The sequence below is a fragment of the Leminorella grimontii ATCC 33999 = DSM 5078 genome (genome assembly GCF_000439085.1).
In the GTDB taxonomy this organism is placed as follows: domain Bacteria; phylum Pseudomonadota; class Gammaproteobacteria; order Enterobacterales; family Enterobacteriaceae; genus Leminorella; species Leminorella grimontii.
The window spans coordinates 1-56939 of record NZ_AUUA01000001.1; the positions used below are offsets into that span (position 1 = coordinate 1).

58 protein-coding genes (1 of these 58 running past the window's edge) are annotated in these 56939 nt (G+C 50.9%); 46 read left to right on the plus strand and 12 right to left on the minus strand.

From position 1 onward, the window contains the following. Window positions 1–92 precede the first annotated feature (92 nt). The 16 genes from G544_RS0100005 to G544_RS0100080 all read left to right on the plus strand — a co-directional run bounded on the left by G544_RS0100005 (window position 93) and on the right by G544_RS0100080 (window position 12660). Window positions 93–656: a terminase small subunit gene (locus G544_RS0100005; RefSeq protein ID WP_027272693.1), complete on the plus strand. Its 564-nt coding sequence runs from the start codon at window positions 93–95 to the stop codon at window positions 654–656. Continuing rightward, entirely contained in the window at window positions 653–2224 is a 1572-nt protein-coding gene (locus G544_RS0100010; RefSeq protein ID WP_027272694.1) for a terminase, read from the plus strand. Before G544_RS0100005 ends, G544_RS0100010 begins: the two co-directional genes overlap by 4 nt. A 2-nt stretch (window positions 2225–2226) precedes the next feature. Then, window positions 2227–3648 (plus strand): DUF4055 domain-containing protein, encoded by a 1422-nt coding sequence (locus tag G544_RS0100015; protein ID WP_027272695.1) that lies wholly within the window; start codon window positions 2227–2229, stop codon window positions 3646–3648. Continuing rightward, window positions 3617–4729, plus strand: coding sequence for a phage minor head protein (locus G544_RS0100020; RefSeq protein WP_027272696.1), 1113 nt, complete (start codon window positions 3617–3619; stop codon window positions 4727–4729). Before G544_RS0100015 ends, G544_RS0100020 begins: the two co-directional genes overlap by 32 nt. 99 nt (window positions 4730–4828) lie before the next feature. Further along, complete coding sequence (locus tag G544_RS0100025; RefSeq protein WP_027272697.1) at window positions 4829–5527, plus strand: hypothetical protein; 699 nt, start codon at window positions 4829–4831, stop codon at window positions 5525–5527. Between the two features lie 13 nt (window positions 5528–5540). Then, window positions 5541–6521, plus strand: coding sequence for a major capsid protein (locus G544_RS0100030; protein WP_027272698.1), 981 nt, complete (start codon window positions 5541–5543; stop codon window positions 6519–6521). 63 nt (window positions 6522–6584) lie between these two features. Beyond that, window positions 6585–8039: a glycosyltransferase family 2 protein gene (locus G544_RS0100035; protein WP_027272699.1), complete on the plus strand. Its 1455-nt coding sequence runs from the start codon at window positions 6585–6587 to the stop codon at window positions 8037–8039. Beyond that, a complete protein-coding gene (locus tag G544_RS0100040) occupies window positions 8024–8635 on the plus strand; it encodes a hypothetical protein (protein WP_027272700.1) in 612 nt (203 codons plus the stop codon). The genes G544_RS0100035 and G544_RS0100040 overlap by 16 nt, the downstream gene beginning before the upstream one ends. After that, window positions 8632–9117 carry a DnaT-like ssDNA-binding protein gene (locus G544_RS0100045; RefSeq protein WP_027272701.1) on the plus strand — a complete coding sequence of 162 codons (486 nt, stop codon included), beginning with the start codon at window positions 8632–8634 and terminating at the stop codon, window positions 9115–9117. The genes G544_RS0100040 and G544_RS0100045 overlap by 4 nt, the downstream gene beginning before the upstream one ends. Continuing rightward, window positions 9117–9476, plus strand: coding sequence for a hypothetical protein (locus G544_RS0100050; RefSeq protein ID WP_027272702.1), 360 nt, complete (start codon window positions 9117–9119; stop codon window positions 9474–9476). Before G544_RS0100045 ends, G544_RS0100050 begins: the two co-directional genes overlap by 1 nt. After that, window positions 9469–9894: an HK97 gp10 family phage protein gene (locus tag G544_RS0100055; RefSeq protein ID WP_027272703.1), complete on the plus strand. Its 426-nt coding sequence runs from the start codon at window positions 9469–9471 to the stop codon at window positions 9892–9894. The genes G544_RS0100050 and G544_RS0100055 overlap by 8 nt, the downstream gene beginning before the upstream one ends. Continuing rightward, window positions 9891–10292: a phage tail terminator-like protein gene (locus G544_RS19580; protein ID WP_036023012.1), complete on the plus strand. Its 402-nt coding sequence runs from the start codon at window positions 9891–9893 to the stop codon at window positions 10290–10292. Before G544_RS0100055 ends, G544_RS19580 begins: the two co-directional genes overlap by 4 nt. 64 nt (window positions 10293–10356) lie before the next feature. After that, window positions 10357–11034 carry a phage tail protein gene (locus G544_RS0100065; RefSeq protein WP_027272704.1) on the plus strand — a complete coding sequence of 226 codons (678 nt, stop codon included), beginning with the start codon at window positions 10357–10359 and terminating at the stop codon, window positions 11032–11034. A gap of 41 nt (window positions 11035–11075) precedes the next feature. Then, entirely contained in the window at window positions 11076–11429 is a 354-nt protein-coding gene (locus G544_RS0100070) for a phage tail assembly chaperone (protein WP_027272705.1), read from the plus strand. A gap of 62 nt (window positions 11430–11491) precedes the next feature. Next, window positions 11492–11737, plus strand: coding sequence for a DUF1799 domain-containing protein (locus G544_RS0100075; RefSeq protein WP_051155503.1), 246 nt, complete (start codon window positions 11492–11494; stop codon window positions 11735–11737). Window positions 11738–11904: 167 nt separating this feature from the next. Beyond that, window positions 11905–12660, plus strand: coding sequence for a KilA-N domain-containing protein (locus tag G544_RS0100080; RefSeq protein WP_027272707.1), 756 nt, complete (start codon window positions 11905–11907; stop codon window positions 12658–12660). A gap of 146 nt (window positions 12661–12806) precedes the next feature. Here G544_RS0100080 and G544_RS22555 read toward each other — a convergent pair whose 3' ends face one another. The 3 genes from G544_RS22555 to G544_RS21475 form a co-directional block, all read right to left on the minus strand. Beyond that, complete coding sequence (locus G544_RS22555) at window positions 12807–12932, minus strand: hypothetical protein (RefSeq protein WP_255309150.1); 126 nt, start codon at window positions 12930–12932, stop codon at window positions 12807–12809. Window positions 12933–13021: 89 nt separating this feature from the next. Beyond that, window positions 13022–13543, minus strand: a complete 522-nt coding sequence (locus G544_RS0100090) for a hypothetical protein (RefSeq protein WP_027272708.1) — start codon at window positions 13541–13543, stop codon at window positions 13022–13024. 224 nt (window positions 13544–13767) lie between these two features. Further along, window positions 13768–14616: a BRO-N domain-containing protein gene (locus tag G544_RS21475; RefSeq protein WP_071783207.1), complete on the minus strand. Its 849-nt coding sequence runs from the start codon at window positions 14614–14616 to the stop codon at window positions 13768–13770. 358 nt (window positions 14617–14974) lie between these two features. Between G544_RS21475 and G544_RS0100100 the strand changes: the two genes are divergently transcribed. The 12 genes from G544_RS0100100 to G544_RS21190 all read left to right on the plus strand — a co-directional run bounded on the left by G544_RS0100100 (window position 14975) and on the right by G544_RS21190 (window position 29397). Further along, window positions 14975–15937 (plus strand): P63C domain-containing protein, encoded by a 963-nt coding sequence (locus G544_RS0100100; RefSeq protein WP_027272709.1) that lies wholly within the window; start codon window positions 14975–14977, stop codon window positions 15935–15937. A 106-nt stretch (window positions 15938–16043) separates the two neighbouring features. After that, window positions 16044–16865, plus strand: a complete 822-nt coding sequence (locus G544_RS0100105; protein WP_027272710.1) for a DUF6694 family lipoprotein — start codon at window positions 16044–16046, stop codon at window positions 16863–16865. Between the two features lie 142 nt (window positions 16866–17007). Then, on the plus strand, window positions 17008–17604 hold the full coding sequence (locus G544_RS0100110; protein WP_027272711.1) for a hypothetical protein: 597 nt from the start codon (window positions 17008–17010) through the stop codon (window positions 17602–17604). A gap of 87 nt (window positions 17605–17691) precedes the next feature. Beyond that, window positions 17692–20652, plus strand: coding sequence for a phage tail tape measure protein (locus tag G544_RS19590; protein ID WP_051155504.1), 2961 nt, complete (start codon window positions 17692–17694; stop codon window positions 20650–20652). Window positions 20653–20657: 5 nt separating this feature from the next. Then, window positions 20658–20882 carry a hypothetical protein gene (locus G544_RS0100120; RefSeq protein ID WP_027272712.1) on the plus strand — a complete coding sequence of 75 codons (225 nt, stop codon included), beginning with the start codon at window positions 20658–20660 and terminating at the stop codon, window positions 20880–20882. A 71-nt stretch (window positions 20883–20953) separates the two neighbouring features. Beyond that, window positions 20954–21304, plus strand: coding sequence for a phage tail protein (locus tag G544_RS0100125; RefSeq protein ID WP_027272713.1), 351 nt, complete (start codon window positions 20954–20956; stop codon window positions 21302–21304). Next, window positions 21304–22074 carry a phage minor tail protein L gene (locus tag G544_RS0100130; protein WP_027272714.1) on the plus strand — a complete coding sequence of 257 codons (771 nt, stop codon included), beginning with the start codon at window positions 21304–21306 and terminating at the stop codon, window positions 22072–22074. Before G544_RS0100125 ends, G544_RS0100130 begins: the two co-directional genes overlap by 1 nt. Window positions 22075–22086: 12 nt before the next feature. Further along, complete coding sequence (locus G544_RS0100135; protein WP_027272715.1) at window positions 22087–22818, plus strand: C40 family peptidase; 732 nt, start codon at window positions 22087–22089, stop codon at window positions 22816–22818. Further along, a complete protein-coding gene (locus G544_RS0100140; RefSeq protein ID WP_027272716.1) occupies window positions 22806–23405 on the plus strand; it encodes a tail assembly protein in 600 nt (199 codons plus the stop codon). The genes G544_RS0100135 and G544_RS0100140 overlap by 13 nt, the downstream gene beginning before the upstream one ends. Window positions 23406–23551: 146 nt before the next feature. Beyond that, window positions 23552–26788, plus strand: a complete 3237-nt coding sequence (locus G544_RS0100145; RefSeq protein ID WP_027272717.1) for a TipJ family phage tail tip protein — start codon at window positions 23552–23554, stop codon at window positions 26786–26788. After that, entirely contained in the window at window positions 26785–27786 is a 1002-nt protein-coding gene (locus G544_RS0100150) for a DUF6453 family protein (RefSeq protein ID WP_027272718.1), read from the plus strand. The genes G544_RS0100145 and G544_RS0100150 overlap by 4 nt, the downstream gene beginning before the upstream one ends. A gap of 12 nt (window positions 27787–27798) precedes the next feature. After that, a complete protein-coding gene (locus G544_RS21190) occupies window positions 27799–29397 on the plus strand; it encodes a phage tail fiber protein (RefSeq protein ID WP_051155505.1) in 1599 nt (532 codons plus the stop codon). A gap of 130 nt (window positions 29398–29527) precedes the next feature. Here G544_RS21190 and G544_RS0100160 read toward each other — a convergent pair whose 3' ends face one another. Beyond that, complete coding sequence (locus G544_RS0100160; RefSeq protein WP_161624096.1) at window positions 29528–30220, minus strand: helix-turn-helix domain-containing protein; 693 nt, start codon at window positions 30218–30220, stop codon at window positions 29528–29530. A gap of 394 nt (window positions 30221–30614) precedes the next feature. On the opposite strand from G544_RS0100160, the gene G544_RS22425 reads away from it, so the two are divergent. From G544_RS22425 to G544_RS0100175, 3 genes are all read left to right on the plus strand, one after another. Continuing rightward, window positions 30615–30710, plus strand: a complete 96-nt coding sequence (locus G544_RS22425) for a Rha family transcriptional regulator (RefSeq protein ID WP_248616905.1) — start codon at window positions 30615–30617, stop codon at window positions 30708–30710. Window positions 30711–30947: 237 nt separating this feature from the next. Beyond that, a complete protein-coding gene (locus G544_RS22430) occupies window positions 30948–31316 on the plus strand; it encodes a phage antirepressor KilAC domain-containing protein (protein WP_245614583.1) in 369 nt (122 codons plus the stop codon). Then, window positions 31313–31525: a hypothetical protein gene (locus tag G544_RS0100175; RefSeq protein ID WP_027272720.1), complete on the plus strand. Its 213-nt coding sequence runs from the start codon at window positions 31313–31315 to the stop codon at window positions 31523–31525. The genes G544_RS22430 and G544_RS0100175 overlap by 4 nt, the downstream gene beginning before the upstream one ends. 89 nt (window positions 31526–31614) lie before the next feature. Here the strand turns inward: G544_RS0100175 and G544_RS22435 are convergent, their stop codons facing one another. After that, window positions 31615–32376, minus strand: a complete 762-nt coding sequence (locus G544_RS22435) for a BRO-N domain-containing protein (protein WP_071783209.1) — start codon at window positions 32374–32376, stop codon at window positions 31615–31617. Window positions 32377–32950: 574 nt separating this feature from the next. Here G544_RS22435 and accD point away from each other — a divergent pair. The 6 genes from accD to G544_RS0100215 all read left to right on the plus strand — a co-directional run bounded on the left by accD (window position 32951) and on the right by G544_RS0100215 (window position 38870). Beyond that, a complete protein-coding gene (gene accD, locus G544_RS0100190) occupies window positions 32951–33877 on the plus strand; it encodes an acetyl-CoA carboxylase, carboxyltransferase subunit beta (RefSeq protein WP_027272721.1) in 927 nt (308 codons plus the stop codon). Between the two features lie 87 nt (window positions 33878–33964). Then, on the plus strand, window positions 33965–35242 hold the full coding sequence (gene folC / locus G544_RS0100195; protein WP_027272722.1) for a bifunctional tetrahydrofolate synthase/dihydrofolate synthase: 1278 nt from the start codon (window positions 33965–33967) through the stop codon (window positions 35240–35242). Next, the gene (dedD, locus tag G544_RS0100200) at window positions 35235–35942 is read left to right on the plus strand and encodes a cell division protein DedD (protein ID WP_027272723.1); all 708 of its coding nucleotides are present in this window, start codon (window positions 35235–35237) and stop codon (window positions 35940–35942) included. Before folC ends, dedD begins: the two co-directional genes overlap by 8 nt. A gap of 131 nt (window positions 35943–36073) precedes the next feature. Next, window positions 36074–36568 (plus strand): colicin V production protein, encoded by a 495-nt coding sequence (gene cvpA / locus G544_RS0100205; protein WP_027272724.1) that lies wholly within the window; start codon window positions 36074–36076, stop codon window positions 36566–36568. A 45-nt stretch (window positions 36569–36613) separates the two neighbouring features. Next, window positions 36614–38131 carry an amidophosphoribosyltransferase gene (gene purF, locus G544_RS0100210; protein WP_027272725.1) on the plus strand — a complete coding sequence of 506 codons (1518 nt, stop codon included), beginning with the start codon at window positions 36614–36616 and terminating at the stop codon, window positions 38129–38131. Between the two features lie 166 nt (window positions 38132–38297). Next, window positions 38298–38870, plus strand: coding sequence for a UbiX family flavin prenyltransferase (locus tag G544_RS0100215; RefSeq protein WP_027272726.1), 573 nt, complete (start codon window positions 38298–38300; stop codon window positions 38868–38870). 14 nt (window positions 38871–38884) lie between these two features. Here the strand turns inward: G544_RS0100215 and G544_RS0100220 are convergent, their stop codons facing one another. Next, the gene (locus tag G544_RS0100220) at window positions 38885–39787 is read right to left on the minus strand and encodes a TIGR01777 family oxidoreductase (RefSeq protein WP_027272727.1); all 903 of its coding nucleotides are present in this window, start codon (window positions 39785–39787) and stop codon (window positions 38885–38887) included. A gap of 245 nt (window positions 39788–40032) precedes the next feature. Between G544_RS0100220 and yfcE the strand changes: the two genes are divergently transcribed. The 3 genes from yfcE to G544_RS0100235 are packed head-to-tail and all read left to right on the plus strand — an operon-like array spanning window position 40033 to window position 41667. Continuing rightward, window positions 40033–40578, plus strand: coding sequence for a phosphodiesterase (gene yfcE, locus G544_RS0100225; protein WP_027272728.1), 546 nt, complete (start codon window positions 40033–40035; stop codon window positions 40576–40578). 14 nt (window positions 40579–40592) lie between these two features. After that, window positions 40593–41135 carry an NUDIX hydrolase YfcD gene (gene yfcD, locus G544_RS0100230; protein ID WP_027272729.1) on the plus strand — a complete coding sequence of 181 codons (543 nt, stop codon included), beginning with the start codon at window positions 40593–40595 and terminating at the stop codon, window positions 41133–41135. After that, a complete protein-coding gene (locus G544_RS0100235) occupies window positions 41104–41667 on the plus strand; it encodes a hypothetical protein (RefSeq protein ID WP_071783210.1) in 564 nt (187 codons plus the stop codon). The genes yfcD and G544_RS0100235 overlap by 32 nt, the downstream gene beginning before the upstream one ends. Before the next feature lie 61 nt (window positions 41668–41728). On the opposite strand, the gene pta is transcribed toward G544_RS0100235, so the two are convergent. Next, window positions 41729–43885: a phosphate acetyltransferase gene (gene pta / locus G544_RS0100240; RefSeq protein WP_027272731.1), complete on the minus strand. Its 2157-nt coding sequence runs from the start codon at window positions 43883–43885 to the stop codon at window positions 41729–41731. 74 nt (window positions 43886–43959) lie between these two features. Then, window positions 43960–45162, minus strand: coding sequence for an acetate kinase (ackA, locus tag G544_RS0100245; RefSeq protein ID WP_027272732.1), 1203 nt, complete (start codon window positions 45160–45162; stop codon window positions 43960–43962). Window positions 45163–45598: 436 nt separating this feature from the next. Here ackA and yfbV point away from each other — a divergent pair, with 436 nt between their 5' ends. From yfbV to G544_RS19620, 4 genes are all read left to right on the plus strand, one after another. Next, on the plus strand, window positions 45599–46051 hold the full coding sequence (yfbV, locus tag G544_RS0100250) for a terminus macrodomain insulation protein YfbV (protein WP_027272733.1): 453 nt from the start codon (window positions 45599–45601) through the stop codon (window positions 46049–46051). A 221-nt stretch (window positions 46052–46272) separates the two neighbouring features. Next, window positions 46273–46779: a YfbU family protein gene (locus tag G544_RS0100255; protein WP_027272734.1), complete on the plus strand. Its 507-nt coding sequence runs from the start codon at window positions 46273–46275 to the stop codon at window positions 46777–46779. Between the two features lie 76 nt (window positions 46780–46855). Then, on the plus strand, window positions 46856–47515 hold the full coding sequence (locus G544_RS0100260; RefSeq protein WP_027272735.1) for a sugar phosphatase: 660 nt from the start codon (window positions 46856–46858) through the stop codon (window positions 47513–47515). 560 nt (window positions 47516–48075) lie between these two features. Next, complete coding sequence (locus tag G544_RS19620; protein ID WP_071783212.1) at window positions 48076–48309, plus strand: hypothetical protein; 234 nt, start codon at window positions 48076–48078, stop codon at window positions 48307–48309. Window positions 48310–48372: 63 nt separating this feature from the next. Here G544_RS19620 and G544_RS0100270 read toward each other — a convergent pair whose 3' ends face one another. The 4 genes from G544_RS0100270 to tesA all read right to left on the minus strand — a co-directional run bounded on the left by G544_RS0100270 (window position 48373) and on the right by tesA (window position 54293). Beyond that, window positions 48373–51306 (minus strand): autotransporter family protein, encoded by a 2934-nt coding sequence (locus tag G544_RS0100270; protein ID WP_027272736.1) that lies wholly within the window; start codon window positions 51304–51306, stop codon window positions 48373–48375. Between the two features lie 601 nt (window positions 51307–51907). After that, the gene (locus G544_RS0100275) at window positions 51908–52762 is read right to left on the minus strand and encodes a co-chaperone YbbN (RefSeq protein WP_027272737.1); all 855 of its coding nucleotides are present in this window, start codon (window positions 52760–52762) and stop codon (window positions 51908–51910) included. Between the two features lie 75 nt (window positions 52763–52837). Beyond that, on the minus strand, window positions 52838–53614 hold the full coding sequence (locus G544_RS0100280; RefSeq protein ID WP_027272738.1) for an SDR family oxidoreductase: 777 nt from the start codon (window positions 53612–53614) through the stop codon (window positions 52838–52840). A 19-nt stretch (window positions 53615–53633) separates the two neighbouring features. Then, window positions 53634–54293, minus strand: coding sequence for a multifunctional acyl-CoA thioesterase I/protease I/lysophospholipase L1 (gene tesA / locus G544_RS19625; RefSeq protein WP_051155509.1), 660 nt, complete (start codon window positions 54291–54293; stop codon window positions 53634–53636). Here tesA and ybbA point away from each other — a divergent pair. Both ybbA and ybbP read left to right on the plus strand, forming a co-directional pair. After that, entirely contained in the window at window positions 54264–54950 is a 687-nt protein-coding gene (gene ybbA, locus G544_RS0100295) for a putative ABC transporter ATP-binding protein YbbA (protein WP_027272739.1), read from the plus strand. The two genes, tesA and ybbA, sit on opposite strands and share 30 nt — an antisense overlap. Further along, on the plus strand, window positions 54947–56939 hold the 5' portion of the coding sequence (gene ybbP, locus G544_RS0100300; protein WP_027272740.1) for a putative ABC transporter permease subunit YbbP. Its footprint extends 443 nt past the window's final position; only the first 1993 of its 2436 coding nucleotides appear in the window; the start codon lies at window positions 54947–54949; its stop codon lies off the right edge, out of view. The genes ybbA and ybbP overlap by 4 nt, the downstream gene beginning before the upstream one ends.

Below are 56939 nucleotides of genomic sequence, written 5' to 3' on the forward strand. Positions count from 1 at the left end.
CCTGCCGTAAAGAATGGGCATCAGGTATGCCAATTAACTTTCTATATATATCACTCATAACTATCACCTATAAAAAATAAAGAGACTTAACTATGGCGCTCACTGACAAACAAGAAATGTTTTGTCGCGAGTACCTCATCGATTTAAATGCCACACAAGCGGCTATTCGGGCGGGGTATAGCGATAAGACCGCAAACCGCACCGCGTCAGAAAACATGTCAAAACCTGACGTACAATCTAGGATCGCCGAACTAAAAGCTGAGCGCAACGATCGCGTCGATATTGATGCTGAATATGTGTTGCGTCGCTTGGTTGAAATAGACCAAATGGACGTACTCGATATTCTTACTGAATCTGGAGACCTGAAGCCGGTGGCTCAGTGGCCTAAGTTGTGGCGAACCACTCTATCTGGGTTGGATATCATTGCAATGGCGAGTGAGGGAAACACGGCGGCGCTACTAAAGAAAATAAAATGGCCGGACAAAGTGAAGAACCTCGAATTGCTCGGCAAGCACGTAAGCGTTCAGGCATTCAAAGAGCAGGTTGAGCAGAAAGTCACTGCAACGCACAACATCATGCCCGTACCGTCGTGTAATAACGTAGATGAGTGGGAAAAAGCGGCTCAACAACAGCAAAGCGAGGTTCTTGGTGGATGAATTACAAAGCAGTATGGAAACCACTACCAGGCTCGCAATCACTGGCGTTGAGCTGTCCGTGCAATGAAATCTTATATGAGGGAACGCGGGGGCCTGGTAAAACTGCCGCCCAATTAGCTCGTTTCCGGCGGCTTGTTGGTTTGGGTTATGGCTCATTCTGGCGTGGCGTGATATTCGACACTGAGTATAAGAACCTTACCGACATCATCACGCAGTCAAAGCGCATGTATCGGCTCTTCGGCGATGGCGCTCGCTTCCTCGCTTCAGCGTCAGAGTTGCGGTGGATATGGCCGACTGGCGAAGAGTTACTTTTTCGCTTCGGTAAAGAAGAAAGTGATTATTGGGATTATCACGGGCAAGAGTTCCCATTCATCGGCTTCAACGAGCTGACAAAGCAACAGTCATCCGAATTCTACGAAATGATGTTCTCTTGTCGGCGATCTTCGTTCAGGCCGGAAGACTATCCGCTTGAAGATGGTACGTTGCTTAAGCCGATCCCGCTGGAGACTTTCAGCACAACAAACCCATTCGGCATCGGCCATACATGGGTAAAGAAACGCTTTATCGAGCCAGCGCCACGCGGAACCGTCCAGCGTGATATTCAGATGGTATTCAACCCACAAACTGAGCGTGAAGAAGAGATAACGCTGACCCGCGTCGCCATTCATGGTTCGTTTAAAGAAAACCCATACCTCGATCCGCAATACATAGCAACGCTGATGTCCATCAAAGACCCTAACAGGAAAAAAGCGTGGGTAGAAGGTTCATGGGACGTCACCAGCGGCGGGCGATTTGACCACCTGTGGAATGAATCGCTGCACGTCATTAAGCCGTTTCAAATACCGGATAGCTGGACTGTTGACCGCTCCCACGATTGGGGGGAGTCAAAACCATTCTCTAACCTGTGGTGGGCACGTACCGATGGCACTGCTGCGACGCTGCCGGATGGGCGTCAATTCTGCCCGCCTGCTGGTTCTCTGATTCTGATTGGCGAATGGTACGGTTGTCCGCCTGACGAACTGAACAAAGGTCTAAATATGTCATCAACCAACGTTGCTAAAGGTGTTGCGTGGATTGATAAGCGATTGACCGGAGAGGAAGCAGACGAGCCAGAGGAAATTAAACTCGACGGAGTGACACAAGGTCAGCTTCACATCATGCCTGATATTTGCAAAAAAGTTATACCCGGACCCGCTGATAGTGCCATTTACAACACTGGCGATGATGAGCTTTCAATAGCACAGAAGATGGAAGCACAGGGCGTTAAATGGGTTGAGGCTAACAAAAAGCCCGGCTCTCGCGTTAACGGTGCTGCATTGTTTGCCGACATGCTGGAGGCGGCAGTTGAAGGGGAAAAACTGGAATCAGGTATTCCCGAAAAGCCAGCATTTTACGTTTTCGACTACTGCCGAGGCTGGATTAGCCGCATCCCGGTGCTGGTTCGCGACAGCAAGAATCCCGATGACGTGGATACCCAGCAAGAAGACCACGATTGGGATGGTACGCGCTATGAAGTGCTTCACAACCCGCCCAAACCTCCAAAACCAATCAAATTTAAATGGGCTTAACCATGTCAGATTTAAACATCAACTATCATCATCCTGCATGGGCAGAATTCCAGCCGGAATGGGACATGATCGGCGACTGCGTTGATGGTGAGCGCAAAATCAAAAAAGCCGGGAAGAAATATCTCCCGCATCCAAGCGATGATAGCGCAAGCGATGATCCAACAGGGAGCCGTTATGAGTCTTATAAAAAGCGCGCTGCATTTGTTAACGCAACCGGGCGGACATTATCTGGCCTCATCGGGATAGCTTTTAGCAAGCAACCTGTTATTGAGCTTAAAGGCGGCATTGAAGGCCTTAATAGTGATGCTGATGGTGAAGGGCAACCTTTGTCTCAATTAATTCGTGACGCACTATCACAGAATCTTAAACGTGGTCGGGCAGGGGTTTTAGCTGATTTTACTGGCTCTGGAATACAGTCTCAAGCCGAAAAAGGCCGCCCCATTCTCAGACTGTTCACCGCAAAGCAGATTATCAACTGGCGAGTGACTAACGGGAAAACTTCACTCGTTGTTGTGAAATACGAAGAGCCAGAAGACGACCATCGCGGCTTTGAGTTGGCGATGAAGAAGTATTGGATAGAACTGCGGCTGGTTAATGGCGTGGCGCATTGGCGAAAATGGGAACAAGGTACAGATTCAATCACAGGGACTGAATTAACTCCATTCACGGATGCCAGTAATATTCCGCTTTCCGAGTTACCGTGGGCGTGGATTGGTTCATCAAACAATGACCATACGCCAGATTCGCCACCGTTGGCCGATATCGCTTATCTCAATATTAAGCATTATCAATGTGAGGCTGACCTTGCTGAAGCCGCTCACACAGTTGGGCAGCCAATGGTTGGTCTTACTGGGCTGACGAATGACTGGGTTAATGATCATCTTCAAGATGGTTTTGTAGTGGGGTCAAGAAAGGGCGTCATGCTTCCAGTTGGTGGTGATTTGAAATTCGCCCAGCCAGAAGACCGAAATCTGATTCTTTCCGTAGCAGAACGCAGGGAAAAACAGATGGCGATGCTTGGAGCGAAGCTTGTTGAGCGTAACACATCAGCGAGAACCGCAGCGCAGGCAACTGATGAGGCTCAAACAGATAATTCGGTATTATCACTGTGTGCCGGCAACGTAGAGCAGGCCATTCATCGCGCTCTGGACTTCGCCATCCTCTTCGCTGGTGGTGGAGAATATACAGTAACGCTCAATAAGCAGTATGAAATAGCTCAGTTGGACAGTCAGGCAATTACTGCTCTGATGGCGGCCGTTCAGTCAGGAAACATGCGCGTAATTGACTTCATCAGGTATCAGCAGCGTGTCGGACTCGTTCCGCAGGATGAAAGAGCTGAGGATATTGAGCAGGAATTGAAAGATGCTGAGCCGACATTTACAGGCATAACCAATGATGACAATCAACGAAGCGTTACAGAGTGAGGCAATAGCTCATCGACTATGCCTAACGCGATACGAGCTAAACGTCGCTGGGAAGATGCTGAGGGTACTCAACGATGCGGATGCAGAATTGAGCGCTCGTCTGTTAATCGCTCTGGAAGAACTGCCGAGAGGTAATTTCACCACAGATCGCATAGTTTCAATGCTGGATAGTGTCAGGGAGCTTAACAGAGAGTTCATTGGAACGTGGTATTCCTCACTGACTGATGAGCTTCTAGCTTTTTCTGAGTATGAATCGGGGTATCAGTACAGCCTGTTTAACGCTCTGCTCCCTGATGCGGTTAGGCAGAAATATCCGCTGTTCTCCATTACGTCTCAGCAAGTGTATGCAGCAGCTACGGCTGAACCATTTCAGGGAAGGCTACTGAAAGACTGGGCTGATAACCTCGAAGCCGACCGAATCACCCGAATTGCTAACGCGGTGCGCAACGGTTTTCTTCTCGGCGACACTAATGAGCAGATTGTGCGTAATGTTCGTGGTACGAAAGCGAGAGGTTACAAGGACGGTGCGCTGGAAGCCAGCAGAAGAAACGCTTCAGCTGTCGTCAGAACAGCCGTATCGCACACCGCCGCCGTTGCCCGAGATGAATTTGCAGCACAAAACAGCGATTACATCAAAGGCAAGAAGTGGCTCAGCACGCTCGATACGCGCACAACTGAGCAGTGCGTTATCCGCGACGGCAAACGTTACACGATGGATGGCAAACCGGTAGGCCACAGAATACCGTATGGCGCTGGACCCGGGAGGTTGCACTGGTGTTGCAGGTCAACAGAGACACTCATTACCAAATCGTGGCGTGAGATGGGGATCGACATCGACGAAATGCCACCCGGTACCCGTGCGTCAATGGACGGGCAGGTTCCGGCGGACACGACGTACCTTGAATGGCTGAAAAATCAGTCGGCCGCGCGTCAGGATGAAATACTTGGCCCGACGCGGGCGAAGTTAATGCGCGATGGTGGCATGGCTCCGGAGTCGTTTTATACAGACAAAGGCAAGTTCCTCACTATTGAGCAACTCAAAAAACTGGACGCGAAGGCGTTCGAAGAGGCCGGATTATAGTCAGCGACATAGTCCCGGCAAACAATCACAGCCCTGGCACATCGCCGGGGTTTTTTATTGCACGGAATCAGCGATTCCAACAACGACCAGAGGTCAAAAATGTTTAAGTTTAAAATTACCAAAGACGAGTTTGACGCCCTTGATGATAGCCAGAAGCCAATGTATGTCGAGGGTGGCGACGGTTACCAGTTAGCGATTGACGGGCTTCCTGATGTGTCAGGGCTTGAGAAAAAAGTAAATGAACTGCTGGGCGAGAAGAAGTCAGAGCAGGAAAAACGCCGTCAGGCTGAAGAAGAAGCAAAAAAGGCAGCTGAAGAGCAGGCTCGTAAAAAGGGCGACATTGAAGCTCTGGAAAAAAGTTGGCAAGAAAAGCTATCAACCAGAGAGCAAGAACTTCTGGGGCAGGTTCAGGAGAAAGATAAGCTGCTGAATACTCTGCTGGTAGATAACGTGGCTCAAAGTATTGCTACGAAACTAGCTGGCGATAGTGCTGAAATTCTTTTACCGCACATCAAAGGTCGGCTTATTGTTGAAGATGGTAAAACCCGTGTCATTGATGCTAGTGGCAACCCATCAGCAGCCACGCTAGAAGACTTGGAGAAAGAATTCAAAAACAACAAGTTGTTCGCTCCTGTTGTTATTGGCAGTAAGGCATCCGGCACCGGCGGTAAAGGCGGCCTGACCATCGCTCGCGGCGAAGGCAAAAAATGGAATGACTACACCGAAGCTGAGCGAATTCAGCTATTCAAAGAAGACCCTGAAGCATTTAAAGCACTTCAGGCAACTCAGAACCAATAAGAGGTAACGCCGCATGGCAACCATCGCAACACAAATTTCCGATATTTTTATCGGTGAGTATTATCAGTCTATCGCACCGGTCAACAGCCCGGAAAAGACCGCTGTATACGAGTCCGGTATCATAACCCGCCTTTCTGCTCTTGATGCTGTGGCGAGTAACGGTCAGGGTACTGCGACCATCAGCTACTGGCAGGATCTGGACGCTGACGAAGCGCCAAACGCCTCCACCGATAACCCGGATCAGATTGGCAAGGTTGGCAAAGCCACTCAGGGTAGCATGCGTGCCCGCACTCTGTACCTGAACAAAGGCTATGGCGTAGCTGACCTCGCGTCAGAACTGGCGAACAGCGACCCGATGACGCAGATCCGTAACCGCTTCGGCACCTACTGGACCCGTCAGTGGCAGCGCTATCTGATTGGCGCGGCTCGTGGCATCATCGCCTCCAATATCGCCAACGATGATGGTGACATGGTGATCACCGAAGGTGCTTCTCTGGCGGAATCCTTTCAAGACGCCGCATTCACCGCTGGTGACGCCGCAGATCAGTTCTCCGCGATTGGTGTTCATTCCTCCATCATGAACCGCATGGTGAAGAAGAACCTGATTGAGTACCTGCGCGATTCAACCGGGCAAATCATTCTTGCCACCTATCTTGGCAAGCCGATTTTCATGGACGACAGTCTGAAAACCGCTGACGGTGGCTTTATGTCGCTGTTCTTCGGCTCCGGCGCGTTCGGCTACGGCGTTGGTGCTCCGAAAGTTCCGGTGGAGCTTCAGCGCAAACCAGACGGCGGTAACGGTGGTGGTGCTGAGATTCTGTGGGAGCGTAAGACCTACATTATCCAGCCTGCCGGGTTTAGCTGGAAAGGTGAAGACGACCAGAACAAAACGCCGTCCTACACCGAAATGGCTAATGCTGCTAACTGGGATCGCGTCTTCGACCGTAAGCAGGTGCCGTTTGCTGCCGTGCTGTCTCCGGCGTCTGGCTCTTAATCGACAAGGGGCGTAATGCCCCTTTCTTTAATCCGCAAGGAAAAGGAGGGCGCAGTGTCGTCAGTGAAAGTGGTAATCGATGGAATAAACTACGTCCCTAGCAGTGACTCAAGTCGCATTGGCGTGTGCATTACCACCCACAATCGCGCTGACGTCCTCAAGCTAGCGCTGGCGCAGCATCAGCAGTTTTTACCGCCCGGCGCGCTGGTGGTTGTCATTGATGATGGGTCAACTAAACCGGTGGTGGTACCTGACGGTGTTACGCTGATCCGCCACGAAAAATCGCTGGGTATTGTTGCGGCAAAGAATAGAAGTATCGAAGTGCTGATGGATGCAGGGTGCGAGCATCTTTTCCTGTGGGACGATGATGCATGGCCGATTACCGATGGCTGGCACCTGCCTTATATCGAGTCACCAGAGCCACATCTAGCTTATCAGTTTCTTGACCTTGCCGGGCCACGCAAGCTTAATGATTTGGCTGTGCTTTATCGCGATGATAAGCACGTGGCATACACAGGGCAACGCGGTGTGATGCTGTATTACCATCGCAGTGCTATCGAGCGTGTTGGCGGGTTCGACTGGATTTACGGGCGCGGCATGTATGAACATCCGGACCTGGCGTTACGTATCCACAACGCCGGACTGACGACATGGGCATTTGCTGACGTTACCGGATCGGAAAAGCTGATTCATTCTCTGGATGAACATGATGATGTGGTCCGCTCGGTTTCACGTCCTGACCGTGAGGTGCAGGTTAAACGCAATGTGGGTATTTATAACGCCCGCCGTGACAGTGACTATACCGCGTATGTGGAATACAGGAAGCAGCGTGACGTTGTGATCACAACGCTGCTGACTAGCCAGCCTGACCCTCAGCGTGGCGCGAGGATGACGCCTGACGCTGCCCTGCTGGAGAAATGGGCGGTATCCATCAAAGGTGCCGACGCTGTTGTGCTGGCAGACGAACTCACTGTTGCACCATCCGGAGCGCAACTGGTGACGGTTCCGGCAGCGGATATGAGCGTCTACCTCCTGCGCTGGCTGCACATTTACCGCTGGCTGCGCGGACATCCTGAGTACCGTTTCGTCTGGTGTACCGATGGCACTGATGTTGAAATGCTCTCCCCGCCGTGGGATGAAATGGAGCCAGGTAAAATCTACGTTGGTTCTGAGCCAAAAACCTACGCTGATGACTGGATGTTAAAGCATCATCACGGTCGCGTTTATTCTGAATTTCTTCATGAACATCAAGGTGATACCCTGCTTAATGCCGGATTGCTGGGTGGTCTGCTCGAGGATGTAATGGAGTTCGCTCACCGCATCATCCGGCTGCATTTCCGCATTGAGAGTCATCGCTTCTGGAAAATGGAAACGGCACCGACAACAGCAGTTGATATGGGGGCTTTCGGTATCGTGGCGAAGTCATTCGGTGATCGGATAGTAACGGGCCCGCGCATCCACACAGTGTTCAAGTCTGATGGTGTCGGTAAGGAGTACGCCTTTTGGAAACACAAGTGAAGTTCGTGGTGCTTGGTCATCATAGCCGAAGACGACAGGCTGAAACGCTGGCAGGGATTTTCGATGCGCATCTGCTTATTGATGAAGCAAATGACGGGGCTAATGCCGCACATCGCCGTGCGCTGGAGTGGGCCGCACAACAGCATTGTCGCGTGATTATCATGGAAGATGACGCGTTACCGGTTCATGGTTCAGATGAAATGTTCCGGTACTGGGTGAACCGCTTCCCTGACGATTTTATTAGTTTTTACCTAGGCACCGGACGTCCACCTCAGTATCAGCGGCAGATAGCGACAAAACTGATAGACGCAGACAAGCATAAAGGGGATTACATTGAGTTTGAGCGCCTTATTCACGGTGTTTGTTACAGCCCACCCCAACATAGTATCAGTCGTATTCTTGATAACTGGGATGCTTTGAAAGCTGCTGATTATGCCGTTGGTGATGCGTACGGCGGCAGGGTCATCTATCCGTGTTACTCGCTGGTGGATCACGCTGACGGTGACCCTGTTGAACAACATCCTGATAATGAACCGAGAACAGAACGCCGCCGGGCGTGGCGGCTGGCAATCTTCCCGGTAATGAGGGCATCATGATTAAAACAAACCCGGCATCACCAGATTTCAACAGCTATGTCAGCATTGACGATCTTAAGGAATTTACGGCAGCCAGAGGCTACGAAATCTCTAATGACAATGCGGAACTGGAGCGCCTGCTGATACAGGCAATGGATTATCTGGAGTCACTTACATGGAAAGGTCGAAGAACTGACCCGGAACAACCGCTTTCATGGCCGCGCATGGGTATTTATATTGAAGGAAGCGCCATTGATGTAAATACCATTCCGTTACGGGTTAAGCAAGCACAGTGCCGACTCGCAGTTGAAGCGCAGGAAACCGACTTAAACCCCACTAAATCAGGTGGAGCCGTGACGCTTGAGCGGGTGGAAGGTGCGGTTACTGTACAGTACGACGGCTCAAGCAATGACGGTACTGTTACGTTTCCTTGGCTGAATGGCCTACTTCGCGGGCTATATGGTGGCTCTTCGGCGTTTAACTTCGATGTGAGACGTGGCTGATGGCAATTAATTACCTGCGAATGCAGAAGACCGCCACGCGGCTGGTGACTGAAAACGGAGCAGAGTACAGCGTGACGCGCACTACTCCACCGCAAATGGTTAATGGCATCGAAATCCCCGGCGGCAAGTCAACATTTGTCGCGGTCGGCGTAAAAGCTGAATATTCACCACACGAAATTGACGGAACGGTCATCCTTACTGGCGACATTCGAGTGACGTTTAAGGCCGAGCCTGAAATCAAAGTCGGTGATGTGGTCGATATTGACAGTGTGAAATGGCGTGTTATGCAGCCTAATCCGATAAAGCCTGCATCGCTGGTGCTTTGTTATAAAGCGCAGCTAAGGAGGGTGAATGGGTGAGAATGGGGAATTTACTCTGGATGTTAAGGCGTTCGTTGAAGCAACAAAGCGAGATATGCTGGATGTTACCAAAAAAGCGATGATTGATGTCTCGAATCGTGTTGTCGATATGTCACCCGTAGATACTGGCAGGTTCCGATCAAACTGGGAAATTGGTCAGGATGTAGTTCCTGATACTTACTCTCCGGAAATAGGCCCATACCCTAGGCCGCCAGAAATTAAAGCCAGGCTGAAAGCGCAGGTGGATGAGATCAGCCAAGGTGCGAACTTTATTTTCCTTGCCAACACGTTACCTTACTCCTACCGACTTGAAATGGAAGGGTGGTCAAAGCAGGCCCCCGCCGGAATGCTTCGTGTTGTGGTTCCTGAGTTTCAAACCTATCTCGACAAGGCGGCAAGGGAGATTAAAAACCGATGAACCAAACCACAATCACTCAGGTGCTGGAGTCGAAGTTGTCCGCTGTTGCTGATGAACTTGGGTTGCGTATTGCATGGGATAACATTGAATTTACTCCTGACGACAATATCTATCTCCAGTCTCATGTTCTACCGTCTATGACCGTCAGTAATGACCTTGGCGGGCAGATGCGAATATGGCGGGGAGTGTTTCAGGTTGATGTCTGCGCCCCTGTGGCGTCAGGAAAGGCTGGCGTGATTAAGGTAGCTGATAATGTGGTAGCTGCCTTTCCATTCAATATGGAGCTTTCTAGCGGCGTTTATATCAATTCTGTACCGAGTCAGTATCCAGCGCTTATTTCAGGAACTACCTACAAAATCCCTATCAGCATGAACTATCGGGTCGATGACGGCCTGTAATGACCAAAATCTTTAACCAAACCGCCTAATCGGCGGTTTTTTATTAATATCTGGAGATTTATTTATGGCTTTTGCATTACCTAATGGCTCAGGTGTATATCTTGCGTCTGAATATGAGGACCTGGTGTCTTTTACTGATATTACAAACGCGCAAAATGCAGTGGTTACTATCAGCGATGAGGGCGCTTTTTCAGCGGGTGATATTGTACAAATCGCGTCGTTATGGTCTGGCATCGACAACGTAGTCGCGCGAGTTCTTTCTGCGTCGGGCTCTTCGGTCACGCTGGAGAATGTTGATACTACAAATGAGAAGCGCTATCCAGTCGGCGGCGGTGGTGGCAGCCTTAAAAAGGTAACTAGTTGGGTTGAGTTACCTCAAATTACGGAGGTTTCTTCTTCTGGGGGGGAACAAAACACTGTACAGATACAATTCCTCAGTGATGATACGCAACGTAACTTGAACACCTTCAAATCAGCCCGTTCTCAGACTTACACCATTGCGCACGACTCAGGATTGCCAATTTACGATTTGCTTCGTGAATATGACTACAACAACGACACGTTAGCGGTTTACATGTATGTACCGAAAGCCAAAGAAACTCGCTATTGGTCTGGAACTGTTTCGTTCAGCGATACAGTTACCACGTCAATCAACCAAGTGGAAACTGTTAACGTCGTTATTAACGTTCAGTCACCGGCAGTTACGTTCTACAAAGACGAAAAAATCAATCAGGGCAGCTAATACAATTTTGCCTCGGAAGAGGACTTATAAGGTAATAACTCATGTCATTAAAATTTAGTCTTAATCCAAACCCAACCTTTAAGTTGGAAGTCACTATCCCGCGACCAGGTGATGACGGAGGGCTTGTTAAGCTGACCGTTCGCCATAAAACGCGAAAACAGCTTGCTGAGCTGGAGAAAAAACTGAAAGGCGATGCGGAAAATGCCGTAGAAAAGGGCGACTATAGCAACGAAGCTGCTGTTGATTATTTGGAGCAGGTAATTGAAAGCTGGAATATTGACGCCGAATTCAATCGCGAAACGCTTTCTCTGCTGTTGGATAACTATCCGCGAGCCTTTGATTCTATCGTATCTGCATACACGAAAGAGCTGTATTCAATCCGCGAAAAAAACTAACAGCGCTTGCCGAGGCGTGTTTTACGCCTGAACCCTCAGCAGAAGAGCTTGCTGCGTTCTGCATGACCCCAGATGATCTTGAAGAGATAGAGATTGATGTCTTACCCGATGTATGGGCGTCATTTCTACTGTTTCGTGACATGTTCACTCAATGGCGAACGGGGGTGGGGGGAGTTACTGGGTTGGACTATAACGTCCTTCCCTGGCTTATGAGGGTTCACAAAATAACCGATAAGGCAAGCGCTCTGGAAGACATTCGGATTATGGAAGATGCAGCGCTTCGGACTATCCACAAAAACCAACAGTAACAGCCCCGTCACCCGATGGGGCTTTTTATTTCCGCGCATTCGCGTGTGCACATCCCAAAGAGAGCTTTCCGTAGTGTGAGTCTGAGGTAGGGCGGTGGATTACATCGTTCCGCTCTCGGCTGCCCATATCTACGCGAACAGGCTCGCACTACTGAAAGGTAAATACGATGTCTAATATTATCCCTATGAATTACGATGACCGTTCATTCCCTTTTGCTTCTGACTGCTGGTTTAATGCTACCGTGGCAGCAAAGCATCACGGAAGGAAAGTCACTGAGTGGTTACGCCTCCCATCCACAAGAGAATACATGGCGGAACTATGTCAAGAGCTTGGTGTGGAGGGGGGTAATTTTAAAGGTGGGAAAATCCCACCTTTAGTTCGTGTCGAGAAAGGACGCTATGGTGGCACTTGGCTTCACCCAGAATTAGCAGTTGAGTTCGCCCGTTGGTTATCTGCAAAATTCGCCCGCGCCTGTGACCGTCACATAAAAAATCTACTCCTGAGCAAAAACTTTCAGCTCACAGAAGAGCAGATTGTCGGCCTAATGGTTTGTCAGCAGCCTACATCGTGGGAAAAACGATTCAAAGAGCCGTTCTACCTAGCCCTGTCAAAAATGTCCGGGCTTCCATATTTTGGTCATGTTGGTGGCTGTCCGGCGTTGTTCGGACAGATTACATCTCGATGGGTATATGGTGTAGCACTTCCTGATTACGTCTATCAGGTCGCCAAACGGGCAGCAGGTGACAGTGGAGAAAAAATTCACCAGCACCTCAAGCCAGATGCGCTGGAAAAGGTTGAGCATCAGCTTGTTGCCGTCACTAACATTGCCAGTTGTAGTATTGACCAGAAGGATTTTGAAGCCCGTTGCATGTCGGCTTTTCCGGTAAAGGGACAGATGAAACTTCTATATGCAGCTGCATGATCATGAATAACCGTTTGACATCCCCTCGCCCTTCAAGGCCGGGAGGATGTCAATACAGGAGATTGGATTGTGAAAGCTTTACGCCTCCTAGAAAAAAGCAAACCATTAAAAAAGATAATCTATTCTTTTATCGCGCTGTCGGTGTACTACATCACGCCAATGATGTTAACGGCGATAGCTGAGTTACTGAAGGCATTGAAATAATTATCGTCCGGCGATGAGGTAATGATGAAAATCTTCACTGCGGTAATGCACAAAAATAGTTTTTTCATTCACGCTGATACACGGGAGGACTTTTGGGTTCTTTTAAGTAAAACTCTTGGATGGGGGAGGTTTCAGCTCATCCGCGAGTCTGACGAATTCAGCCAGAATGGAGGGCTGTTTGAATTAACCGAATTGCGTTCGGCAGATTCATCACCCCCTGAGTCAGTAGTTGTAGGGTCAAATGTTTTATGGCGTCTGCCGGAAGCTCTCGAAGTTTTGAAACGACACTCGCCTTCTCTGATTCCGGAAGACTGGAAAGCGCAATAAGGTTTTCTATCGCAACAATAGTATCATTGTGCAGACGGATGGTTTGCACTCTCAGTATTGCACTCAGGCCGCCATCGTTAAGTAAGAAGTCAATTCCATCATGCGTGATGGCGCATGTATGGCTGTTAAAAATGTACTCTATTCCTTCGCTGGTCTGGCTTACGGCAAACGGCTTCGATACCAGCCCATGCATTTGAAGATAGAGCATGCATGCAACAAAGTGGTCGTAACTCTGAAATTTACCGATTAATTCCTGCTCCTGCTCATCCGTAAGGTGGCGTGGGGCCGCGTTAACCAGTGCGTTCAGGATTTCTAGCTGCAATGCCCGGTCATATTTTTCTTTTATATCCATCATGCGCCCCGTGTTATTTATTTCAGGTAAGCCACAGAGGATTCACTTTCTCATCGTTAACTGTATGAGTCAAACTTGATTGCAACTGCATGTTGTTCGAGACATTGAAACAATGCTGAAGGCTCGAGATATTTATTAGCGAAACCTACACAAAAAGTGTAGGTCGCAAAAATGATACTGAAATGGTAGGGATTGCGGCTCCAGTTACAGAGCCGCGCGGTTAGTTAAAATGCCGAGTACTGATTTAAGCCGAGGCGACGATGGGCGGTGTCGAATTCATCCTCAAGGCTTGCTAGGCGATTGGCAGCAAGAACTCCCGATGCCAGATGTTCATAGATGAGCATTCCCGCAGGTGAACCCAAGCCAGATAGGTGCTCTGCAATTTGGTACTCCCTGAAAATCTTGTATGCGCGAACGATTTTCTTTGTCAGCAGGTAAACATCATTTAGCTGGTGGTCGTCGAGCGTAACGCCTTCTTTGGGCGCTGGTAGTGTTTCTTTGCCGAGATATTCACCCTCAAGCGCGTTTAAGTATTCCACTGCCTCTGCAATCTGAGGTGGCGAGAGCTGCTGGATGGTATCTATCTCGAAGCGCTCATGGACCAATCGCCAGATGTCAGGGTAAATCTTGCCTAAGCCGGTAGTAATAAGGCGCTCTGCCGTTTGACGCAACGGTGTTAGTTGAGTGGCCGTTGATTGGCGTGGTTTTGGCGTGGCATAAGCTCCGGTTTTCCTAATTGATGGCAGAACTTCGGCTGTGACCCATTTACGAAAACGATGGGGTATTGAGCCTTTCTTCACGGCATCACGACACCGAAGGACGAGAGTATACATACCCGACTCGGAAATGATGCTTATTTCCTTTACTCGGTTGTCAAACATAGGCCGTTGGTCAAGCCCTATGTTAAACATAGACCTTTCATCTTCATCCAGTCTTTCAATTGCTTGCGTGACGTTCTGTATACTAAGAGCAGAACAAACATCTTGAGCCACGAACCAAGGAGCGCCATTATAATTAATCGCTCTGATGCTGTGAGATTCGAAGGTGAATGGAACTACAGAATGCTTAGCCATGATGACCTCGTTTAATTTTTTCGAATTACCACTATCGGAGTGGTGCCGGGAGGTTCGAAACGGCTAAACGAGACCGTGGACTTATTCCCCATTACTGGGTGTTGTATTCGTCGCCCTCCCGACATTGATCGGGGTGTGGCCGCGCATACGTCCACTAAATGACAGGCATAAAAAATCCAACGCTAACGGGGTTGGTTATGGCCGCGTTTAAGAGGTTTCGACACCTCGTGACGACTACATTACAGAGAGTGGGGCGATCTGTCAATAAAAGCAAGCATAATAATATTTGATTTGTGCTTGCTTGTTTATTTATACAGTGTTTATAATGCAAGCACATTTCACAACATGGTGCTTGCAAATGACGGAAGAGAAGAAAGGAGTAACCGGTAAGGCAAAAGGTGGTGTGGCTAGGGCGCAATCTTTGACTAAGGAACAACGCTCGGCTATCGCTAAGAAAGGCGCGGCAGCAAGATGGAAAGACAGGCCACTGAAAGCCACCCATAAAGGCAACTTCATGAATGAGTTTGGCATTGATGCTGAGTGCTACATTCTTGATAATGACAGTAAAACAGCGGTGGTAACAAAGACTGGCTTGGCTAAATTAATCGGCCTTGGCGAGCGCGTTAAAGATATTGATCGCGTATTAAACGCACAATATATGTCCAACTACGTTAGCGCAATTTTAATTGAAAAAATGGGAAAACCCTATATTTTTCAATGGGAGAACGATGGCGCAGTTTTAGGCTCTTTCACAGGCGGCCATGGGTACGATATTTCGGTTGTTATTGATATATGTAAAGCATTAACAGAAGCAAAAGATAATGGTGACCTACCTGAATCGCGTCTAAAGGCAGCGATACAAGCTCAACGTTTAGTTAATTCCGCAGCCAAAGTTGGTATCACTAATGTCGCATATGCCGTTGCCGGATTTAGGCCAGAAGTGCAACAGGTAATAGATTCCTTCAAGGCGTTTGTCAGAGAAGAGGCTAGGCAATATGAGAAAGAATTTCCTGACGAGCTTTACGAGGCATGGTATAGAATTTATCAACTTAACAAACCTGAACGTGGACGTCCGTTCCTTTTCAGTAAATTAACGAATGAACAAATCTATATCCCATTAGCTCGTAGCCAAGGGAAGATTTTGGATTTGGCGCGAAGAAATAAGGAAGAAAACGGGAAGCGGGGGGATAAAATTCACCAATTCCTAGCAGAAGTAGGTGTAAAGGCTCTAAAGCAGCAGATAGGTAAAGTCCTTGCTGTCTCTGAATTATTTGAGGGTCGGGAAGATTACGAATCTGCGCTTAATAAAGTAAATAAGTAATGGCAACCATCAAAACCCTCTCCGGAGGGTTTTTTTGTCAACTCTGACAGGTGATCGCAGAGCCTCTTGTTGGTATGATGGGACATCATAACAATGGGGGGTGAGTGTGAAGAAGATTATTGCAATTAGCATACTGGCGCTAATGCTTACAGGCTGCGATGAACCAAAGGTTGATACATCTACTGATGAAGCGATGAAAAAATCGCTTCAGAAAGTAAAAGAGTCTCTTCCTGAAAATAAAAGACAGGAGTTTACTGAAGCCACTTCTATTATAATGATGAATAGTGTCGACATGAAAGCTCTGATGTCCGGCGCATTCTCTGGAAACAGTGATGCGATCGCAGCGCAACAGGCTGAAAAAGCAAAGTCTGTTTTAAATGGTAAAACCGGTGAAGAAATCATCGATAAAGCCAAGATTATCTTAGCTGAGAGGACGCAGAGAGAGCGTCAGCAAGCGCTTGAAGAAATTACCGAACTACAACAAAAGAAAGCAGAATCACAAAAGGCGAAAGAATCGTTACGTAATTTTGTTGTTAACAAATCGCGTTTCTATTTTGAAAAACAAGAAATTGGTGGTTCGTGGCCAGTCATTGAACTAAGTGTAGAAAACAAGACAGGCAGCCCTATATCAAGAGCCTATTTCAAGGGAACCATTGCCTCACCTGGCCGCTCAATACCATGGCTTGTAGAATCTTTCAATTATCAGGTTCCAGGGGGATTAGAGCCTAGAGAGAAGGCTGATTGGCCTCTTTTACCAAACAGATTTTCCTCTTGGGGGGCAGTTAAAGCTCCTGAGGATGCGGTGTTCACAGTAGAGGTGGTGCGCCTTGATGGCCCGGATGGTAAGGCGCTGTTCAACTCTGAAATCTTTGATGAAGATGATCAAAGACGGCTTGAAATGCTGCAAAGTAAATACACTTCTCAATAATTTTATTATGTTTTTTAGCCGTGACCTCATAACGCCTAAGACCTCCGATCCAGCCAAATATAAACCACAAAATGTCAAGAATAAGTCCGGAGTGCTGCGTTAGGTGAATTGAGATGATGATTAAGAATATATTGAGGTGAGAATGAAAAAGATTGTGTTTGCTATCATATTGAGTCTATGTGCATCTTTACCAACCTACGGGAAGCCAACGATTGAAGCTCCGCTTGGGTTAAAATGGGGGATGACGAAGGATGAAGTAGAAAAGCATGCTGAAGAGCTAAGTTTACTAGAGAGGAAAGGGGATAGGCTTTCTTCCTACTATTTAAGAAATCCAGAAAAAATCATTGATGGTATGGATGGTTATTCTGTTTCAGTTGATGATAAATTTGGACTTGTTAGCGTAGAAATGCTGCAATCATTTAATAATGATGATAAAGGTACAAAAGTAAAAAGTCGGTATGATGTTATCAAAGAGGCACTATCAAAAAAATATGGGACTCCTTCCTTATTAGAGTATATAAATAATGAGCGCATTAGTTTTTATTCCTGCCTGAGAATTGATGGTTGTGGTAGCATGACGGCATTCTTTGATGGTAATAATGGGCAAGCTCTAATTTTAATTAACTCATCTGACGTTGACCGTGGAAATATATTTATCAGGTATAAAACACATGAGCTAGATAAAATAATGAGTGAACTAAAGAATAAAACCATCAATGAATTAAGTGACTCATTGTGATTTCGTGTTGATGGTACGCACCATATAGACTTACACCAACTCCCAACAAACCACCTCCGGGTGGTTTTTTTATGCCCGGAGAAACCCATGACAGAAGTTTCAAGTATAGTTCTACGCGCTGATGTTGCTGATATTCAGAGGGCAAGTTCTGAGCTTGATAAATTTCAGCAATCAGCAGAAAAATCAGCTAAAGCAGCGGATTCTTTTGGTGACTCAAATAAAACAGCGTCATCTAAAACAGATGAACTCACGGAATCCGTCAATGAAACTCATCGAAAGATGCGAGAGTTTGCTGAGAGGTTGCGTGCTTCTGAAATTGCCTCAGCTTCGCTAGGAGCAAAGCAGGATAAGTTGGCAGAATCCCTATTTAAGCAAATAGATGCAATAAAAAGTGTTGAGGGTGCAACCGCTAGGTTAAACGCTATTCAGGCAGAAATAGGGCAATCTAGACGTAAAGGGGCATTAGATGAAGGGAATTATGCCACTCTATTAGCCGAGACGCGAACTAAGCTATCTCAAGTAGAGAAGGCTGAAACTGTATTAGGCCAAGTTAGAGTAAACTTTTTAAGTCGCTTAAAAGAACAGGTTGCAGCCCAGCGCTTATCTAAGGATGAGTTACTTCGCTATAAAGCTGCCCAACTTGGGGTTAGTTCATCTGCTGAGATTTATATTAAAAAACTATCAGAATCAAATGGGGCTTTAAATCGGTTAAAAACAAACTCTATTTCTATGCGTCGAGAGCTTGGAATGTTGGCCGCACAGTTGGCTCGCGGAGATATTTCAGGTTTAAGAAGCTCATCAATTACGCTTGCAGGTCGTTCTGGGTTGCTAGAACAATTAACTTCACTTAGAGGTCTGGCTATTGGTGGAGTATTCGCTGGAATTGCGGGAGGGATTTTTGCTGTCTCTAAAGCGTATTTGGAGGGCTCCAAAGAATCTCAGGAATATAACAAGCAGCTAATTTTGACCGGGCATTACGCAGGGCAAACCACTGGACAGCTTCAGGAAATGGCTAGAGTCTTATCTGGCAGTGGAATAACTCAATCAAAAATGGCCGAATCATTGGCTAAGGTAATTGGGTCAGGGGCGTTTTATGGTGGTGATATTGGTGTGGTTGCTGGGGTTGCGGCGCGAATGGAGCGTGCCATAGGGCAATCTATTGATGAGACAGTAAAGCAATTTCAACGTTTGAGTGATGAGCCGGCGAAAGCCGTGCAGGAGCTTGATAAATCCTTACATTTCCTGACCGCTACTCAGTTGGATAATATCCTTGCTCTGGAAAATCAAGGGAGAGCATCAGAAGCCGCCAAGATTGCCATGAATGCTTATGCATCGGAAATGAATAAGCGCACCAGTGAAATAGCGGAAAACCTCGGATGGTTAGAAAAGGCATGGAATTTTGTTGGCGATGCGGCGACATCAGCATGGGATAAAATGCTTGGAATTGGCCGTGAACGAACGACAAAAGACAAGATCGCTGATATTGAAAGAACGCTTATTGACTTCCAATTAAATCCGGCAAAGGAAGGAGTTTATTCTTATGATACTGGGCTAACAGCCGAGGATTTAAGAAATGATTTAAAAAAATTAAAGGAACAGGATTTTTTAGAAAGCATTAGCGCAGCAAGGGAAAAAGCTGAGCGTGACGAAGATGAAAGACAGAAAAGACGAATAGCTCAAAACGATGCGTTACGAAAGACATTTGAAAACGCTGAAGAAAAACACCAGAGAAAAATTAATGAAATAAAAAATAAATATGCTTATGCCGATTCAGTAATTATAGATAAAGCCATTGAAGCTGAAAATAAACGCTATAAAGAAGAGCAGGAGAGAGAAAAACGAAAAGGAGCGTCCAGCGGCTCAAAATCCTACTCTGACGACGCAGCTACAAAACTGCTTCTTGAGTCGCAAAAACGCCTAGCTTCTTTACGAGAACAGTTCAGCGCCACGAACCAGCTTACTGAGCAGGAGAAACGGCTGGCTGAATTTTCTCAACAAATTACTGATCTGAAGGAAAAACGAACGCTTACCGCCGACCAGAAGAGCGTTTTGGCTAGAGCTGATGAAATTCAAAAATCATTGGAGCTTGAAGCTAGTGAATCCCGCCGATTGAAAAATGTGCAGGACATAGCAAAAGGGCATGAAACCGCGCTCAAATTCATTCAGCAGCAAGAAGCCTCCATGGCCGCCATGCAGAATAGCGCCGGACTTAGTAACCGAGAAGCTCAACGCAATCGGGAGCGGGAACAAACACAGATGATGAAGGCCTCGCCAGAAGACAGGGATTTAGCGCTCTCTAAGTTGGAGGAACGCTATAAGTTGGAGGATGAGCTTCGCGGTGATTGGTTAATGGGGGCAAAACACGGATGGAATGAATATCTGGACAGTGCCACTAACACTTATGCAGCGATATCAAGCGTCGCCCAATCCACTCTAAGCGGTATTTCTAACATGATGACCGACTTAGTAACGACAGGGACGGCGAGCTTTAAGCAATTCTCTATTTCTATCCTGAAGATGATAATTAACATCATCAACCAGCTGATGGTGGCGTTTGTTGTTCAAAAGGCAATGGGTTGGATTAATGCCTCATTCAATCCTCAAGGTGGTGGTGAAGGAAGTGCCAGTTTTGTTGGTCCAGTTCAGCAGAAATGGAGTGGCGGTTATACCGGAGACGGCGGGAAATACGAGCCAAAAGGCGTTGTACACGGTGGTGAGTTCGTTTTCACTAAAGAGGCGACGCAGGCAATCGGTGTAGGCAATCTCTACGCCATGATGCGGGGGGCGCAAGGATACGCTGACGGCGGGTTTGTTGGCAAAGCGCCGATGTATGGGTTAAATAGTAATGCCGGGGCGGGCAATACTCCGCAGATTAATGTGGACATATACATTGATAACAAAGGAAACTCGACATCGCAGACCTCAGCATCATCCAATGCCGCCGCTGTTGATAAAGCCCTGGGGGACCGAATTAAGTATGAGGTCAGTGAGGGGATTCGCAGGGCCCTAAAAAATGGTGGTCAGATCTACAATGCTTACCAAAGGTAATTAACATGAAAGATAGCTTTAATTTTAAGACCCGCAGTATTGAAGTTTTTGAAGATGATGGCAAGAAGGTGATTACAGCAGCAGTGGATGTCAGCATTGAGGATCTCAGCACCCACATGACCGTTTACGCAACAATTCCTTATGATGAGAAATTAACCATTTCCCAGGTTGAGGAGCAGTTGGTTGCGAAGGCAAAATCAAAGCTGAAGGCTATTGCTGAGTTCATCTGATCGTTACATTTCGCCCCCTTGATTAGTAAAAGCAGACGGCCCGCTTCGGCGGGTTTTTTTATGGAGCAAATATGGCAGTTGAAACATACAGCTGGCGCTCGCAGCTCGGTGCTGGCGCGATTGAATATAGCCAGGCGGTACGCGCAGCGCAGTTCGGTGATGGCTATGAGCAGGTGGCCGATAACGGTATTAACTCCACGGCTATTCAGATCCCTATGAAGCACACAGGCGCAGAATCGGAAGTGGACAGGATTCGTGATTTTCTCCTTGCTCATACCGTGAAGGCTTTCATCATTACGCCGCCAGGCGAAGAGAAGGGGCTTTATCGCGTCGTAGCCGATTCGGTTCGTAAAACGCAGATCAGCAGCAAATATGCTGAGTTGACGTTCACCATCAAACGGGCTTACGGAGTGTACGCATAATGGCATTAGTCGATCAGGCGGCGATGCTGGCTCCGGGTGGCAGGGTCCGCTTGGTTGAAGTTGACGCCTCAGAGTTCAGTGGCGGGATCCACCGATTCCACTACGCACCTTTCCCCCATACGCCGGAAGAAATTGATGCTGCCAATGGAGATGAAGAAAAGCTTGGACCCAAGCCAATCGTCTTCGGTGGCAATATCTACGATTTTTGGCCGTTTCAGGTTTCAGGCCTGGAGCTATCAACAGACCAGGCGGCGGAGCCCACTCTCGGCGTCTCAAACCTTGACGGCCATATCACTGCGCTGTGCCTGCAATTTAAGGACATGGTTAACGCCAGGGTGAGCATTATCGATACCTATGCGGTCTATCTCGATGCCGTAAATTACCCTGGTGGCGTAAACCCTACAGCTGATTCATCAATGTTCACACTTCAGACCTTCTGGCTTGACACCAAAACCTCCGAAGATGATGAGGTGGTTACCTGGGCACTCAGCAGCCCAGCCGATTTGCAGAGCCTTGTGATCCCCACCCGACAAATCACATCGCTTTGTGAATGGGCGCTGCGCGGTCAGTATCGCAGCGGCGATGGATGCACCTATAACGGCACTGCGTATTTCGACGCTAAAGGGAATCAGGTATCAGATCCTGCCCTTGATGTGTGTGGCGGTTGCCTCAGTGACTGCCGTAAACGATTTGGCGCTGGCCTGGCAGACCCTGACGCGGCAATCCTCGATTTTGGTGGCTTCCCGGCAACCGTTCTCTTCACCCGATAACCGGACGTACCAATGAATAAAACCATAATGGCAGCTATCCGGGCGCATGCGCTGGAGGAGTCCCCGCGCGAGTGCTGTGGCTTCGTTATTCAGTCAGGCCGCCGCCAGCGCTACATTCCCGTGCCGAATTCGCATGAAAATCCGACAGAGCATTTTCGCATCGACGGCGAGCACTGGGCTAACGCCGAAGATATCGGGACGATTATTCGCGTCATCCACTCCCACCCGGGCGACGGTGCCCGGCCTATTCCGTCCGATCTGGACCGCCAGCAGTGCAACAACTCCGGCGTGATCTGGGGTATTTACTCACCTGACAGCGATGAATACGCCGAGATAATGCCGGAGGCGGTGCCGCTTATTGGGCGTCCGTTTATCCTGGGCTCGAATGACTGCTGGGGGCTGATTATGGACTGGCACGCCATTCAGGGCGTCACGCTGAACGATTTTCGTGTCGATTATCCGTGGTGGGAAAGCCAGTACCCGGACAACCTCTATTTCGATAACTGGGGAAAAGAAGGGTTCATTGAATGTGACCCGGCACCAGGTTGCATGGTCATCATGCAGGTTCAATCTGATAAGTGGAACCATGCAGGAATCATCACCGAAGAAGGTGAACTTCTGCACCATTTGTACGGGCATCCGTCCTGCATTACGCCCTATGCTCGCGGATATTTTAAAGATAGGACAATGATATGCGTTCGTCACAAGGATTTAGCTGAGGAGATTAAGCCATGGCGCGGTTAACTACAATTCGTCTTTATGGCGCGTTGGGTGCTCGTTTCGGACGAGTTCACAAGCTGGCGGTTCAGACATCAGCTGAAGCGGTAAAAGCCCTTTGCATCAACTTTGATGGTCTGGAAGATTACCTCCTGAATGCCAAAAAAAACGGCATGACTTTCGCCGTATTCCGTGGAAAACGCAACATTGGTGTCCAGGATTTCAAAGAGCTGGGAGGTGACAGCGATATTCGTATCGCGCCGATTATGGAGGGGGCGAAGAAGGCTGGCTTGTTCCAGACCATTCTGGGTGCCGTGATGGTTGTTGCTGGTGTTATCACTGGAGTTATGACCGGCTGGACGGGCGCAGGTTTGACATTTGGGGCCGGACTTATCATGTCTGGCGCGTCAATGATGGCTGGCGGCATCTACCAGATGTTATCCCCGCAGCCAAAAGGATTACAGGGGCGCGATGACCCTGACAATAAGCCTAGTTATGCGTTTGGAGGATCGGTGAATACCCTTGCTATGGGCAACCCGGTAGCGCTGCTGTACGGAGAGCGTGAAATAGGTGGCGCGATTATCAGCGCGGGTATTGTTGCAGAAGATATTTAACCTTTGCCTGTGGTTATCTTAGTTTTTCCGTTATTGACATCCTCCCCGCCCTGAAGGACGGGGTTTTACGGCTCACCTGATAAATAGTAACACCAAGCAAACCAACCACAAGCCGCCAGAGTGCGGCTTTTTTATGGGCGCAATATATGACAACGATTACTGGTGCAAAAGGCGGCAGCCAGAAACAACATACACCTGTAGAGCAACCTGATTCCGCTCAGTCGATGGCACGCTGTCGCATGCTGCTGGCTCTCGGTGAAGGAGAATTCGCTGGTGGTCTGGACGCTACCCGTATTTTTCTGGATGGCACTCCGCTGGGGAATGCTGACGGGACAATGAACTTCGAGAATGTGTCATGGGATTTTCGCCCGGGAACGCAGATCCAGACGCCGATCCCCGGATTCCCCGCTGTAGAGAATGAAATTACTGTTGGCGTATCCCTGACCAAAGTCACACCATGGACACGGGCAATCAGCAATACACAGATTGATGCTGTACTGGTGCGCATCGGTATTCCCGGTCTCCAGAAACAGGAAAACAATGGTGATATCAACGGTACGACTGTTGCTTATCATATCGATGTTGCCACTGATGGCGGGGCTTACACAACGGTAATGCGTAAAACGGTTGCGGAGAAGCTGAGTTCCCTGTACGAGTTAACGCATCGCATTAATCTTCCGAAAGCAACTACTGGCTGGCAAATCCGCGTTGTCCGCGACACTGACGACAGTACCAGTCAGATGCTTCAGAATAAAACGCAGGTACAAGCCATTACTGAGGTGATTGATGCCAGACTGCGCTATCCGCATACCGCACTACTGTATGTGTCGTTTAACGCTAAATCGTTTAACAACATTCCGAAGATTTCGTGTAAGCCAAAAGGACGGGTAATCCGCATTCCGCAGAACTACGATCCGATAAACCGCACATATTTCGGCACATGGGATGGGACGTTTAAGTGGGCGTGGTCGAATAACCCCGCGTGGATCTGGTTTGATGTGCTGACCGAACCGCGTTTTGGGTTAGGCCGCCGTGTGACACCGGAGATGCTGGATAAGTGGGAACTTTATCGCATTGCCCAGCGCTGTGACCAGAAAGTCCCTGACGGTCTTGGCGGCAGCGGCACCGAACCTCGCTTTCTCTTTGACGTCTATATCCAGTCTCAGGCGGATGCGTGGCAGGTGGTTAAAGACATTGCCGCCGGTTTCAACGGTATGACGTTCTGGGGCAACAACATGTTTAATGTTGTCTCGGATATGCCAGCCGATACTTCGAAGCTGCAAATCCTCACGCGCGCATCCGTCGTCGGAAAACCCGTTTACTCCAGTGGCAGTGAGAAAAACCGCTATTCAAGTGCGTTGGTTAACTTCAGCGATCCGGGTAATCACTATCAGGACAGAACAACAGCGATCATGTTTCCTGAACTGGTGAAGCAGTTTAAGTTTAAACAGACACAACTGACCGCTATCGGATGTACGCGAGAGAGTGAAGCGCAGCGGCGCGGAGGATGGGCGGTATATTCGAACTCACTCGACCGCATGATTACGCTTACGACCGGGCTTGACGGATTCGCGTATGTTCCCGGCACCGTGTTTGCCTTTGCGGATGAGCGTCTGTCTGGTCGCGTTTACGGTGGTCGCGTGGTTAGTTACGATGCGTCCCTTAAGGCCGTCACCACCGATCGGGGAACCAGCGCAGTAGCCGGAGACACCCTGATGATTCGTACGCAGGGCGGAGCCGTCGAAAGTCGCACTATACAGGCGGTTAACGGCACGCAACTGGTGGTGGCAACACCGTTCATGGCGGCCCCGTCACCGGATGCGGTATTCGTTATTGATGCCGGGCAGTTGCGCCTGCAATACTTCCGCGTCACTAACCTGACGTTCAATGATGAAGAGAACACCTTCACGATTACCGGGGCAGAGTACAACGCATCGAAATATGACGCCGTTGATAACAATGCTCGTCTGGATACGCCGCCAATTAGTCTTATCCCTACCGGAATCGTCGGGCAACCAGGGAACATCATCGTGTCCGGTTATGACGCGGTGCAACAGGGGCAGCGCGTGGCAACGCTGGTGGCCACATGGGATGCGCCGATTGATAAAGAAGGTAAGCCGCAGGCGGATGTGGTTGCCTATCGCGTGCAGTGGAAGCGCGGGGATAATGAATGGATAAATCTGCCGGAGACCGGACTTCGAAATATTGAAGTTCCTGGCATATTTGAGGGCGATTACCTTGTCAGGGTGCGTGCAGTCAATTCTGGTGGCACCTCCAGCCTGTGGGCAACCTCAGCGCTGACCCATCTGAAAGGGCGTCAGGGTGACGTTCCGAAACCCGTTGGTCTGCGCACCACGCCGATTAACTGGGGTATACAGATTGACTGGTCATTCCCGGCAGACACGGGTGATACGCTCCAGACTGAAATACAGTACTCCGTAAACGGTAACGGGGATAATCCTCTGCTGCTTTCCGGTGTCCCTTATCCTCAGCACACTTATACGCAACTGGGGCTGAAAGCCGGGCAGGAATTCTGGTATCGCGCCCGACTTGTTGACCGCACCGGAAATCAGAGTGACTGGACCAACTGGGTGCGTGGAATGTCCAATGATAACGCCGACGACTATCTTGGAGATATCGCAGACGACTTCCTTACCTCAGAAGACGGCGAGCGACTTACAGGCGACATCAATACCAACATAGACGCAATCCTTCAGAATGCTCTCGCTAATAATTCTACTGTTGATCACCAATGGAAACAGTATGGAGAAGTTCGCGCTGACATAATGATTGTCAAAACCACCATAGCTGAAGTTGATAAGGCTATGGCGGAGCTTTCAACAACGGTTCAGGCTCAGGTCAAAGATATCACAGCAACACTAGAGGATAAGTTGACGGCTACTGTTGATGCGGACGGTGCAACAGCGATTCACACGCTGAAAGCCGGGGTTCGTATCAATGATGTGTTTTACAGCGCTGGTATGAGCATCGCGGTGCTTGCTGAGGCAGGAAAACCTGTGGTTACCCGCGCCGGCTTCAACGCCAATCAGTTTGTGCTGATGAGCGGAAGCGGGGACACTCAGTATTCACCGTTTGCTGTTATCAATGGGCAAGTGTTTATTAGTGACGCCTTTATTCAAGATGCCTCTATTACCTCAGCCAAAATACAGCATGCCGCCATAGGCAGTGCCCATATCGCCAACTACATTCAATCGGATAATTACGTTCCGGGAAGTATAGGAATAAAGATTGGGTTCAGGGATGGCTATATGGAAATGAACGGCACAACGTACGGGCAGGGAAGCACGACCTATAACAATAACGGCGTTTATGTGAGGGACGCGCTGGGTATTACTCGCGTTGCTCTGGGGAAAATATCATGAGTTACGGTATTTCTATTACACCGGAAGTGACAAACAAGCCGATGGATATTACCTCCGGCAGCCGGGCAATGTCATACCTTGGCCGATATTCAGTACAGGGATTTAATAATAGCAGTAAGTCTAACGCTATCACTGTTAGCGGGCGAACACCGGGGTCTACTTTGTGCGTCGTTCCATTAACGGTGACTTACGTTATTGACAGCGGAACTTATGTCGATGTGGATGTCGTCAATAATATTTGGTTTTCAGGGGATAGCATTTATTTCAGTACCAGTATGGGGTATGGACTCACCCGCGTTGATGTGGCGGTATTCGAGGTACTTGGAGTCTCCAATGCCACAGCGAAATACGGGATATCGCTAGCCAGCGCAACGGACTACATGGAGATTACCAGTAATTCCAAAGTGGGCTGCTGTGTGTGGACGGGGACGGTTACGATTAATCAGTCGTGGTCGGTACCTACAACCGTTCCTGGCTGGGATAATGCCGTGGTTTTTGTTAACTGGGATGATGCCGGTGCGACGCTGACCTATGACGATGCGTCAAAGACTATTCGCTGCTGGAGGCACTCTGGCGGCGTCGCATCGAATATTTACCCGTCCAGCGTCACGGCAAATATAGCTGTATTTTCATCGGGGTTTACGCTTTCTCCCCCTGCTTATGGTCTGGCGATATACAACGCGACGGGGGCTTGCACATTCTCCTCTCGATACGCACCCATGATGTTGTCGGAAATAGTGACGCTACCTGACGTAGCTAACTCGTGGGTCGGTTGTCAATCATCTAAACCGATGGTGCCCATCAGTCAAACTGGGGGTGCTGTATTTAGCGAAAGCGGCTGGCAGATATGGAATCACTGCGGTGTAAAGATGAGCGGAAATGCTGTGTGCGGTGGTGCGGCTAATCGGCTCACTCGCTCGGCGGTCATCAGGCCGGTGAAATCATCTTACATCGCCAGAACGCCTTTACCTGTCATTGACGGCAATCTTTATTTTTAAGCAGAGGAAGTTATGAGCGCAGGAACTATTACATTAACGAACAATTCTGATTTGGTGGTCGGAACGGGGACAGCGTTTACTTCTGACCTGGCGGCGGGAGATATCATTGTCGCGGTGGTCGGTGGTGTGACTTATACGTTACCCGTCAAGAGCATAGAAAGCGACATTTCAGCGACGCTCATCAAGGTCTATGACGGACCAACGCAAGCGGGTAGCGCATGGACGGCCGTTCCGCGTGATACGTTGAGCGCAATCACGGCCCAGCTTGGTGCGGAGGCTGCCAGAGCCTTACGAGGTTTGAATTACGACAAACAGAATTGGCAGCAGGTTTTTAGTGAGGCCAGAGATATTACAGTGACGCTGCCGGATGGCTCTACTTTTGATGGCCCCAGCTGGTTGAAGGTTGTTGAGCTGCTAAGGGAGATTGATTTAGACACTATCACGGCAATTGCACAGTCGGTCAATGCGGATGCTCAACAGGTGTCTACTGACAAGGACGTTGTGGTTGCGGCGAAAGAGTCGGCCAACACGAGTGCAGCTTCTGCGGAAAGCAGTAAAAATGCAGCGGCAGAGTCATCTACAGCGGCCTCAAGTAGTGCTTCTAATGCTGCTGAAAGTGAGACTAATGCGGCCTCTTCAGCAGCCTCAGCGAAAGCTGATGCTGATAGGGCGGCGGCGGCTAATCCCGATAAAGCGTTGCTCAAAGAAAATAATCTATCAGACCTTGCCTCTGTTTCCGGCGCTCTTGAAAACCTCGGTTTAAGCGAAGTGGCTATCAAGGTCAGTGGCTCAGTACCAATAACTCAAGGTGGGACAGGGGCAACAACAGCAAGTGAAGCGTTAGACAATTTGGGTGGTGCGCCGACAAACAACCCAAATTTTACAACGGGGGCTTCAATCGACGGGACTCCTATATTAAAGCAAGGAGATTTTGGTGTCGGTAATACCAATAATCCGTACATAGCTGATATTTTTGATAAGACTCTTGCATCAGGGATATATAAAATGAACGCCACCACAAGCGGTGGGCCAGGCTCATACGGGTTGTGCATTCGAATGAGTGATAGAGACTTTGGACCTGGAGGAAGTACAGGAGCAGAAAATCAGGCTTTTTCTGCACTTATTGTTCGGCCGGATGCAATTCAGTTTCTGTCGTATGCTGATGGTAGTGATATTACTTGGATTACAAATTGGAATACTGTTAATACTACTGTTGACTCAAACGGATTCATTAAAAGAGCATCTCCAATTGTTAAGCTTTTTGGTGATGGAGGTAGTGAGCCAAATAATGAAGCCAAAGGCGTAACGTCTGAGCGAATTTCCGAAGGGGTTTACCGGCTTACCGGCGCAATCATGGGGTTCTGTTCAGATTCAGCATGGCACATTGAAGTTCCGACAGACGAGAACAAACAACCTTTGATATGGGTAGACTACGAAATAGAGCCTACAGGCGACGTTATCGTGAAAACGTATCATCGGACTCACCCCACAGCGCCAGCATTTGCTCGTAATGAGCGCGATGGATATGACGACGGCGAGTCGATTGATATACCAGCAGGTCGGTGGGTTGATTTGAGAGTCCAAGTTTATTCTACCGAGATGGCGTCTTAACTGATGCCGCGCCGCACATCCTGAGCTGTATCGGTAGAAGAAAGCCCTGCGCATAGCAGGGCTGTATTTTATGGCGCATCCGTGCGCCTTGGTGGGGTAGCTATAGAGGAAATGGTTTACGTAACACCTATCAAGTTCTTGATAAAGCGGGCAGCGTGATTTCAACATAAACCGCAGGAATAAGGCTTAGCTTTCCATCTTCAATGTCTTTATTTTCAAATTGTTCTTGAGGGTATCTAGAATCCAAAGGAGTAAGCGTTGTAGTCATAAGCCCTGGGAAGTACCTGCGGAAAATAGCATTTTTAAAGTCATTATCAAGTATTGCTAACACGAAATCTTGATTTTTGGCTTCAATTGCTGGCTCAAATATGACCAATGCCCCTTTAGGGAATCCATATCCGTCTGGAGTTGATGCAGACATCGCCTCATCATTTATATGCATAGCAAAGGCAGTTGAACTTAGTTTGTGTGAGGTATTATGAAATTTGACTAATCCTACGGTATCACCAATCGTGACCAACCAATCAATAATTTGTTCTGATTGAAGGATGGGGACTTTGTATGAAACATCCGCAGGGGATATGCGAGCCTTTATTCTGCTCTCTCCCTCTCCAGTCGTTAGCCATTCAGGCGTGGTTCCAAGGGCTGTTGCCAGTTTAATCAAGATGCCTTTTCTAGGGAATGAGTCAGCCGCTTCATAAGCTGCAATTTGGCGTTGTGATACACCAACAATATCTGCAAGTTCTTGTTGCGTTAGTGAATTTAGCGCTCTAGCTTCTGCGACCCGCTTGAAGAATAGATGTCTTTCTTCATGTTTCTTCATGTGTTTCTCTTTTTTTATCATAAAACCTCTTGATTTTGTGTTCTTTTGAAGTATTATGATGTTGTGATTTTGACAAAGTGAGGTTATATGATGAATAAAGATAAGAAAACAATCAACCCTATGCAGTTAAGAATTCCTCCTGAGTTAAAGGGGGGGATTCAGCAATCCGCTAATCGGTCTATGCGGACAATGCATAGCGAGGTTGTATATCGCCTAAAACTGCTTGATGAAATGGAGAAGAAGGGTGAAATCACAATCTAGTAGAAAAGCAAAAACCCCAACTGCGCCAACAGTTGAGGTTTCAAATTTAGTTCCAACCAATCACCACAAAAGGAATGAAACTATGCAAACTATACCAAACCAAGTAACGGTTGTCACTAATTCAGCCCCAATGATGTCTAGCCGTGAAATTGCGAAGTTAACAGGGAAGCGTCATGATAATGTTTGCCGTGATATTCGGGCTATTCTAGCGGCCTTATTGGATGGGTAGCCAGATGATTATGTCCGTAACTCAAATCTGAGTTACCTTACTAATCAGCATGTTAACTGTGTTCAGTATGATGAAGGCAACCCTAATGCATGGGAGTATTTTTTATCCCGTCGTTATACTGAAATCTTGATAACTGGCTATGACATAAAGCGAAGGACAGCAGTCATTGACCGTTGGTTTGAGCTTGAGTCAACCAAACAAGCCGATCCGATGGCGGCCCTTAATGATCCAGCCACAATGCGCAGCTTGCTCTTGGGCTACACCGAGAAAGTTATCACTCTTGAGAATAAGGTTGAGGAACTAGCGCCTAAAGCCCGGTTCCATGATGAAGTAGCGGTAGCGCCAGATGCGATTTCTATCGCCCAGGCGGCTAAGACTCTTAACACTGGCCGTAATCGTCTGTGCTCTTTCATGCGTCAGCAGGGTTGGATGACTCGTCATAATGAGCCATACCAAGACAAAATAAATTCCGGCCTGCTGGATGTGAAAATCAGTAAATTTATGCATCCTGAGAATGGATTGCAGCAGTCGATTACAACGCTTGTTACAGGGAAGGGGTTAACAAAGTTGTCCAAGCTGCTGAGTTCAGCTAGGACGGCAGCATGAAAAGTTACATCCTTGGCTCAGGGGAGATGCCTGATGGTGAGTTGAGCATAACGATTCATGAACTGATCGATGGGAAATATATTCAAACAGTAGGCGTCCCATTGAGTGCAGCGCTGATGAAGGCCAACTCTGGATTGTTTGCATCCTACGCGGGTGCATTACAGAAGATAAGGCGAATAAGCCAATGTATTAATGCACTTGCGGCATGAACTAACAAACCCTCTCCGGAGGGTTTTTTATTGTCAACTTTGGTGGGCAATTGCGGCCCTGATTACAGAGCCGCGTAGTTGCTTAAAACTCAGTTAATAAGTCTTGGCCTCTGCAATTCTTTGATGCAGCGATCGTCATACTTGTTTAATTCCTGTCTCCCTGAGTCTATTTCATGCGACAACAATGCAAATTCAGACTCGAATTCACGCATGATTGGTACTGGATTTCCGCACTTCCTGATGACCTTCTTGATGATTGCAGACTCGAAGTCTCCGACCAGCACATGCACGCCTTGGGCCGCCGACATTATCCGGCGTAGCTCGTCAGCTATGATCGGCATATCACGAACGTTAAAAGGCTTGGGTGATGGGGTTCTTGTTGCTTGGCGTAATGCATACCAGATTGCATGAGAGCATGAGTTACTGGCCCTGAAGCGATGTGACATTATCCATATTAAGCGGGATATCTCGTTCATCTCAGCAGAGCTTAGCGGCTCAGGGGCATCCTGCGGCTGTTCGTATTTGCCTGTTTTACGGATGGAGGGTAGAACCTCATTAAATACCCAGTCTTGAAACTGTTTTGCTTCTGGTTTGTTGCTTCTGAAAATAACGCGGTAAAGGTTGGGTTCGTTGACGAAAGTCAATTGCTGTTGGCCTCCATCAGTAGGGATTACATTTTTTGTAACCCCTTCCATATCCATTTGGAAGCGAGAAGGGCTGGCAATAGTAACAGATAGGATGCCGCACACATCTTTGAGGCAAAACCACGGTTCGCCGTCGATCACCTGAATGCGGACGTCATGAGTTTCATGGAAGGAAAATGAGATAGGCTGAATAGCTAATGCGGTCATGATGACCTCCTTATTTGTTTAGTCTGAGCACCAGTTAGTAGCTGGTGCCGGGTGTCAACTGAGCCAAATAAGACGCTCCGGGCCTATTTCCCTCACGGGTATTGTATTACGCCTCTCCACCCGACTTTGTCTGGATGTAGTTATGCCAAATTGCAGGCATAAAAAAGCCGCAAAGCTATCGGGTGCGGAATGACCGCTTATTTGTTCAGTGCGGTCAGTATGCGATAGGATTGCGGAGGTGTCAAACTGTCAACTTTTAGATCACGGTCAAAGGAGAGTTTTACGAAACTTTCGTAAAACCCGCTGGTAAGCTTGGTGAGCGTCCTCCGGAGGGTTTTTTGTTGCCTGCACAATTGGCGAACAAACAAACTCACAGGGGTTTACTTTTTTTATTGCAGCATTCAAGCTACGCTAAACGCATTGAACCCCTCTGTTTTTCGTTCGAAATGAGCTTCAAGTTATTGAATGATAGATAGCGGAAAGTCGCATTTTGTTGTATATTGTAGCGCAAAATATGAACTAAATTTTACGTTACTAGTTGTAAAATAACGTTTTTTAAACCAGAGAGTCATCAATGAGCTGGATTGAAAGAATTTTAAGTAAAAGCAGTACGCCTACGCGTAAGGCCAGCATTCCTGAAGGGGTGTGGACTAAGTGTGACAGCTGCGGACAGGTGCTTTATCGCGCCGAGCTGGATCGTAATCTGGAAGTGTGTCCGAAGTGCGACCATCATATGCGCATTACTGCGCGCGCGCGCTTACACAGCTTCCTTGACGAAGGCAGCGAAACGGAGCTGGGCAGCGAGCTGGAGCCAAAGGATCTGCTGAAGTTTAAAGATTCTAAAAAGTACAAAGATCGCCTGTCTGCCGCTCAGAAAGAGACGGATGAAAAAGACGCGATGGTCGTCATGAAGGGCACCCTGTGCGGTATGCCTATCGTTGCCGCCGCGTTTGAATTTTCTTTTATGGGCGGCTCAATGGCGTCCGTCGTTGGCGCTCGCTTCGTGCGTGCGGTTGAGCAGGCATTGGAAGACGGTTGCCCGCTGGTTTGTTTCTCTGCCAGCGGCGGCGCCCGCATGCAGGAATCCCTGTTTTCGCTGATGCAGATGGCGAAAACCAGCGCAGCGCTGGCGAAAATGCAGGAACGCGGCCTTCCCTATATTTCCGTACTGACTGACCCGACCATGGGCGGCGTGTCTGCGAGTTTAGCGATGCTGGGCGATATTAACGTTGCCGAACCCAAGGCGCTGATCGGCTTCGCCGGTCCACGCGTTATCGAGCAGACCGTGCGCGAGAAATTGCCGCCGGGGTTCCAGCGCAGCGAGTTTCTGATTGAGAAGGGCGCGATCGATATGATTGTTCGCCGGCCTGAGATGCGCGATCGCTTAGCGGGGCTGCTGGCCAAGCTGACTCATCGTCCTTTGCCGCATGAAGGCGAAGTGATTGTTGCTGAAAGCGGCGAATCGGATAAGGCAGCGCAGCCCGAGCAGCCCGCAGAGTAATTTCTCGGCTCGTTCGTTGCGAACAGCCAATCAGCGGCCCGAGCAGTCGGGCCAATGAGTGAAACCGTAATCAAGTGAACGGGAATCATGAAAGAGCTGGACATACCTCAAGCCACGTCGCCACTCGCCGCGTGGCTTTATTATCTTGAGCGCTTGCACAGCCAAGCCATTGAGCTGGGGCTTATGCGCGTACGCGCCGTTGCGGCATCGCTCGACCTGCTAACCCCCGCCCCCTTTATTTTTACCGTCGCCGGCACCAACGGAAAAGGTACGACCTGTCGTATGCTGGAAGCGATCCTTATGGCGCAGGGGCTTAAGGTTGGCGTTTACAGTTCGCCCCACCTTATTCGCTATACCGAGCGGGTGAGAATTCAGGGGATGGAGCTGCCGGAAAGCGATCACTGTCAGGCGTTCGCTCGCGTAGAGCAGGGAAGAGGAAACACTTCGCTGACCTATTTCGAGTTTGGAACGCTGGCGGCGCTTGACCTGTTTAAACGCGCCAAGCTGGACGTAGTCATTTTAGAAGTCGGGCTGGGCGGCCGTCTGGACGCGACGAATATCGTCGACCCTAGCGTATCGGTTATTACCAGCATTGCACTGGATCATACCGACTGGCTCGGTTCCGATCGCGAGGCGATAGGCAGAGAAAAGGCCGGTATTTTCCGCGCAGGCCAGCCCGCGGTGGTTGGCGAGCCGGATATGCCGCGTTCTATTGCCGACGTCGCTGCGGCGACGGGGGCGGTGCTCTATCGGCGCGGCGTAGACTGGTCGTTTGACGAACCGGTAGAAGGTGCATGGAGTTGGCGTTCGAAAGACGTTGCGCTCAATGCGCTGCCCGAACCTTCCATTCCTATGCCCAATGCCGCCACGGCGCTGGCGGCGATCCGCTATTCCGGATTAGACGTCAGCCTGGACGCAATCCGCCAGGGGTTGATGCAGGCCTCGCTGCCCGGGCGTTTTCAAATCATTGGCGACGCTCCGCTAAGAATATTAGACGTGGCCCACAATCCGCACGCGGCGGCCTATCTCGCACAGCGCCTGTCGTCTTTGCCCAAGCGGGGCGGCAAAGTTTACGCCGTCGTGGGCATGCTGGCGGATAAAGACATTGCCGGGACGCTTGAATACCTAAAACCACAGGTGGACGAATGGTACTGCGCGCCGCTGGAAGGCCCGCGCGGCGCGAAGGCCGAGCTGTTGGCGGAGCACCTGCCCGGCGCTCGAATTTTTGCCGACGTGGCCGAGGCGTGGCGTCAGGCGCAAAACGATGCTAGTCCGGCAGACACAATTGTGGTTTGCGGATCGTTTCATACCGTCGCTCACGTCATGGAGGCGGGCGCACTATCAGAGGGAGAACAGCATGGCTAGCCAGTTTCAAAACAGGCTGGTTGGCGCAGTGATTATCGTCGCCATCGGCGTTATTGTGCTGCCCAACCTGTTTGACGGCAAGAAAAAACACTATGAGGATACCTTCGCCTCAATTCCGCTGGTGCCTAAAGAAGGCGACGAGCAGAGTGCGGAAATATTGCCGTCGGTAAACCACAACCTGCCGCAAACGTCGCCTTCGACCAGCGGCACGGCGGGTGAGAGTCCGGCCGCTGCTCAGACGGCGCAAACGTCGCCGCCCGAGCCTACGCCGCCTACGCTGACGCCGGAATCTCCGAAGGCGCCGCCGTCGACAAACGTTGCGACCACGACGAAGCCTGACAGCAAGCCTGTCGATACAAAGCCAGCTGAGACTAAACCAACGACGGCTAAGACCGACTCGGCGGAAAAGCCCAAGGATAAGCCAAAAGAGAAGCCTCAGGAAAAGCCGCCCGTCGGTCAGGCCTACATCGTACAGCTGGGCGCATTGAAAAATGCCGATAAGGTGAATGAGCTGGTGGCTACGCTGCGCCTGTCGGGCTACCGGGTTTACACCATTCCGGCTACTCCGGTGCAGGGTAAGGTTACTCGCCTTATCGTAGGGCCGGATCCGTCGAAGCAGAAGCTCGAATCCGCGCTGCCGGAGCTTAATCGTTTGACCGGCCTTAGCGGGCAGGTCAAAGCATATACAACTGCACGGTAACGTTTGCTTAGCGATAAAATGGCTACGCAAACGTTTTCTTTTTCTGATAGAATGCGCCGCAACGCGACGGCGTAGTATTTTGTATAGGTTAATTGTATGAAGTTTTACGTCACTGCATGGATGTGGGTATGCTGAACTGGGTTGACTATGTCATTATCGGCGTTATCGCCTTTTCTCTTCTGGTCAGCCTGATTCGGGGGTTCGTTCGTGAAGCGCTGTCGTTGGTGACCTGGGTTGCGGCGTTTTTTGTCGCCAGTCGTTTTTATCCCTATCTGACGGTCTACTTTACGCAGTTTCAGGATGAGCTGATACGTAACGCTATTGCTATCGCCGCGTTGTTCGTTGCGACGCTAATTGTGGGTGCTATTGTTAACTATGTGATTGGGTCGTTGGTGAAACATACCGGGCTTTCCGGTACGGATCGCGTGCTGGGCGTCTGCTTTGGCGCGCTGCGCGGAGCGCTGATTGTCGCGGCGCTGCTGTTTTTCCTCGACTCCTTTACGGCGTTTTCTCAAAGCGAAGCCTGGGCGCAATCCCAGCTTATTCCGCAGTTTAGCCCACTAATCAAGTGGTTCTTTGACCACTTACAGAGTTCGTCGAGTTTCTTGCCGCACGCGATGCCTTAGGTTGGCTAGGGGGGCGTGCGGTGATACTGATGAGGAATAGACAGCATGTGCGGTATTGTCGGTATTGCCGGGTTCACCCCCGTTAACCAATCCATTTATGATGCACTCACCGTGCTCCAACACCGAGGTCAGGATGCCGCAGGCATCGTGACCATTGATGGAAACAATAACTTTCGCCTGAGAAAGGCCAATGGACTGGTTAAGGACGTGTTTGAAATGCGGCACATGCAGCGCCTGCAGGGCTCGCTTGGCATTGGGCACGTTCGCTATCCCACCGCAGGCTGCTCCAGCGCCTCCGAAGCGCAGCCGTTTTACGTCAACTCGCCGTACGGCATTTCTTTGGCTCACAACGGCAATCTGACCAACGCCCACGAGCTGCGGGACAAGCTGTTTGAGGTCGCCCGCCGTCACGTGAACACCACCTCTGACTCTGAGGTGCTTCTCAATATTTTAGCCAGCGAGCTGGACAATTTTCGCCACTATCCGCTCACGCCGGAAGATATTTTCACCTCCGTTCGTAACACCCATCGCCTGATCCGCGGCGCCTATGCCTGCGTCGCGCTGATTATCGGCCACGGCATGCTGGCGTTTCGCGACCCTAACGGCATCCGGCCGCTGGTTATCGGCAAGCGTCGGCTGGCCGACGGGCGCGTTGAGTATATGGTGGCTTCCGAGAGCGTGGCGCTGGATACTCTGGGCTTTGAGTTTATGCGCGACGTGGAGCCGGGAGAGGCTATCTACGTGACGCTGGAAGGGCAGCTGTTCACCGAACAGTGCGCCGACAGCCCGAAGAATCACCCCTGCCTGTTTGAGTACGTTTATTTCGCCCGTCCGGACTCGTTTATCGATAAGATTTCCGTCTATAGCGCCCGCGTTCGCATGGGTAAAACGCTGGGCGAGAAGATCGCCAAAGAGTGGGAAGATCTTGAGATCGACGTAGTGATCCCCATTCCTGAAACCTCCTGCGACATCGCGCTGGAAATCGCCCGCATTCTTGATAAACCCTATCGTCAGGGCTTTGTGAAAAACCGCTACGTCGGGCGGACGTTTATTATGCCCGGTCAACAGAAGAGAAAGCAGTCAGTGCGTCGCAAGCTGAACGCCAACCGGGCGGAGTTTCGCGATAAGTGCGTGCTGCTGGTGGACGACTCTATCGTTCGCGGCACGACGTCGGAGCAGATCGTTGAGATGGCCCGCGAAGCGGGAGCGAAGAAGGTTTACCTGGCCTCGGCCGCACCGGAGGTGCGATTCCCCAACGTTTACGGCATCGATATGCCGAGCGCCAATGAGCTGATTGCCCACGGTCGCGACGTAGACGAAATCAATCGCATCATCGGCGCCGACGCGCTGATTTTTCAGGATCTTGACGATCTGGTGGAAGCGGTGCGCGACGATAACCGCGACATTGAAAAGTTTGAAAGCTCGGTGTTTGACGGCATCTACGTCACCAACGACATCGACCAGCACTATCTGAACTATCTCGACGGGCTGCGTAACGACGACGCGAAGGCGGACAAAGAGCAGCAGACCGTAGAAAACCTCGAGATGTATAACGAAGGCTAACGCTATCTTCTAAAAGGCCCGGCGACGCTTATTGTCGCTGGGCCTTTTGCTTTTCTGCGTCCGCGCACGAATAAAATCCCTTTTTCTCTCTATGATTAAGATTGATTCAGGCCGGTGATTGCGGCAAAGTCAGTGCTCAAAAGAGAGGAAGGACATAATCCCCATGATGAAACGACTGATCGTCGGTATTTCCGGCGCCAGCGGCGCGCTGTACGGCGTACGCCTGCTTCAGGTGCTTCGAGACTGCCCGCAGGTAGAAAGCCATCTGATAATGAGCCAGGCCGCGCGCCAGACGCTGTCTTTAGAGACGGATTATTCCCTGCGTGAGGTGACAGAGCTGGCCGACGTGGTCCATGACGTGCGCGACATCGCCGCGTCGGTGTCTTCCGGCTCCTTTCGCTGCCACGGCATGGTCGTTCTTCCCTGTTCGATGAAAACCCTTTCCGCTATCGTTAACAGCTATACCGATGAATTGCTGAGCCGCGCTGCCGACGTGACGTTAAAAGAGAGAAAGCCGCTGGTGCTTTGCGTGCGCGAAACCCCGCTGCATTTGGGGCACCTGCGGCTGATGACGCAGGCGGCGGAGCTGGGCGCGGTTATCATGCCGCCGGTGCCGGCCTTTTATCATCGGCCACAGACAATTCAAGATATCGTTGACCAAACCGTTAGCCGAGTGCTGGATCAGTTCGATATCGAACCGGCAGCCGAACTGTTTACCCGCTGGCGGGGGAAATCTTAACGTTCCAACGCTCGCTAGCTATCGGGAAACAGGTTTTTAAACGCATCTTCCAGTTCTGAATAGGTGAATTCAAAGCCCGCCTCTTCCAGCCGCTTGGGCAGTGCGCGCTGTCCGCCGAGAACCAAAACGGACGCCTCTCCCATCAGCAGGCGGATGACGAAGGCCGGCGTTCGGAAAAAATGCGGCCTGTCCAGCGCCGACGACAGCAGGTCGGTAAACAGCTCGTTGTGAACGGGGTAAGGGGCGACCATGTTGAACGGCCCCTGAAGAACCGGCGTGTTGAGTAAAAACAGGATGCCGTTGACCATGTCGTCGATGTGGATCCACGGCATGTACTGAAGGCCGCTGCCGATAGGACCGCCGAGTCCGGCTTTGAATATCGGCATCATCTTCGCCAGCGCGCCTCCTTCGGTTGACAGCACGATGCCGGTACGAAGCAGGCAAACCCGCGTTTTTTCGCTTTGAGCCGCCAGCGCCTCTTGCTCCCAGCGTTGGCAGAGCATGTGGGTGAACTCGCTGTGCGGCGTTTCGTCCTCTGTGACGATGCTTTGCCCCTGATCGCCGTAGTAGCCGACGGCAGAGCCGGAAATAAACGTCGCCGGAGGCGTCTGGCTTTCGAGAATAAGCTTGCTGAGCTGCGCCGTTAGCTGCCAGCGGCTGTGGCAAAGGAGGCGCTTCTGCCCGTCGCTCCAGCGCTTATCGGCGATCGGCTCTCCGGCCAGGTTGATCACCGCGTCGACGTTGTCCAGCGAGGGAAGGTGATCAAGAGAACCTAAAACGGTAACGCCGTCGCCAAATAAAGCCCGCGCTTTGTCCGGACTGCGGCTGAGAAGCGTGACGCTATGCGACAGAGAGAGCAGCTTTTTTGTCAACGGGCGACCGATGAGGCCGGTGGCGCCGGTAATCAGTATATGCATGGGCGATCTCCTGAGGCTGCCGTGAAAGGACACAGCCTAAAGTCGTCTTGTATAATCAGATACCTTAATGATAGCGAATTGATGACGCAATAGCGTTTGATGGTTCACAACATCAAGAGATTTTTCCTTTTTATCCAACCGAGTGGGGCGTTGGTCAGCGTTTAGGCAAACGGTGATAAACCGTCGCATGACGCGATAAAGTGCGGTATATTTGCCGCCATGCGAAGTGTCGGGATGATGTATCCATGAAACTGATGTTTGCTTCTGATTTGCATGGTTCTCTACCTGCAACGGAAAGCGTGCTGGCGACGTTTGAACGCCAGGGCGCCGACAGGCTGATTTTATTAGGCGACCTGATGTATCACGGGCCGAGAAATCCTCTGCCGGAAGGCTATGCGCCGGCGAAGGTCGCCGAGCGGCTTAACGACGTCGCCGATAGGATCGTAGCCGTACGCGGAAACTGCGACAGCGAAGTCGATCAGATGCTGCTGACGTTTCCTATTGAAGCGACTTGGCAGCAGGTCGTGCTTGATCATCGTCGGCTTTTTCTCACTCATGGGCACCACTATCATCCGCAAAAGCTGCCGCCGCTTAGCAAAGGCGACGTTTTTGTTTACGGCCATACCCATATTCCTCAGGCGGAGAAACAGGGAGACATATTCCTGTTCAACCCCGGCTCGGCCAGCCTCCCCAAGGGCGGGTATTCGGCAAGCTTCGGCATGTTGGAAGACGGTATGCTTAGGGTTATGACGTTATCTCAGGGGCATCCCCTCGTTCAGGTATCTTTATAAAAGGTTTTTCATAGATGGAAGAGCAAAGCCAGGCAGAGCGCATCGAATGGGTTGATGTGGTCGATGAAAACAATAACGTGATGGCGCAGGCAACTCGCCAACAGATGCGGCAAAAGAATCTTCGTCACAGAGCGACCTACATCGTCGTGCACAACGGTATGGACAAGGTGCTGGTTCAGCGCCGCACCAAGAATAAGGACTTCTATCCGGGATGGTTAGACGCCACCGCGGGCGGCGTGGTGCAAAAGGGCGAAGAGATGCTGGCCTCGGCACGCCGCGAGGCGGAGGAAGAGCTTGGCATCGCCGACGTGCCGTTCGCCGATCACGGCACGTTTTACTATGAGTCCGAAAGCTGCATGGTCTGGGGAGGCTTGTTCAGCTGCGTTTCCCACGGCCCGTTTGCGCTGCAGGAGGACGAGGTGGAGAGCGTTCACTGGATGACGCTGGAAGAAATCAACCAGCGGGCGGACGAGTTTACGCCGGACTCCATCAAGGCGCTGAACCTGTGGCTTTCGCGCAATCCTGATGAAATGGGCATGGCCTCGGTTGACCAATAGTCTTCCCTCCGGCTTATCGCCTTTATCAAAGGCGTTTGCCGTCAGGCTTGGTCTCATGCTGGAGGCCGATCTGATTGACTACCGATACTTTATTCCCTGGTGCGATGACGTTATTTTACGTAAAGACACCCCACCAGACTGGATACTTGAGTTGGCGACTGAAGAGTTCCAACCTGATGCAATCAGTATCGTTTGTACTTATGCCTATTCCGAGCCTTTTATCGAATTCTTGGGGACAACGGAATTCTATGTTGCCTGCCTGTTTTTAAAATATCGTATTGGTCAAATTTCCTGGGCGACGTTTCTTGGGAAGGCGGGAAGCTATACCGATGCCTATCAGGATAGCGTCGACTGTTCGTATTTCTTTTGTATGCTTAATGACATAGAAGCTACGGAGTCTGATAGAAACCTTGCAGGCGTTCAGGTAGAGGATGTGGTATCTCATTTTGCTCATGCGATTGATGAGGCTAAAGTGGTGTATAACTTCTTTCTGCACTATTTCCGACAAAATAAAAACGCCAAAGCCGAGTGACGGTTTTGGCGCTTTGTTTTATTCCGGGCCGCCTTTCAGCGGCCCGTTTCGTTACGCTATCTTACTTAGCCGCTTCGATCTGCACGGCCTGAATCGCCGTCAGGGCGATGGTGTAGACGATATCATCTACCAGCGCGCCGCGGGACAGGTCGTTAACCGGCTTGCGCATGCCTTGCAGCATCGGTCCGATGGAGACCAGATCGGCTGAACGCTGTACCGCTTTGTAAGTGGTGTTACCGGTGTTCAGATCCGGGAAGATGAATACCGTGGCTTTACCCGCAACCGGTGAGTTGGGGGCTTTGGAGCGGGCAACGTCTTCCATGATGGCCGCGTCGTACTGCAGCGGGCCGTCGATAACCAGGTCAGGACGCTTTTCTTGAGCGATGCGGGTCGCTTCGCGCACTTTGTCTACGTCGCTGCCGGTGCCGGAATTACCGGTAGAGTAGGAGATCATCGCAACGCGAGGATCGACGCCGAAGGCGGCGGCGGAGTCCGCGGACTGAATGGCGATTTCCGCCAGCTGTTCTGCGGTCGGATCCGGGTTGATGGCGCAGTCGCCGTAAACCAGAACCTGCTCAGGCAGCAGCATGAAGAACACGGATGACACCAGCGAGCTGCCCGGCGCGGTCTTGATAAGCTGAAGCGGCGGACGAATGGTGTTGGCTGTGGTGTGAACCGCGCCGGAAACCAGACCGTCGACTTCGCCCTGTTCCAGCATCAGGGTGCCCAGAACGACGTTGTCTTGCAGCTGCTCGCGGGCGACGACTTCGGTCATACCCTTGCTCTTGCGCAGCTCAACCAGGCGAGGAACGTAGATTTCGCGAACTTCGTTCGGATCGACGATTTCAATGCCTTTGCCTAGCTCAACGCCCTGCGCTTCGGCAACGCGCTTCACTTCTTCAGGGTTGCCCAGCAGAATACACTGTGCGATGCCGCGTTCCGCACATATAGCGGCCGCCTTGATGGTGCGCGGTTCGTCGCCTTCCGGCAGCACGACGCGCTTGTTGGCCTTACGGGCAAGCTCGGTCAGCTGATAGCGGAACGCCGGCGGAGACATGCGGCGAGAGCCTTCGGTGTTGGCGGTTAGCGCGTCAATCCACTCGCTGTTGATGTGGTTGGCGATATGGTTTTGCGACAGTTCGATGCGCTCGTGGTCATCGGACGGCGCTTCCAGGCTGAAGCTTTGCAGGGACAGCGAGGTTTGCCAGGTGTTGGTGTCAACCATGAAGACCGGCAGGCCGGTTTCAAACGCCTGCTCGCACAGCTTGGCGATGCGTTCGTCGATTTCATAACCGCCGGTCAGCAGGATGGCGCCGATTTCTACGCCGTTCATGGCGGCCAGGCAGGCGGCGACCAGAACGTCCGGGCGATCCGCGGAGGCAACCAGCAGGGAACCGGGGCGGAAATGCGTCAGCATGTTCGGAATGCTGCGGGCGCAGAACGTGATGGACTTGATGCGGCGCGTGCGGATCTGGCCTTCGTTAATAATGCGGGCCTTCAGGTGGTGAGCCATGTCGACGGCGCGGGTTGCGATCAGATCGATGTTCCACGGAATGCAGCCCAGAATCGGCAGGCTGGAGTTGGTGAACAGCTTCGCAGTGTCAACGGCAGTGATCTGCGCCTTGCTTTGCGTGGCGTCGTCGAACATTTCGGACAGATCCGGACGGGTGCGGCCCTGATCGTCAACCGGGGCGTTCAGCTTGTTGATGATAACGCCGGTGATATTTTCGTTCTTGCTGCCGCCAAAGTTGGAGCGGGCCAGCTCGATGCGCTCTTTGAGCTGCGCCGGAGAATCTTTGCCCAGAGACATGACGAAGACGATTTCCGCGCCCAGAGTTTTGGCGATTTCATAGTTCAGCGCGTTGGCGAACTGATGCTTAGGCGTAGGAACCAGACCTTCGATCAGAACGACTTCTGATCCTTTGGCGCATTCCTGATAGCGCGCAACGATGGTTTCCATCAGTACGTCCTGCTGGTTGTTGCTCAGCAGGCTTTCAACCAGCGTCATGCTCAGCGGCTCTGCCGTTGTGGCGTTAGAGTTTGCGCGTAGAATGGTGGTGGTTTGATCCGCAACTTCGTCGCCGGAGCGAGACTGGGCAACGGGCTTGAATACGCCCAGACGGACGCCTTTGCGCTCCATGGCGCGCACGACACCGAGGCTGACGCTGGTCAGGCCTACGCTGGTGCCGGTGGGAATTAACATGATTGTACGAGACACGGCTAAACCTCTTTCGGTTGTGCTTTCGTCAAAACAACACCGCCAGCCTGGGCTGACGGTGTGACCTTCAATTCTTATGCGGCAAGACGGGCAGCGTCCTGCGCGATGACCAACTCTTCGTTAGTCGGGATGATTAGCGCCGGGCGGGTGCCGTCTTTGGCGATGTTGCCGGATTTGCCGAAGCGGGCGGCCAGGTTGCGCTCGTGGTCAACGGCGAAGCCGAGCAGCGCCAGCTTGTCCAGCGTCAGTTCGCGAACCATCGCGGCGTTTTCACCGATGCCGCCGGTGAAGATAACGGCGTCAAGACGGCCGTCCATCAGGGCCGTATAGGCGCCGACGTACTTGGCCAGGCGATGACAGAAAACGTCCATGGCGCGCTTGGCGTCAGCTTTTTCTGCATAGTTGTCTTCAACGTAGCGGCAGTCGCTGGTGACTTCGGTCAGACCCATCAGGCCGGACTCTTTGTTCAAAAGCGTATTGATCTTCTCCATGCTCATTCCCATCACGTCGTACAGGTGGAAAATGATAGCCGGATCGATGTCGCCGCTGCGGGTGCCCATGACCAGACCTTCCAGCGGGGTCAGACCCATAGAGGTGTCAACGCACTTGCCGTTACGGATAGCAGAAACGGAACCGCCGTTGCCCAGGTGGCAGGTGATGACGTTCAGGTCATCGACGGACTTGTTCAGCATCTTGGCGGCTTCGCGACTGACGTAGTAGTGGCTGGTGCCGTGGAAGCCGTAACGGCGAATGCCGTGCTCTTTGTACAGGCTGTAGGGCAGGGCATACAGGAAAGATTCTTCCGGCATAGTTTGGTGGAAAGCGGTATCAAAAACGGCCACGTTGTTATTCTTAAGAGAAGGGAACGCTTTGAATGCTTCTTGAATGCCGATAAGGCCGGCAGGGTTGTGCAGCGGAGCGAACGGAGCGGCCGCTTCGATGCCTTTAAGTACGTCGTCATTAATCACGACTGACTGGGTAAACTGCTCGCCGCCGTGCACGATGCGGTGGCCGATCGCCGTCAGGCTGTTTGACAGTTCTGGTTTTTGCGCCAGAATGGTATTAACGATGAAATTCAGAGCTTCGCTGTGAGCAGCGCCTGCTCCAAGGGCTTCTTCGTGCTTGCTTCCGTCCATTTTCCATTTGATGCGGGCTTCCGGCAGATTGAAGCACTCGGCTAAACCAGAAAGGTGTTCTTCGCCATTGGCAGCATCAATGATGGCAAACTTCAGAGAAGAACTACCGCAGTTAAGAACCAGAACCAGCTTACTCGACATGAGAAGTACCTATTTTATTCGTGATTGGAAATACAAAAATCGGGAACATGGCGCCCGGAGGTAGGAGCCAGGCTCCTTAGACCGTTGTTTCGCCGCGTACCCGCGTAGCGTTTCTTTATATTGTACACAATTGCCTGAGAACAGGTTATTGCTATTATTTATTACTTCATTCATTACACAAATAGCTTGAAATGTGCCATTAGGCCCAGAGGGCGCTGCTAGCATAATCCCTGATAGTTCAAAAAGAAAACCAAATTACAAATTAAATTGATATTTATTAAACTGCATCAAGTTTTTTATGTGATTTTTTTAAATTTTATGAATTTTTTTGAAGTTAACTCACTCTAACTATCCAAATGTGAATCTGACAGATCTCGTAAGATAAGGTATAACTGTTATATATGTGTTGTGTAGGCAGATCGGAGGGCAACAGGCTATGAAACGTTCTTTAGGGCCGGTACGTTGGCTAAAGCTCTTTACGCTAGGGCAGACCTACATGAAAACGTGGCCAAACGAAAAGCGTTTGGGCGTGGTGTTTCCTGAGCATCGCATCATTACGGCGACACGCTTTGGCGTGCGTTTTATGCCTCCCGTTGCCGTTTTTACGCTGGCCTGGCAAATCGCCATGGGCGGAAACCTGGGGCCCGCGGTGGCGACGGCAATCTTTGCCTGCAGTATGCCAATGCAGGGGCTGTGGTGGTTGGGAAAGCGCTCATGCGCCGTGCTTCCTCCTACGCTTAAGCAGTGGTTCTTTTCTCTTCGAGCGAAGCTCACCGAAGCGGGGCAGAAGTGTGAGCCGCTGGAAGAGGAGCCAACCTATCAGCACCTTGCCGTACTGCTAAAGCAGGCATTCAGCCGGTTGGACAAAACTTTTCTGGACGACCTCTAACGTATCTTCGATCTGCTGCGCTTTTCGTTCTGAGCGCGGTAGATTTCACTCCTGTGTTGTTTATCGTTTTCCTTCTCGATCGTGCAAAAAATTGCGCGCAACGGGTATCACTCTTTGGCTCAATGTGACATTCTCTAGTCATTCGAAGCGCTTTAGAGCCTATTCCTAGGCGCGACTTCACCGGTTTATTTTTTTGTTTTCAATCCGTAGGAGTTGTTATTGTGGAAATGACCAATGCTCAAAGGCTGATTCTGTCGAATCAGTACAAGATGATGACGATGTTGGATCCGGAGAATGCCGAACGCTATCGTCGCTTGCAGACTATCGTTGAGCGCGGTTTTGGCCTGCAAATGAAGGAACTTGAGCGCGAGTTTGGCGAGCTGACGGAAGAGACCTGTCGTACGATTATCAACATTATGGAAATGCACCATGCGCTGCGCGTTTCGTTTGAGAATCTGCGCGATCATCTGAAGGACAAAGCTGAAATTGATGAGCGTCGTATTGCTTTTCTGGGCTTTGACGCCGCGACCGAAGCGCGCTATTTGAGCTATGTTCGCTTTCTGGTGAATACCGAAGGCCGCTATACCCACTTTGATTCCGGCACGCACGGCTTTAATTCCCAGACCAAGATGTGGGACAAATATCAGCGCATGTTGGCGATTTGGCAATCTTGCCCGCGTCAGTATCATCTCTGTGCGATTGAGATTTCGCAAATAATCAACGCCTGATTTATGCTTAACGTGACAATGGCCCGCATTTTGCGGGTCTTCGTTTTTAGCCACTGAAAAAACGGGAAGGCAAAAGTTGAACTGCAAAGGTTTTCTGTTCGATCTGGACGGCACGCTGGTGAGCTCGCTGGCGGTCGTGGAGCGGTCGTGGCTCATGCTGGCCAATAAGTATTCGCTTAATCCGAAAGAGGTTTTGGACTTCATTCACGGCAAACAGGCCATCACCTCTCTACGCCACTTCATGGCGGGCTATAGTGATGAAGATATTCAAAGAGAGTTTAAGGCGCTGGAGCATCAAGAAACGGTAGATACTGACGGTATCGTTGCGCTGCCGGGCGCCGTTGCGCTGTTAAATCGGCTCAACGAGTTGGGCATTCCCTGGGCTATTGTCACTTCAGGCACCATTCCTATCGCTCAGGCGAGAAGCCGAGCGGCGGGCATACCGCTGCCGGAAGTGTTCGTTACCGCTGAGCTGGTCGCCAGAGGAAAGCCGGAGCCTGACGCCTATCTTCTTGGGGCGCAGCGTTTGGGATTCTTACCACAGGAGTGCGTTGTGGTTGAAGACGCTGCGGCGGGCATTGCCTCCGGTTTGGCCGCAGGCTGTCAAGTTATTGCGGTCAATGCGGAGAATACGCCGGATCTGGCGCGTGTCGACAGAGCGTTGGCTTCACTGGAGCAAATTAGCGTCACCTATGAAAACGGCGTAGCGACGCTGGCGTTTAGTCAGGCCAGCTAACGTTTTGCGCTTTTACTTATGAAAAACGCTGCCCATTGTGAGGCGGCGTTTTTGTAAGCATTCTTGGTATATATTCTTTTTTAGGCTTATCCATATATTAGCCAGAGATTATCCTTTCTCCTTTCCAGATATAGCATAGCGGAATTTATTTATTAATTTAGTGGTAACTATAAAAATTAGCGTCAGGGGAATATGTATTTCTTGTTAAGCTTACATAATAAAAACCCTCTTTAATTAACATCTTTTGTTTTTTCTTTATGGTTAATATTTTTATCTTTTTGTTAATGAGTAAGTTGGTGGTGCACCAATCGCACTCAGTGTTTCTTGGTTTAATAATCGTTTCCAATCAATGTATTAAATGTTTTTCTGTACTACCGCTATCTAAGTAATTTTATCGGTATTATTTATTAATGGGAGTTTTGTATTATTATTGTAAGGTTATAGTATGATTGGTTTAAATTCGCTTGTTAGAACTATGCGTTATTTTAATATAGAGCCTTAGTTGAACGTTAATTTATAAAAAAGCCTTTTAGAACATTATTAAAAAGGATTTATTTATTATGACTAGCTCTGTATCTAATAGAATCAAGATGGGATTTATTGGGCTGCTTTGTATCAGTACCGTTGGATGCCAAAACATGACGGGAGAGGATTGGGGTGCGCTTGCGATTGGCGCGGTTATTGTTGGTGCGATTGCCGCCGTTGCGGTAAGCGGAGACGACGATGACCATCACGATCGCCGTCACGACGATCGCCGCGATAAAGGGCGTCATGATAAAGGCCATCGCCGTTAGGCCGTAGTTTGAAACGCCGTCCAGAAAGTCGGACGGCGTTTTTACTGCTCTTTTTATAAGCGCTTACCAAACGTACTTAACGCCGATAACCCCTTCGCTGTTTCGATAGCCGTTCTCTCCAGTCTGGTTGCTCAACTGCGCCCAGGCCTGCCAACCGTTGCTGATGCGAGCCTGAAGGCCGACTTCAACCTCATAGCGATTGTCGGGAACGTCTTGCGAGAAACGGTCATTGTCCATTTTCAGCGCGTTGTTAGCATCGCCGTGCCACCAGTTGACGCCGACAAACGGCTGAACGCCTTCACCACGTTCCATACGGCCATAGAGGCGGGCGCCCAGGCGCGTCGTCAGGCCATTGGCGTCGTCGCCGTGTATGCGAGTGCCGTTTTGTTCCGTGTGGGTGTCGGCGCTATACCAGTCGTAAATCAGCTGAGCCTGCGGTTCAACCAGCCACTGATAGTTGCCGGCATTGCCCAGCGTAAAGGCGTAACCGGATTCGACAGACCACTGCCAGAGTCGGCTTTTATATTCTTCAGAGGGCAGATCCTGGCCTTTTACCGTGTTGTCGAACCAGGCGTACTGTACGTAGGTGTCCATATAGCCGCCGGTCGCCATTGACGCGCTGCCGAACCAGGTAGCGTAAAGGCCGACGCTGTAGCCGTCGACGTCGCCGGATGCCTTGCTGGCGTCGGCCTTATAGGCATTAGGGTTGGTGCTGTCGACGTCGCTGTGGCCGTAGCCCGCCATCACGCCGAACAGGAAGCGCTGGTCGTTGCTGTCCCAGCGCGCCAGATCGCCGCCCAGCTGAACCAGAGAGGTGTCGGTATCGACGTTCAGCGACTGACCGGCCGCTTTACTGTCGGTTGAATTACCGACGGCCCGCAGCCACATGCCGCCAACGCCGCCATCGGTCCCGTTGGGCTGGGTAAATTCTGGCTCGCCCAGGCGCTCGTGCATCGTGTGGGTGAACATATTAACAGCTGCCGTCTGGTTGCCCAGGTAGGCGCCGGCCTCCGGGCGAGTGGGGTTAATGGAAGGCGTCGGAGTGGGATCTGGATTGGGCGAATCGACGGAGCGAAGATACCAATTTCCATTAGCTGGGTCGCTGACGCTGCCTTGATACAGGCTGTAATCGTAGCCGCCTTTTACGGCTCTGCCTTCCATGGTAAAGACGGCATCGGACTGCCCGGCGACGTCAATGACCTTTATTCCTTCAACGGTTTGCGCGCCGCTGCCGCCGACGTTGTTAAAGCTGACGCTGGTGCTGCCCGCGCTATCGCCGTTAATGACTAGCATGTCGGTCGGGGAGCTGTCGTCGCCGAGTTGGGTGTTCATCAACAGCTTGCTGCCGTCTGCGCCGTAGTAGTCGCCGTCGACGGTGATGGTTTTAAAGCCGCTGACGTCGTCAGGGGTTACAAAGGAGACGGTTCCTGCGTTGTTAAGCGTTGTCAGCGTTGAGTTGCCCGTTACGTTCCAGCGGCTGGTGGCGTCAATGTTCGCCGTTGAGGCGCCAGCATAGTCCTGAGTGTTAATAGCACCGGTGAGGGTAGAGGCGCCGCTTAGGTTAAATACCAGCCTGCTATCGGCATTGGAAGAATTGACCAATACGTCACCGGTAATTGCCGTGTCGTTGATAGCATCAATATTCACGTTGTTTAGCAACAGGCCTGAGCCATTGTTGTAGTCGTAAATTTTGAAGGCCAAGCCGCTGTCGCTAATGACCTGAGCGTTGTCCAGCGTTAAGGAAAGCGGATCGTTGTCACTTTCATCATTCCTGTCCTGCAAAACTATGGCGGCTGAGTTTTTTGAATAGAGAGTGCTGCCGACAATTTTTGTGCTGCCTACGTCGGCAAGCCTTAGGGCCGAGCTGTTTTCGCCTTCAGCGGTTATGGTTGTATTGATGATCTCTCCGGCTGCTTTACTTCCAATAATAAATGCGCCATAGGACGTATTGCCGCTAACGGATATTGCGCTATCGGTAATGTTATAGAGGCTGTTTCCATAATAGCCGTCGGCGTAAAAAGCATAGTTTTTATCGCCAGTTGCTGTAATCTGAGAATTTGTTACCGACAAACTGTTATTTGAGCCCCCGTTGGCAATAACAAGATAGTTGCCGTCGCCGCTGGCGTTAATCACAGAGTCGCTTAGCGTTAGCGCACTATTGCTTAAGTTAATGCCGTAAGCCTGGTTAGTATTCATGTCCAGCTGCGACTCTTTTAACGTAACGTCGCTGGAAGAGGCGGAAATACCCCAAACGTCACCATTGGCTGTAAATGTGGTGTTTTTGGCTTCCAGCGTGGAGTTGCTTAGCCCTACGACGGCATAGGCGCCAGGATAGCCGCCGTTATCATAGGTGGTGCTCAGAGAGGCGCGATCAAGCGTTACTATGCTGCCATCGTTTGCCGTTATTGTGCTGCTACCAATGGAGCTTAGGCTGGAATTGGTGATAGTCGCGCTGTTTTTGCTATCCATATAGAGGATAGCGGTGCCGCTGCTGGAGCCGGTTTGATTTAACTGGACGTTATCAAGGCTAATCTCGGCCCGATCGTTCATCGAGATCAGCATGCCGTTAAAGTCGTTAATAATTGAATTTGAGAATGAGACAAAGCTGCCTGCGCCGGCGGCTTTAATTTGGACGTTGCTCGGATCGCTACCGAATTGGATATTGTCCAGAATCGCCTGCCCGCCGTTATCAACATTAACGTATTGATATACGTCTCCAGAGAGAGTGCCGTTTTTTACCTCGATGGTACCGCCGGAAGCGTAAATAGCGCTGCCGGCCGTTCCGCCTTGAATGTTATACCCGTCAGAAGCGATCTTTCCTCCGTCGTGAGCATAAAGCGCGCTTGAGTTGAAACCGGAATATTCGATGTCATCCGTAATCGTGACGTCTTGTCCTGACCCTGCCGTTGTTCTCGTGGTAATAGTGGCTTGAGTAGTATAGCTAACGGAACCGACAGCCATGGCAATAGCGATGGAAATGAGTTTTTTATTGCTCATAAGAAGATACCCTTATCATCTATAAAGAAGTTGATTTAATAGTTCTTTTATTTTTTTAAATTATATAAAAAACGGTGTTTTATTGCAAATGGTTTATTTCATTATATTAAGGCTGTATAAATATTTATAATATTCATTTGGTTACGATTTGGCGTCGATGGTTCTCTGGTTTTATTTCTTTGCTTTTCGTTTTTTGCTCTTGACTTGGGTAATTAATAAAGAGTGTTTTAATGTTAATATTTTTATTCGGATGATGGTAGCGTCTGAGCTATCTGCATTTTTTCTATTAATAAATTAAATATTATATTTAGTGCCCTGTTCTATGCCTGACAAATCAGGGGGGAGGAGATTTGTCGGCCAGTAATGCATCAGTGTGGGAGAATATAAAGAATGAGAGAGCGGACAACCGTCATTACGGCAATAACCACGATAGAAATAATGATGGCGCTAACAGGCGCCTTAACGATCGCAATAAATGCGCAGTGGTATAACGATCCCTTCCGCGGTAGGTATAAAAAACAGAAATAGGCGGTTACGCTGAAAAATCAATGGAAGATAAAAGCAAAAGGCATATGTATGCCTTTTGCTTTTTAGGGCTAAATCAGTACAACAATGAATATAGCTGACGGCGGAATTTAGACGCCAGCGCGTCGCCAGTGCCTAGCGCGGCCAGAATGTCCATCATGGTCTTTTTCGCGCTTCCGTCTGCAGCGTTGAGATCGCGCTTGAGGTGGCCCATTAGTAGAAGGAGGGCCTCTTCATTACGGCCTACGGTATGCAGCTGAAGGGCAAGCTGAACCGCCAGTTCGACGTTGCCCGGATCGGCTTCTACCTGCTTTTGCAATTGCTGAATTTCCGGCGTATCCGCAGCCTGCTTCAACAGTTCAATCTGGGCAATAAGCCCCTGATAGCGGGTATCGCGATCTTGCAGCGGCACGGCGGCCAGTACGGCTTCCGCCTCTTCGGTACGGCTGAGGGCGATTTGCGTTTCCGCCAGCAGCAGGCCGATGTCGCTGCGCTGTTGGCTAAGCTGCCAGGCGTCCTTCAGTAGGGGCAGGGCGTCGATAAAACGTCCTTCCTGCATCAGCGCCTGCGCTTCGGCGGCTTTCAACTCTTCTTCCTTCGGCAGTACTCGGTCAAGCAGGGCGCGAATAGCTTCTTCAGGCTGTGGCCCTTGAAAACCGTCGACCGGCTGGCCGTCTTTAAACAGATAAACGGTTGGGATCGCGCGGATGCCAAACTGGGCAGCAACCATCGGCTGGCTGTCGCAGTCCACTGTCGCAAGAATAAATTTACCGCCGTATTCGGCAGCCAGCTTGGTAAGCACCGGCTCTAGAACCTGGCAGTGCTGACTGCGGGGGGACCAAAAGTAAAACAGCAGCGGCGCCTGTGAAGACTGTTCCAACACCTGTTGGAAGTTGGATTCATTGACGTCAATAACGAAGTTCGCTGGCATGGGGCACTCTCTTTTACACGTGTATTTGTTACCTATATGTAGGCAACCTCGATAAATTTCAAGCCCTTTTGGGACCTATCCTTTATCCCTTAAGATGCGGTCCATCAGCCTGTCGGGCAGTAGCCTTTTGCATATAGCCATCGCTTTGGTAACCAGAGTTATGCGATAGCGTATCTTCGCGCGCGGGCTTTCCAATGCGTGGCGAATTGCGGGCAGGATGGCCTCTGGCGGTAGAGTAAAGCGCCGAGCGATGGACGGGTTTTCGACCGGCTTATCCTGCTGCGTTTGGTTTACGTTACTGCTAAACGCTGTGCTGATAGGTCCCGGTTCAATCAGGCTGACCTGAACGCCGCTGCCGTAGAGCTCTAGGCGGAGCGCATCCGACCAGGCTTCCAGCGCATACTTGCTGGCGGCGTATAGCCCGCGGCCGGGGGTGGAAATAATTCCCATGACTGAGCTGGTCTGAATGATTCGGCCTTCGCCCTGAGTCAGCATGGCGGGCAGCAGAAGCTGGGTCAGCTCGTGGGCGCCGAACAGGTTGGTGGAAAATTGATGTTCGAACTGCGGTCGGGTGATGGTGTTCAGCCGGCCGTAAATGCCGAAACCGCCGTTGTTGAACAGGCCGTAAAGCTTGCCTTCGGTTAGCCTCAGCACCGCTTCGGCAGCTTCACGAATGCTGTCGCTGTCGTCCAAATCGAGCTTTACCGTTTCAAATCCTTCTTGCTGCAGGCGTTCTACGTCCTCAGATTTTCTACAGGCGGCGATAACGCGATAGCCGCGTTGTTTTAGATCTCTGGCGGCAACCAGACCAATGCCGCTGGAGCAGCCGGTAATCAATACTGCCTTTTGCATAACTTTACCTTTCCGTGACTTAGCTCTGTTTAGCCGGTGTTGTAGACTGAAGAAGACCTACGTAGGGCGCAAGCGCCTGTGCCATAAAGTCGGCGATAAACGGCTGGGCGTCCGCGGTAGGGTGCAGGCCGTCGGACTGCATCCACTCCGGTTTCACCACGACTTTTTCCATGAAGTAAGGCAGCAGAGGCACGTTTTGCTCCTGCGCAAGTTTAGGATAAATAGCGGTAAACGCGTCGGTGTAGCGCTTGCCGTAGTTGGGCGTGATGCGGATTTGCATCAAGAGCGGCTGGGCGTTAGCCTGTTTAATGACGGTAATGATTTGCGTCAGGTCGCGCTCGATGTCCGCTGTCGGAAAGCCGCGCAGGCCGTCATTAGCGCCCAGTTCGACGAGCACCCAGCGCGGCTGATGGGTTTTCAAAAGTTCAGGCAGTCGCGCAAGCCCTTGGGCCGCGGTATCGCCGCTGATGCTGGCGTTGATGACCTTCGGCGCGTTAGGCTGATCCTTCCAGCGATCGCCTAACTGGCTAGCCCATGCCTGTTCGATTGGCAGCCGAAAGCCGGCGCTCAGGCTATCGCCCAGAATAAGCAGCGTGTCCGCCGCCGCGACGCGCAAAGATGACAGCCCCAGCAATAAAAGGATTGGCAGATGTCTGAAAATCACGTTCTTGAAGTTCATCATTTAAATAAGTCTGTCGGTGAGGGAGAGCACAGGCTTAACATCCTCACCGGAGTTGAGCTGGTTGTCAATTCAGGACAAACAATTGCGCTGATTGGTGAATCGGGATCGGGGAAGTCTACGCTGCTCGGTATCCTGGCCGGGCTGGATGACGCCTCCAGCGGCGACGTTAAGCTTCTTGGGCATTCTCTGCCGGAAATGGACGAGGAGGACAGAGCCGCGCTGCGCGCAAAAGACGTGGGCTTCGTGTTTCAGTCCTTTATGCTGGTGCCGACGCTGACGGCGCTGGAAAACGTCCAACTGCCGGCTCTGCTGCGAGGTGACTCCGAGCGCGAAAGCAAGGCGCAGGCGTTGGCGCTTCTGGAGCAACTGGGGCTGGGGGAACGCGCGGGGCACCTGCCGGCTCAGCTGTCCGGCGGAGAACAGCAGCGGGTCGCGATTGCCCGCGCCTTCATTAGTCGACCAACCATTCTGTTTGCTGATGAGCCGACCGGCAACCTTGACCGCCAGACCGGCGTAAAAATCGCCGATCTGCTGTTTTCTCTTAACCGCGATTTTGCTACCACGCTGATATTAGTCACCCACGACGAGACGCTCGCGGCCCGCTGCCAGCGCCAGCTGCGGCTGCGCGACGGGCAATTGTGGGAGGCATCATGATCTGGCGCTGGTTTTGGCGCGAATGGCGCTCGCCGTCGCTGCTGATAGTCTGGCTTTCGTTGACGCTGGCTGTCGCCTGCGTGCTGGCGCTGGGGCGCGTCAGCGACCGCATGGAACAGGGGCTGAGCCAGCAAAGCCGCGACTTTATCGCCGCCGACAGGGTGCTGACCGCCAGTCGCCCGGTTGACGACGCCTGGCTGCAAAAAGCTAAAGAAGAGGGGCTGAGCGTCAGTCGGCAGCTGTCGTTCATGACCATGGCATACGCCAACGACGCGCCGCTGCTTTCCGCCGTGAAGGCCGTCGACGGTAACTATCCGCTGTACGGCAAGCTGGAAACTCAGCCCGTTCAGGCCAAGCCTCAGCCGGGAACGGCGCTGGTGGCGCCGAGGCTGATGGCGCTGCTTAATCTGAAGGTTGGCGACAGGCTGGAAGTGGGCGACGCCGAGCTTACCGTCAGCGGTGAAGTCGTTCAGGAGCCGGACGCTGGCTTTAACCCGTTTCAGACTGCGCCAAGAATTTTAATCAACTATCAGGATATCGATAAGACCGGCGCGGTTCAGCCGGGGAGCCGATTGACCTACCGCTATCTGTTTGCCGGCGAGCCGAACGCGCTTGAGCGCTTTGGCGAATTTGTCGTGCCTCAACTGCGCCCGGATCAGCGCTGGTTTGGCACCGAGCAGTCCGGTACGGCGGTCGGCAAGTCTCTCCAGCGGGCGCAAAACTTCCTGCTGCTTTCCGCCGTCTTAACGCTGCTGTTGGCGGTCGCTGCGGTCGCTGTTTCGATGGGGCACTATTGCCGCAGTCGCTATAATCTGGTGGCCGTGCTTAAGACGCTGGGGGCGGGAAAGCGGGCGCTGCGCAGGCTGGTTATCGGGCAGTGGTTGTCCGTATTGGCGCTGGCCGGCGCAGTTGGCAGCCTGATCGGTATTTTGTTTGAACAAGGGCTGATGGCTTTGCTGGCGCCGCTGTTGCCCAAAGCGCTGCCGCCGGCAGGACCGTGGCCGTGGCTGTGGAGTCTGGGCGCGTTGCTGATTATCTCGCTCATGGTCGGATTGCGCCCCTATAAGCAGCTGTTGGCGACACGGCCTCTGCGCGTGCTTCGAGCCGACGCCATGTCCAACGTTTGGCCGCTGAAATTCTACATTCCAATCATGTTAGCGACCGTTGCGCTGCTGTTAGCGCTGGTAGCCGGGTTCAACCTGGTGTGGTGGGGGATCCTGTTCGGCATTATGGCGCTCTCCCTGCTGCTGGGAGCGCTTGGGTGGTGCAGCCTGCTGCTGCTTCGTCGCCTGACGCTTAAAGGGCTGGCGCTTCGCCTGGCCGTTAACCGTCTTTTGAGGCAGCCATGGTTGACGACGACCCAGCTGTCTGCTTTTTCCTTCTCATTTATGCTGTTGGCGCTGCTGATTATCCTTCGGGGTGACTTGCTTGACCGCTGGCAGCAGCAGATACCGCCGGAAAGCCCCAACTATTTTTTGATGAATATGACTGAAGGACAACTGCCTTCTCTCAGGCAGTTTCTCAGCGGCCACGGCATTGAGGCGGGGGACTTCTACCCGATCGTCCGCGTTCGCCTGACGGGCATCAATCAGCAAAAGGCGACGGAGAGAGTAAAAGAAGACGAGCCCGGCGGCGAGGCGGTCAACCGAGAGTTGAATCTGACCTGGCTGCCCGCCGACAGGCCTTCTCCTAATGAGGTGACGGGAGGAAGCTGGCCGCCGAAAAATGATGAGGTGTCCGTTGACGCCGGGTTGGCCGAGCGGCTGGGGCTACGCATTGGCGATAAGCTGACGTTCACTGGCGATACGCAGGAGTTTAGCGCGACGATATCCAGCCTGCGCCACGTTGATTGGGAGAGCCTGCGCCCTAATTTCTACTTTATATTTCCTCAAGGGGCGTTGGATTCATTGCCTCAGACTTACCTGACCAGCTTCCGCTATCAGCAAGACGGTACGGCGCTGGTCGAGCTGTATCGGCAGTATCCAACCC

What these genes read in the sequence shown, in the direction of transcription:
- G544_RS0100005 (WP_027272693.1), top strand. Translation starts at nt 93, where the DNA reads ATGGCGCTCACTGACAAACAAGAAATGTTTTGTCGCGAGTACCTCATC.
- G544_RS0100010 (WP_027272694.1), top strand. Translation starts at nt 653, where the DNA reads ATGAATTACAAAGCAGTATGGAAACCACTACCAGGCTCGCAATCACTG.
- G544_RS0100015 (WP_027272695.1), top strand. Translation starts at nt 2,227, where the DNA reads ATGTCAGATTTAAACATCAACTATCATCATCCTGCATGGGCAGAATTC.
- G544_RS0100020 (WP_027272696.1), top strand. Translation starts at nt 3,617, where the DNA reads ATGATGACAATCAACGAAGCGTTACAGAGTGAGGCAATAGCTCATCGA.
- G544_RS0100025 (WP_027272697.1), top strand. Translation starts at nt 4,829, where the DNA reads ATGTTTAAGTTTAAAATTACCAAAGACGAGTTTGACGCCCTTGATGAT.
- G544_RS0100030 (WP_027272698.1), top strand. Translation starts at nt 5,541, where the DNA reads ATGGCAACCATCGCAACACAAATTTCCGATATTTTTATCGGTGAGTAT.
- G544_RS0100045 (WP_027272701.1), top strand. Translation starts at nt 8,632, where the DNA reads ATGATTAAAACAAACCCGGCATCACCAGATTTCAACAGCTATGTCAGC.
- G544_RS0100050 (WP_027272702.1), top strand. Translation starts at nt 9,117, where the DNA reads ATGGCAATTAATTACCTGCGAATGCAGAAGACCGCCACGCGGCTGGTG.
- G544_RS0100055 (WP_027272703.1), top strand. Translation starts at nt 9,469, where the DNA reads ATGGGTGAGAATGGGGAATTTACTCTGGATGTTAAGGCGTTCGTTGAA.
- G544_RS19580 (WP_036023012.1), top strand. Translation starts at nt 9,891, where the DNA reads ATGAACCAAACCACAATCACTCAGGTGCTGGAGTCGAAGTTGTCCGCT.
- G544_RS0100065 (WP_027272704.1), top strand. Translation starts at nt 10,357, where the DNA reads ATGGCTTTTGCATTACCTAATGGCTCAGGTGTATATCTTGCGTCTGAA.
- G544_RS0100070 (WP_027272705.1), top strand. Translation starts at nt 11,076, where the DNA reads ATGTCATTAAAATTTAGTCTTAATCCAAACCCAACCTTTAAGTTGGAA.
- G544_RS0100075 (WP_051155503.1), top strand. Translation starts at nt 11,492, where the DNA reads ATGACCCCAGATGATCTTGAAGAGATAGAGATTGATGTCTTACCCGAT.
- G544_RS0100080 (WP_027272707.1), top strand. Translation starts at nt 11,905, where the DNA reads ATGTCTAATATTATCCCTATGAATTACGATGACCGTTCATTCCCTTTT.
- G544_RS22555 (WP_255309150.1), bottom strand. Translation starts at nt 12,932, where the DNA reads ATGAAAAAACTATTTTTGTGCATTACCGCAGTGAAGATTTTCATCATT.
- G544_RS0100090 (WP_027272708.1), bottom strand. Translation starts at nt 13,543, where the DNA reads ATGGATATAAAAGAAAAATATGACCGGGCATTGCAGCTAGAAATCCTG.
- G544_RS21475 (WP_071783207.1), bottom strand. Translation starts at nt 14,616, where the DNA reads ATGGCTAAGCATTCTGTAGTTCCATTCACCTTCGAATCTCACAGCATC.
- G544_RS0100100 (WP_027272709.1), top strand. Translation starts at nt 14,975, where the DNA reads ATGACGGAAGAGAAGAAAGGAGTAACCGGTAAGGCAAAAGGTGGTGTG.
- G544_RS0100110 (WP_027272711.1), top strand. Translation starts at nt 17,008, where the DNA reads ATGAAAAAGATTGTGTTTGCTATCATATTGAGTCTATGTGCATCTTTA.
- G544_RS19590 (WP_051155504.1), top strand. Translation starts at nt 17,692, where the DNA reads ATGACAGAAGTTTCAAGTATAGTTCTACGCGCTGATGTTGCTGATATT.
- G544_RS0100120 (WP_027272712.1), top strand. Translation starts at nt 20,658, where the DNA reads ATGAAAGATAGCTTTAATTTTAAGACCCGCAGTATTGAAGTTTTTGAA.
- G544_RS0100125 (WP_027272713.1), top strand. Translation starts at nt 20,954, where the DNA reads ATGGCAGTTGAAACATACAGCTGGCGCTCGCAGCTCGGTGCTGGCGCG.
- G544_RS0100130 (WP_027272714.1), top strand. Translation starts at nt 21,304, where the DNA reads ATGGCATTAGTCGATCAGGCGGCGATGCTGGCTCCGGGTGGCAGGGTC.
- G544_RS0100135 (WP_027272715.1), top strand. Translation starts at nt 22,087, where the DNA reads ATGAATAAAACCATAATGGCAGCTATCCGGGCGCATGCGCTGGAGGAG.
- G544_RS0100140 (WP_027272716.1), top strand. Translation starts at nt 22,806, where the DNA reads ATGGCGCGGTTAACTACAATTCGTCTTTATGGCGCGTTGGGTGCTCGT.
- G544_RS0100145 (WP_027272717.1), top strand. Translation starts at nt 23,552, where the DNA reads ATGACAACGATTACTGGTGCAAAAGGCGGCAGCCAGAAACAACATACA.
- G544_RS0100150 (WP_027272718.1), top strand. Translation starts at nt 26,785, where the DNA reads ATGAGTTACGGTATTTCTATTACACCGGAAGTGACAAACAAGCCGATG.
- G544_RS21190 (WP_051155505.1), top strand. Translation starts at nt 27,799, where the DNA reads ATGAGCGCAGGAACTATTACATTAACGAACAATTCTGATTTGGTGGTC.
- G544_RS0100160 (WP_161624096.1), bottom strand. Translation starts at nt 30,220, where the DNA reads ATGAAGAAACATGAAGAAAGACATCTATTCTTCAAGCGGGTCGCAGAA.
- G544_RS22425 (WP_248616905.1), top strand. Translation starts at nt 30,615, where the DNA reads ATGTCTAGCCGTGAAATTGCGAAGTTAACAGGGAAGCGTCATGATAAT.
- G544_RS22430 (WP_245614583.1), top strand. Translation starts at nt 30,948, where the DNA reads ATGCGCAGCTTGCTCTTGGGCTACACCGAGAAAGTTATCACTCTTGAG.
- G544_RS0100175 (WP_027272720.1), top strand. Translation starts at nt 31,313, where the DNA reads ATGAAAAGTTACATCCTTGGCTCAGGGGAGATGCCTGATGGTGAGTTG.
- G544_RS22435 (WP_071783209.1), bottom strand. Translation starts at nt 32,376, where the DNA reads ATGACCGCATTAGCTATTCAGCCTATCTCATTTTCCTTCCATGAAACT.
- accD (WP_027272721.1), top strand. Translation starts at nt 32,951, where the DNA reads ATGAGCTGGATTGAAAGAATTTTAAGTAAAAGCAGTACGCCTACGCGT.
- folC (WP_027272722.1), top strand. Translation starts at nt 33,965, where the DNA reads ATGAAAGAGCTGGACATACCTCAAGCCACGTCGCCACTCGCCGCGTGG.
- dedD (WP_027272723.1), top strand. Translation starts at nt 35,235, where the DNA reads ATGGCTAGCCAGTTTCAAAACAGGCTGGTTGGCGCAGTGATTATCGTC.
- purF (WP_027272725.1), top strand. Translation starts at nt 36,614, where the DNA reads ATGTGCGGTATTGTCGGTATTGCCGGGTTCACCCCCGTTAACCAATCC.
- G544_RS0100215 (WP_027272726.1), top strand. Translation starts at nt 38,298, where the DNA reads ATGAAACGACTGATCGTCGGTATTTCCGGCGCCAGCGGCGCGCTGTAC.
- G544_RS0100220 (WP_027272727.1), bottom strand. Translation starts at nt 39,787, where the DNA reads ATGCATATACTGATTACCGGCGCCACCGGCCTCATCGGTCGCCCGTTG.
- yfcE (WP_027272728.1), top strand. Translation starts at nt 40,033, where the DNA reads ATGAAACTGATGTTTGCTTCTGATTTGCATGGTTCTCTACCTGCAACG.
- yfcD (WP_027272729.1), top strand. Translation starts at nt 40,593, where the DNA reads ATGGAAGAGCAAAGCCAGGCAGAGCGCATCGAATGGGTTGATGTGGTC.
- G544_RS0100235 (WP_071783210.1), top strand. Translation starts at nt 41,104, where the DNA reads ATGAAATGGGCATGGCCTCGGTTGACCAATAGTCTTCCCTCCGGCTTA.
- ackA (WP_027272732.1), bottom strand. Translation starts at nt 45,162, where the DNA reads ATGTCGAGTAAGCTGGTTCTGGTTCTTAACTGCGGTAGTTCTTCTCTG.
- yfbV (WP_027272733.1), top strand. Translation starts at nt 45,599, where the DNA reads ATGAAACGTTCTTTAGGGCCGGTACGTTGGCTAAAGCTCTTTACGCTA.
- G544_RS19620 (WP_071783212.1), top strand. Translation starts at nt 48,076, where the DNA reads ATGACTAGCTCTGTATCTAATAGAATCAAGATGGGATTTATTGGGCTG.
- G544_RS0100270 (WP_027272736.1), bottom strand. Translation starts at nt 51,306, where the DNA reads ATGAGCAATAAAAAACTCATTTCCATCGCTATTGCCATGGCTGTCGGT.
- G544_RS0100275 (WP_027272737.1), bottom strand. Translation starts at nt 52,762, where the DNA reads ATGCCAGCGAACTTCGTTATTGACGTCAATGAATCCAACTTCCAACAG.
- G544_RS0100280 (WP_027272738.1), bottom strand. Translation starts at nt 53,614, where the DNA reads ATGCAAAAGGCAGTATTGATTACCGGCTGCTCCAGCGGCATTGGTCTG.
- ybbA (WP_027272739.1), top strand. Translation starts at nt 54,264, where the DNA reads ATGTCTGAAAATCACGTTCTTGAAGTTCATCATTTAAATAAGTCTGTC.
- tesA (WP_051155509.1), bottom strand. Translation starts at nt 54,293, where the DNA reads ATGAACTTCAAGAACGTGATTTTCAGACATCTGCCAATCCTTTTATTG.